General features: G+C 71.4%; 56 protein-coding genes (2 of these 56 cut by a window edge). 30 read left to right on the top strand and 26 right to left on the bottom strand.

Annotated elements, in window-relative coordinates:
* The 6 genes from ACQ0O7_RS19370 to ACQ0O7_RS19345 all read right to left on the bottom strand — a co-directional run.
* Window positions 1–815, bottom strand: partial view of a discoidin domain-containing protein gene (locus ACQ0O7_RS19370; protein ID WP_430783528.1) — the 5' portion only. It extends 1,423 nt beyond the left edge of the window; 815 of the gene's 2,238 nt are visible here — the first part of the coding sequence; the start codon lies at window positions 813–815; its stop codon lies beyond the left edge, outside the window.
* Between the two features lie 75 nt (window positions 816–890).
* Window positions 891–2,426, bottom strand: a complete 1,536-nt coding sequence (locus ACQ0O7_RS19365) for a glycoside hydrolase family 13 protein (RefSeq protein ID WP_430783527.1) — start codon at window positions 2,424–2,426, stop codon at window positions 891–893.
* 5 nt (window positions 2,427–2,431) lie between these two features.
* Window positions 2,432–3,298, bottom strand: a complete 867-nt coding sequence (locus ACQ0O7_RS19360; protein WP_430783526.1) for a carbohydrate ABC transporter permease — start codon at window positions 3,296–3,298, stop codon at window positions 2,432–2,434.
* Window positions 3,295–4,251 carry a carbohydrate ABC transporter permease gene (locus tag ACQ0O7_RS19355; RefSeq protein ID WP_430783525.1) on the bottom strand — a complete coding sequence of 319 codons (957 nt, stop codon included), beginning with the start codon at window positions 4,249–4,251 and terminating at the stop codon, window positions 3,295–3,297. Before ACQ0O7_RS19355 ends, ACQ0O7_RS19360 begins: the two co-directional genes overlap by 4 nt.
* A gap of 2 nt (window positions 4,252–4,253) precedes the next feature.
* A complete protein-coding gene (locus ACQ0O7_RS19350; protein WP_430783524.1) occupies window positions 4,254–5,621 on the bottom strand; it encodes an ABC transporter substrate-binding protein in 1,368 nt (455 codons plus the stop codon).
* Between the two features lie 214 nt (window positions 5,622–5,835).
* Complete coding sequence (locus ACQ0O7_RS19345) at window positions 5,836–6,828, bottom strand: LacI family DNA-binding transcriptional regulator (protein WP_430783523.1); 993 nt, start codon at window positions 6,826–6,828, stop codon at window positions 5,836–5,838.
* Between the two features lie 921 nt (window positions 6,829–7,749).
* Between ACQ0O7_RS19345 and ACQ0O7_RS19340 the strand changes: the two genes are divergently transcribed.
* The 7 genes from ACQ0O7_RS19340 to ACQ0O7_RS19310 all read left to right on the top strand — a co-directional run bounded on the left by ACQ0O7_RS19340 (window position 7,750) and on the right by ACQ0O7_RS19310 (window position 13,745).
* Entirely contained in the window at window positions 7,750–8,601 is an 852-nt protein-coding gene (locus tag ACQ0O7_RS19340; RefSeq protein WP_430783522.1) for a hypothetical protein, read from the top strand.
* Window positions 8,550–9,188, top strand: coding sequence for a hypothetical protein (locus tag ACQ0O7_RS19335; RefSeq protein ID WP_430783521.1), 639 nt, complete (start codon window positions 8,550–8,552; stop codon window positions 9,186–9,188). The genes ACQ0O7_RS19340 and ACQ0O7_RS19335 overlap by 52 nt, the downstream gene beginning before the upstream one ends.
* Window positions 9,189–9,284: 96 nt before the next feature.
* Window positions 9,285–9,788 carry a methyl-accepting chemotaxis protein gene (locus ACQ0O7_RS19330; protein WP_430783520.1) on the top strand — a complete coding sequence of 168 codons (504 nt, stop codon included), beginning with the start codon at window positions 9,285–9,287 and terminating at the stop codon, window positions 9,786–9,788.
* Window positions 9,789–9,926: 138 nt separating this feature from the next.
* A complete protein-coding gene (locus ACQ0O7_RS19325) occupies window positions 9,927–10,325 on the top strand; it encodes a YchJ family protein (protein ID WP_430783519.1) in 399 nt (132 codons plus the stop codon).
* A gap of 26 nt (window positions 10,326–10,351) precedes the next feature.
* On the top strand, window positions 10,352–11,203 hold the full coding sequence (kynA, locus tag ACQ0O7_RS19320) for a tryptophan 2,3-dioxygenase (RefSeq protein ID WP_430783518.1): 852 nt from the start codon (window positions 10,352–10,354) through the stop codon (window positions 11,201–11,203).
* Complete coding sequence (gene kynU / locus ACQ0O7_RS19315) at window positions 11,200–12,432, top strand: kynureninase (RefSeq protein ID WP_430783517.1); 1,233 nt, start codon at window positions 11,200–11,202, stop codon at window positions 12,430–12,432. The genes kynA and kynU overlap by 4 nt, the downstream gene beginning before the upstream one ends.
* Complete coding sequence (locus ACQ0O7_RS19310) at window positions 12,429–13,745, top strand: amidohydrolase family protein (protein WP_430783516.1); 1,317 nt, start codon at window positions 12,429–12,431, stop codon at window positions 13,743–13,745. The genes kynU and ACQ0O7_RS19310 overlap by 4 nt, the downstream gene beginning before the upstream one ends.
* Before the next feature lie 91 nt (window positions 13,746–13,836).
* Here the strand turns inward: ACQ0O7_RS19310 and ACQ0O7_RS19305 are convergent, their stop codons facing one another.
* Window positions 13,837–14,664 (bottom strand): methyltransferase domain-containing protein, encoded by an 828-nt coding sequence (locus tag ACQ0O7_RS19305; protein ID WP_430783515.1) that lies wholly within the window; start codon window positions 14,662–14,664, stop codon window positions 13,837–13,839.
* A gap of 220 nt (window positions 14,665–14,884) precedes the next feature.
* Between ACQ0O7_RS19305 and ACQ0O7_RS19300 the strand changes: the two genes are divergently transcribed.
* A complete protein-coding gene (locus ACQ0O7_RS19300) occupies window positions 14,885–15,910 on the top strand; it encodes a Gfo/Idh/MocA family protein (protein ID WP_430783514.1) in 1,026 nt (341 codons plus the stop codon).
* A 197-nt stretch (window positions 15,911–16,107) separates the two neighbouring features.
* Here ACQ0O7_RS19300 and ACQ0O7_RS19295 read toward each other — a convergent pair whose 3' ends face one another.
* The 4 genes from ACQ0O7_RS19295 to ACQ0O7_RS19280 all read right to left on the bottom strand — a co-directional run bounded on the left by ACQ0O7_RS19295 (window position 16,108) and on the right by ACQ0O7_RS19280 (window position 20,948).
* Window positions 16,108–17,547, bottom strand: a complete 1,440-nt coding sequence (locus tag ACQ0O7_RS19295; protein WP_430784002.1) for a glycoside hydrolase family 130 protein — start codon at window positions 17,545–17,547, stop codon at window positions 16,108–16,110.
* A gap of 44 nt (window positions 17,548–17,591) precedes the next feature.
* A complete protein-coding gene (locus tag ACQ0O7_RS19290) occupies window positions 17,592–18,674 on the bottom strand; it encodes a glycosyltransferase (protein WP_430783513.1) in 1,083 nt (360 codons plus the stop codon).
* A gap of 2 nt (window positions 18,675–18,676) precedes the next feature.
* Window positions 18,677–19,831 carry a glycosyltransferase gene (locus ACQ0O7_RS19285; RefSeq protein ID WP_430783512.1) on the bottom strand — a complete coding sequence of 385 codons (1,155 nt, stop codon included), beginning with the start codon at window positions 19,829–19,831 and terminating at the stop codon, window positions 18,677–18,679.
* A 115-nt stretch (window positions 19,832–19,946) separates the two neighbouring features.
* Window positions 19,947–20,948, bottom strand: a complete 1,002-nt coding sequence (locus ACQ0O7_RS19280; RefSeq protein WP_430783511.1) for a glycosyltransferase family 4 protein — start codon at window positions 20,946–20,948, stop codon at window positions 19,947–19,949.
* Between the two features lie 82 nt (window positions 20,949–21,030).
* Here ACQ0O7_RS19280 and ACQ0O7_RS19275 point away from each other — a divergent pair, with 82 nt between their 5' ends.
* A complete protein-coding gene (locus tag ACQ0O7_RS19275; RefSeq protein ID WP_430783510.1) occupies window positions 21,031–22,731 on the top strand; it encodes an alpha-glucosidase in 1,701 nt (566 codons plus the stop codon).
* Here the strand turns inward: ACQ0O7_RS19275 and ACQ0O7_RS19270 are convergent.
* Window positions 22,713–23,504, bottom strand: a complete 792-nt coding sequence (locus ACQ0O7_RS19270; RefSeq protein ID WP_430783509.1) for an SDR family NAD(P)-dependent oxidoreductase — start codon at window positions 23,502–23,504, stop codon at window positions 22,713–22,715. The two genes, ACQ0O7_RS19275 and ACQ0O7_RS19270, sit on opposite strands and share 19 nt — an antisense overlap.
* Window positions 23,505–23,539: 35 nt before the next feature.
* Between ACQ0O7_RS19270 and ACQ0O7_RS19265 the strand changes: the two genes are divergently transcribed.
* The 6 genes from ACQ0O7_RS19265 (at window position 23,540) to ACQ0O7_RS19240 (ending at window position 29,083) form a co-directional block, all read left to right on the top strand.
* On the top strand, window positions 23,540–24,031 hold the full coding sequence (locus ACQ0O7_RS19265) for a TspO/MBR family protein (RefSeq protein ID WP_430783508.1): 492 nt from the start codon (window positions 23,540–23,542) through the stop codon (window positions 24,029–24,031).
* 112 nt (window positions 24,032–24,143) lie between these two features.
* A complete protein-coding gene (locus ACQ0O7_RS19260; protein ID WP_430783507.1) occupies window positions 24,144–26,348 on the top strand; it encodes an N-acetylmuramoyl-L-alanine amidase in 2,205 nt (734 codons plus the stop codon).
* A gap of 98 nt (window positions 26,349–26,446) precedes the next feature.
* A complete protein-coding gene (locus ACQ0O7_RS19255) occupies window positions 26,447–26,995 on the top strand; it encodes a hypothetical protein (RefSeq protein WP_430783506.1) in 549 nt (182 codons plus the stop codon).
* 43 nt (window positions 26,996–27,038) lie between these two features.
* Window positions 27,039–27,677 carry a bifunctional 4-hydroxy-2-oxoglutarate aldolase/2-dehydro-3-deoxy-phosphogluconate aldolase gene (locus tag ACQ0O7_RS19250; protein ID WP_430783505.1) on the top strand — a complete coding sequence of 213 codons (639 nt, stop codon included), beginning with the start codon at window positions 27,039–27,041 and terminating at the stop codon, window positions 27,675–27,677.
* Window positions 27,674–28,597, top strand: coding sequence for a sugar kinase (locus tag ACQ0O7_RS19245; protein WP_430783504.1), 924 nt, complete (start codon window positions 27,674–27,676; stop codon window positions 28,595–28,597). Before ACQ0O7_RS19250 ends, ACQ0O7_RS19245 begins: the two co-directional genes overlap by 4 nt.
* Window positions 28,598–28,672: 75 nt before the next feature.
* Window positions 28,673–29,083: a PRC-barrel domain-containing protein gene (locus ACQ0O7_RS19240; RefSeq protein ID WP_430783503.1), complete on the top strand. Its 411-nt coding sequence runs from the start codon at window positions 28,673–28,675 to the stop codon at window positions 29,081–29,083.
* On the opposite strand, the gene ACQ0O7_RS19235 is transcribed toward ACQ0O7_RS19240, so the two are convergent.
* Entirely contained in the window at window positions 29,084–29,827 is a 744-nt protein-coding gene (locus ACQ0O7_RS19235; protein ID WP_430784001.1) for a TioE family transcriptional regulator, read from the bottom strand.
* Window positions 29,828–29,891: 64 nt separating this feature from the next.
* On the opposite strand from ACQ0O7_RS19235, the gene ACQ0O7_RS19230 reads away from it, so the two are divergent.
* The 3 genes from ACQ0O7_RS19230 to ACQ0O7_RS19220 all read left to right on the top strand — a co-directional run bounded on the left by ACQ0O7_RS19230 (window position 29,892) and on the right by ACQ0O7_RS19220 (window position 33,020).
* Window positions 29,892–31,466, top strand: a complete 1,575-nt coding sequence (locus ACQ0O7_RS19230) for a DUF6194 family protein (RefSeq protein ID WP_430783502.1) — start codon at window positions 29,892–29,894, stop codon at window positions 31,464–31,466.
* A 68-nt stretch (window positions 31,467–31,534) separates the two neighbouring features.
* Complete coding sequence (locus ACQ0O7_RS19225) at window positions 31,535–32,122, top strand: isochorismatase family protein (RefSeq protein WP_430783501.1); 588 nt, start codon at window positions 31,535–31,537, stop codon at window positions 32,120–32,122.
* A 7-nt stretch (window positions 32,123–32,129) separates the two neighbouring features.
* Window positions 32,130–33,020 (top strand): GlxA family transcriptional regulator, encoded by an 891-nt coding sequence (locus ACQ0O7_RS19220; RefSeq protein ID WP_430783500.1) that lies wholly within the window; start codon window positions 32,130–32,132, stop codon window positions 33,018–33,020.
* Window positions 33,021–33,485: 465 nt separating this feature from the next.
* On the opposite strand, the gene ACQ0O7_RS19215 is transcribed toward ACQ0O7_RS19220, so the two are convergent.
* Window positions 33,486–34,028: a nucleotidyltransferase family protein gene (locus ACQ0O7_RS19215; RefSeq protein ID WP_430783499.1), complete on the bottom strand. Its 543-nt coding sequence runs from the start codon at window positions 34,026–34,028 to the stop codon at window positions 33,486–33,488.
* 104 nt (window positions 34,029–34,132) lie between these two features.
* Window positions 34,133–35,548, bottom strand: coding sequence for a hypothetical protein (locus ACQ0O7_RS19210; RefSeq protein ID WP_430783498.1), 1,416 nt, complete (start codon window positions 35,546–35,548; stop codon window positions 34,133–34,135).
* Window positions 35,549–35,659: 111 nt separating this feature from the next.
* Here ACQ0O7_RS19210 and ACQ0O7_RS19205 point away from each other — a divergent pair, with 111 nt between their 5' ends.
* Genes ACQ0O7_RS19205 through ACQ0O7_RS19185 form a run of 5 tightly spaced genes read left to right on the top strand, consistent with a single transcriptional unit; the run spans window position 35,660 to window position 40,444 of the window.
* The gene (locus ACQ0O7_RS19205; RefSeq protein ID WP_430783497.1) at window positions 35,660–36,577 is read left to right on the top strand and encodes a hypothetical protein; all 918 of its coding nucleotides are present in this window, start codon (window positions 35,660–35,662) and stop codon (window positions 36,575–36,577) included.
* The gene (locus ACQ0O7_RS19200; protein ID WP_430783496.1) at window positions 36,574–36,999 is read left to right on the top strand and encodes an ABA4-like family protein; all 426 of its coding nucleotides are present in this window, start codon (window positions 36,574–36,576) and stop codon (window positions 36,997–36,999) included. The genes ACQ0O7_RS19205 and ACQ0O7_RS19200 overlap by 4 nt, the downstream gene beginning before the upstream one ends.
* 5 nt (window positions 37,000–37,004) lie before the next feature.
* Window positions 37,005–38,144, top strand: a complete 1,140-nt coding sequence (locus tag ACQ0O7_RS19195; protein ID WP_430783495.1) for a sensor histidine kinase — start codon at window positions 37,005–37,007, stop codon at window positions 38,142–38,144.
* Window positions 38,141–38,767: a response regulator transcription factor gene (locus ACQ0O7_RS19190; protein WP_430783494.1), complete on the top strand. Its 627-nt coding sequence runs from the start codon at window positions 38,141–38,143 to the stop codon at window positions 38,765–38,767. Before ACQ0O7_RS19195 ends, ACQ0O7_RS19190 begins: the two co-directional genes overlap by 4 nt.
* A 39-nt stretch (window positions 38,768–38,806) precedes the next feature.
* Complete coding sequence (locus tag ACQ0O7_RS19185) at window positions 38,807–40,444, top strand: S8 family peptidase (RefSeq protein ID WP_430783493.1); 1,638 nt, start codon at window positions 38,807–38,809, stop codon at window positions 40,442–40,444.
* A 1-nt stretch (window position 40,445) separates the two neighbouring features.
* Here ACQ0O7_RS19185 and ACQ0O7_RS19180 read toward each other — a convergent pair whose 3' ends face one another.
* Window positions 40,446–40,928, bottom strand: coding sequence for an NADPH-dependent FMN reductase (locus ACQ0O7_RS19180; protein ID WP_430783492.1), 483 nt, complete (start codon window positions 40,926–40,928; stop codon window positions 40,446–40,448).
* Window positions 40,929–41,096: 168 nt separating this feature from the next.
* On the opposite strand from ACQ0O7_RS19180, the gene ACQ0O7_RS19175 reads away from it, so the two are divergent.
* Together ACQ0O7_RS19175 and ACQ0O7_RS19170 are read left to right on the top strand one after the other, a co-directional pair.
* Window positions 41,097–41,648, top strand: coding sequence for a winged helix-turn-helix domain-containing protein (locus ACQ0O7_RS19175; protein WP_430783491.1), 552 nt, complete (start codon window positions 41,097–41,099; stop codon window positions 41,646–41,648).
* A gap of 275 nt (window positions 41,649–41,923) precedes the next feature.
* On the top strand, window positions 41,924–42,916 hold the full coding sequence (locus tag ACQ0O7_RS19170) for a S1 family peptidase (protein ID WP_430783490.1): 993 nt from the start codon (window positions 41,924–41,926) through the stop codon (window positions 42,914–42,916).
* Between the two features lie 65 nt (window positions 42,917–42,981).
* On the opposite strand, the gene ACQ0O7_RS19165 is transcribed toward ACQ0O7_RS19170, so the two are convergent.
* The 4 genes from ACQ0O7_RS19165 to ACQ0O7_RS19150 are packed head-to-tail and all read right to left on the bottom strand — an operon-like array spanning window position 42,982 to window position 45,587.
* On the bottom strand, window positions 42,982–43,695 hold the full coding sequence (locus tag ACQ0O7_RS19165; RefSeq protein ID WP_430783489.1) for a hypothetical protein: 714 nt from the start codon (window positions 43,693–43,695) through the stop codon (window positions 42,982–42,984).
* A gap of 52 nt (window positions 43,696–43,747) precedes the next feature.
* A complete protein-coding gene (locus ACQ0O7_RS19160; RefSeq protein WP_430783488.1) occupies window positions 43,748–44,326 on the bottom strand; it encodes a DedA family protein in 579 nt (192 codons plus the stop codon).
* Window positions 44,323–45,090 carry an MBL fold metallo-hydrolase gene (locus ACQ0O7_RS19155; RefSeq protein WP_430783487.1) on the bottom strand — a complete coding sequence of 256 codons (768 nt, stop codon included), beginning with the start codon at window positions 45,088–45,090 and terminating at the stop codon, window positions 44,323–44,325. Before ACQ0O7_RS19155 ends, ACQ0O7_RS19160 begins: the two co-directional genes overlap by 4 nt.
* Window positions 45,087–45,587: a DUF1990 family protein gene (locus tag ACQ0O7_RS19150; protein ID WP_430783486.1), complete on the bottom strand. Its 501-nt coding sequence runs from the start codon at window positions 45,585–45,587 to the stop codon at window positions 45,087–45,089. The genes ACQ0O7_RS19155 and ACQ0O7_RS19150 overlap by 4 nt, the downstream gene beginning before the upstream one ends.
* Before the next feature lie 79 nt (window positions 45,588–45,666).
* On the opposite strand from ACQ0O7_RS19150, the gene ACQ0O7_RS19145 reads away from it, so the two are divergent.
* Genes ACQ0O7_RS19145 through ACQ0O7_RS19130 form a run of 4 tightly spaced genes read left to right on the top strand, consistent with a single transcriptional unit; the run spans window position 45,667 to window position 49,927 of the window.
* On the top strand, window positions 45,667–46,638 hold the full coding sequence (locus ACQ0O7_RS19145) for a diacylglycerol/lipid kinase family protein (protein WP_430783485.1): 972 nt from the start codon (window positions 45,667–45,669) through the stop codon (window positions 46,636–46,638).
* Entirely contained in the window at window positions 46,635–47,648 is a 1,014-nt protein-coding gene (locus tag ACQ0O7_RS19140; RefSeq protein WP_430783484.1) for a YihY/virulence factor BrkB family protein, read from the top strand. Before ACQ0O7_RS19145 ends, ACQ0O7_RS19140 begins: the two co-directional genes overlap by 4 nt.
* 33 nt (window positions 47,649–47,681) lie before the next feature.
* Complete coding sequence (locus ACQ0O7_RS19135; protein ID WP_430783483.1) at window positions 47,682–49,157, top strand: phosphatase PAP2 family protein; 1,476 nt, start codon at window positions 47,682–47,684, stop codon at window positions 49,155–49,157.
* Window positions 49,154–49,927 (top strand): endonuclease/exonuclease/phosphatase family protein, encoded by a 774-nt coding sequence (locus ACQ0O7_RS19130; protein ID WP_430783482.1) that lies wholly within the window; start codon window positions 49,154–49,156, stop codon window positions 49,925–49,927. The genes ACQ0O7_RS19135 and ACQ0O7_RS19130 overlap by 4 nt, the downstream gene beginning before the upstream one ends.
* Window positions 49,928–49,986: 59 nt before the next feature.
* Here ACQ0O7_RS19130 and ACQ0O7_RS19125 read toward each other — a convergent pair whose 3' ends face one another.
* From ACQ0O7_RS19125 to ACQ0O7_RS19115, 3 genes are all read right to left on the bottom strand, one after another.
* The gene (locus tag ACQ0O7_RS19125; RefSeq protein WP_430783481.1) at window positions 49,987–50,499 is read right to left on the bottom strand and encodes a DUF664 domain-containing protein; all 513 of its coding nucleotides are present in this window, start codon (window positions 50,497–50,499) and stop codon (window positions 49,987–49,989) included.
* Between the two features lie 14 nt (window positions 50,500–50,513).
* Entirely contained in the window at window positions 50,514–52,085 is a 1,572-nt protein-coding gene (locus ACQ0O7_RS19120) for a diguanylate cyclase (protein ID WP_430783480.1), read from the bottom strand.
* A 117-nt stretch (window positions 52,086–52,202) separates the two neighbouring features.
* Window positions 52,203–53,771: a fibronectin type III domain-containing protein gene (locus ACQ0O7_RS19115; RefSeq protein WP_430783479.1), complete on the bottom strand. Its 1,569-nt coding sequence runs from the start codon at window positions 53,769–53,771 to the stop codon at window positions 52,203–52,205.
* Window positions 53,772–53,845: 74 nt separating this feature from the next.
* Here ACQ0O7_RS19115 and ACQ0O7_RS19110 point away from each other — a divergent pair, with 74 nt between their 5' ends.
* The gene (locus ACQ0O7_RS19110; RefSeq protein ID WP_430783478.1) at window positions 53,846–54,649 is read left to right on the top strand and encodes a hypothetical protein; all 804 of its coding nucleotides are present in this window, start codon (window positions 53,846–53,848) and stop codon (window positions 54,647–54,649) included.
* On the opposite strand, the gene ACQ0O7_RS19105 is transcribed toward ACQ0O7_RS19110, so the two are convergent.
* From ACQ0O7_RS19105 to ACQ0O7_RS19095, 3 genes are all read right to left on the bottom strand, one after another.
* Window positions 54,644–54,826 (bottom strand): DUF4236 domain-containing protein, encoded by a 183-nt coding sequence (locus ACQ0O7_RS19105; RefSeq protein ID WP_430783477.1) that lies wholly within the window; start codon window positions 54,824–54,826, stop codon window positions 54,644–54,646. The two genes, ACQ0O7_RS19110 and ACQ0O7_RS19105, sit on opposite strands and share 6 nt — an antisense overlap.
* Before the next feature lie 85 nt (window positions 54,827–54,911).
* Window positions 54,912–55,367 (bottom strand): RrF2 family transcriptional regulator, encoded by a 456-nt coding sequence (locus tag ACQ0O7_RS19100; RefSeq protein ID WP_282762073.1) that lies wholly within the window; start codon window positions 55,365–55,367, stop codon window positions 54,912–54,914.
* A 160-nt stretch (window positions 55,368–55,527) separates the two neighbouring features.
* Window positions 55,528–55,655, bottom strand: partial view of a helix-turn-helix domain-containing protein gene (locus ACQ0O7_RS19095; RefSeq protein WP_430783476.1) — the 3' end only. 751 nt of this gene lie beyond the right edge of the window; the window shows 128 of its 879 coding nt (coding positions 752–879); its start codon lies beyond the right edge, outside the window; it ends in the stop codon at window positions 55,528–55,530.

Here is a 55,655-nt window from a genome sequence, read left to right as displayed (position 1 = left end):
GGGTGGCGACCGCCGAGGACGGAGTACCACGGCCCGGCACCGGCGATGGTGACCCGGTCGGCGATCACGTGCCGGTACAGGGTGTAGTTGCCCGGCGGGATGTAGACCACCCCACCCCGGTCCACGGCGGCCTGGAACTGCGCCGTCGAGTCGGTGGCGCCGGTCGGGTCGGCCCCGAAGTCGGCGACCACGTCGGAGGCTCCGGCCGGTTTGGCGATCGGGGCCGGGACGTTCTCGAAGTCGGCCAGGTCGAGGGTGAAGCTGGGCGACTGCGCGGTCGAGTTGACCTGGATCCGGATCTTGGTGCCGGCCGGGTAGGTGGTCCCGAACATCGCCCGGGTCTCGTCGTAGAAGTGGTGCGGCCGCCCGTCGGCGGGATTGTTGGTGAACGGGTAGTAGCCGTAGAACCAGGAGTACTTCGAGGTCACCGGCACCGTCTTGATCAGCGTCGAGCCGGTGCGCAGATCCACTGTGGCGTTGCGGCCGTCCGGGATGCTGTAGCGGAACGTCACCGCGTTGGCCGGCTTGGTGAGGGTGAACTCGACGTGTTCACCGACCGCGTCGAGGGTGACCGCCTCCCGGCCGGACGCCTCCGAGGACAGCGTGCCGTAGGTGCGGTCGGTGCCGGTGGAGGTGCCGGTGTGGGCCGCTTTCTCGGCCTCGATCTCGACGAACGGCACCGTCGCGCCGCGCCCGGGGAAGTCGAAGGGGGATGGTCCGGCCGCGAGCGCCGGGGATGGTTGCCAGATCACCGTGGTGACGGCTGCCGCGAGGACGGCGGCGAGTGTGGCGAATGGGACGGTTCGGTTGGCCATGTTCCCTTCCTTGGTGTGGCCAGCCCCCGAGGTGGGCGCCCCCGGCGGTGGAAGCCGGAGACGCCCGTTTTCGCACTACAGACGCAGCCAGACCGCGGTGTCCCGGGGGAGGAGGGCACCGTCGAGCGGGCTGCTGGCGAGCAGGACGGCCCGGTGTTCCGGCAGGGGGACCGGAGCCTCGGACAGATTGAGGAGACAGGCGAAATCAGACCCGCGGGTGTACGCGAGGACCTGCGCGCCGTGGTCGAGCCAGGTCAGGTCCCGATCCCGGAAGTCGCGCAGCCGGATCGCCGACCGGTACAGCTCCAGCATCGAGTTCGGGTCGCCGGTCTGCGCCTGGACGGTCCGGTCCTTCCACTCGGCGGGCTGGGGGAGCCACGGTTCACCGGTGGAGAAGGCGTAGGGCGGTTCGTCGCCGGACCACGGCATCGGCACCCGGCAGCCGTCCCGGGTGTGCCCGCGCCGGGCGTACATCGGATCCTGAATCTGCTCTTCCGGGATCGTCTCGTTCTCCCAGAGGCCCAGCTCCTCGCCTTGGTAGACGTAGGTGGAGCCGGGCAGCGACAGGGTCAGCAGGGCGGCCGCGCGGGCCCGCCGGGTGCCCAGTTCCAGGTCGGCGGGGGTGCCGTCCAGGTTGTTGTCGAAACTGAACGTGGTGTCGGCCCGGCCGTACCGGGTGACGTGCCTGGTCACGTCGTGGTTGGAGAGGACCCAGGTGGGCGGTGCGCCGACGTGGGCGTGCGACTCCAGGGTGCGTTCGATCGAAGAGCGCATGGCGTACGGGTCCCAAGCGCACCCGAGCAGGTCGAAGTTGAACGCCGCGTGCAACTCGTCCGGCCGCAGATAGTTGGTGAACCGTTCCATGTCCGGCATCCACACCTCGCCGATCAGCGCCCGGTCCTGGTACTCGTCGGCGATCCGCCGCCACGAGCGGTAGACGTCGTGCACCGCGTCGAGATCGTGGAACGGGTGCGGCGCGCCGTCGACCACCTCGGGCAGCGTGCCGTCCTTGAACAGCAGGGCGGCCGAGTCGATCCGGATGCCGTCGGCGCCGCGGTCGAACCAGAACCGCAGAATGCTCTCGAACTCCGCCTGTACGTCCGGGTGTTCCCAGTTCAGGTCGGGTTGTTCCGGTGTGAACAGGTGCAGGTACCAGGTGTCGTCGTCGACCCTGGTCCAGGTCGTACCGCCGAACTCGCCGGTCCAGTTTGTAGGCATATTTTGGCTCTTACGGAACCAGAAATAGTCGCGCTCGGGGCCGCCCTTCAGCGCCGCCCGGAACCACGGGTGCTCGCTGGAGACGTGGTTCGGGACGATGTCGATGATGATCCGGATGCCGGCCTGGTGTGCCTCGGCGATCAGCGCCTCCGCCTCGGCCAGGGTGCCGAACACCGGGTCGATGTCGCGGAAGTCGGCGACGTCGTACCCGGCGTCGGCCATCGGCGACGGGTACCACGGGCTCATCCAGATCGCGTCGACCCCGAGATCCCGCAGGTGGCCGAGCCGCGCGCGGATGCCGGCCACGTCGCCGACCCCGTCGCCGTTCCCGTCGGCGAAACTGCGCGGGTAGACCTGGTAGATCACCGCGTCACGCCACCACATTTTGCTCATCCCGCTCATCCCTTGAGGCTGCCTGAGGTCAGGCCGGACATGATGTTGCGCTGGAAGATCAGGAAGATGATCACGGTCGGCAGCGCGGCGATCACCGACGCGGCGATCACCACGTTCTGCGGGGTGCCACCGGCGAAGGCGTAGATGCCGACACTGACCGTGCGGGTCTCCGGGTGCGGCATCACCAGCAGCGGCCAGAGGAAGTCCTTCCACACCGCGGTCACCGCGAAGATCGACACCACGCCCAGGATCGGCCGCGACATCGGCAGGATGATCGACCAGAGGGTGCGCAGCGGCGACGCCCCGTCCACGAAGGCGGCCTGCATCAGCTCCTCCGGGATCGAGTCGAAGAACCGCTTGAGCAGGAAGATGTTGAACGCGTTGGCGACCATCGGCAGCCAGATCGCGAACGGCGAGTCCAGCAGGCTCACGTCGATCAGCGGCAGACTGATCACCGTCTGGTACTGCGGCACGATCAGCACCATCGCCGGGATCATCAGCGTCGCCAGCATCGCGCCCAGCACCACGTTGCCGAAGACCGGGCGGAGCTTGGACAGCGCGTACGCCGCCGCGGTGTCGAAGACCAGCTGGAACAGCACCGCGCCGGCCGCGTAGTAGAAGGTGTTGAACAGCAGCTTGCCCAGGTTCAGCTGCTCCCACGCGGCGGTGTAGTTGGACAGGTCCGGGTCCTGCGGGAACAGCGTCGGCGGGGTCTGCGCGACCTCCTGCGCCGACTTGAGCGCGCCGGTCACCATCCAGTACAGCGGGCCGATGAAGACCAGGGTGAACACCGTGACGACGACGGCCAGCAGCGTCCAGTAGACGGTCCGGCCCCGCTTCAGCTGGGTCGAGGAGATCAGGGTCCGGGTCATTGTTCGTTCCTCGTCGTCAGCCGCAGATAGAACGCGGAGAAGACAGCGAGCACGCCGAGCATGATCACACCGAGCGCGGCGGCGCCGTTCAGGTCGTTCTGGAAGAAACCGTGCTGGTAGATGAGGTACGCGACCGAGGTGGCCGAGTCCTGGGTGCCCGCGCCGTTCGCCAGGATCAGCGGCTCGATGAACAGCTGCATGGTCGCGACGATCTGCATCATCGCCAGCAGGGCCAGGATCAGCCGGGTCTGCGGGATGGTGACGTGCCAGATCCGCTTCCACAGGCCGGCCCCGTCCAGCTCGGCGGCCTCGTACAACTCGCCCGGGATGTTCTGCAACGAGGCCAGATAGATCAGCACCGCGCCGCCCATGTTCATCCACGTCGAGGCGAGCACCATCGCCGGGATCGTCATGGTCGGCGACTGCATCCACTCCGAGGTCGGGGCGTTGAAGAACGCCAGGATCGCGTTGAACAGGCCCGCTTCGCTCGGGTCGTACGCGTAGTACTTGAACAGGTAGAGCGCCGACGCCGGCGGCAGCATCACCGGCAGGTAGACCAGCACCCGCAGATAACCCTTGGCGTGCCGGAACTCGTTGAGCAGCAGCGCCACGAAGAACGGCACCACGAACCCGACGACCAGGGCCAGGCAGGTGAAGGTGAAGGTGTTCTTCCACGCCACCCAGAAACTCGGGTCGTCGAGGATGCGGACGTAGTTGTCCCAGCCCACCCAGGTGGTCTCGCCGCGCCGTGTGCGCTGGAAGCTCATCACGAAGCCGCGGATCATCGGGTACCACATGAACAGCGCGAAGCAGGCGATCGCACCGATCAGGAAGCCGTACCCGCTGAGGTTGTCCTTGACCTTGCGGGTTCTCGCCTTCGCGGACGGGGCCGGGGCCACCGCCCCGGCATTCGCCGTTCCTCCTGCCGGGGCGGTGGGTGCGGTGGTGACCATGCTCAGCTACCGGCCGCCAGCAGCTGGTTGACCTTCTCCTCGGCCGTCTTGAGCAGCTCGTCGACGTTCGCCTTCGGGTCGGTCAGGACCCCCGACATCGCCGAGTCGAGCACCGCGTAGATGGCCTGCGCGTCCCGCGGCTCGCCCTTGATCGGCACCGGGGTCGCCTCGAACAGCTGGAAGTTCGAGGTGTCGATGTTCGCGTTCGCCTTGCGCAGCTCCAGCTCCTGCTTCTGCGCCTCACTGCCGTTGGCGAACAGCAGCGGCTGCGGCAGGCCCACCGGGTAGTTCTGCGGCTTCGCCCGCACGTAGTCGAACTGGCCCTTGCCCGGAGTCAGCTTCTGGTACGCGATCCACTTCAGGCCGGCCTTGACCTGCTCCGGAGTGAGATCCTTCTTGAAGAAGTAGCCCTCGCCGCCACCGAGCGTGCCCTTCGCCGGGCCGTCCTGACCGGGCAGCGGCGCCATCGCCCAGTCCTCGTACTTACCCTGGAACTGGCTGACGATCGCCTGGGTGGTGTCCGGCGCGCCGACGAACATGCCGACCTTGCCGGCCGCCGCGTTGGTCAGCAGGTCACCCCACTGCAGCAGCTGGCGGGCGCCCATGCTGTCGTCGCCGTACCGCATGTCCTTCAGGTTCTGCAGGACCTGCTTGCCCTCCGGGCTGTTGAAGGCGGCCTTCTTGCCGTCCTCGCTCAGGATCGTGCCGCCGTGTGAGTAGATCAGCGAGGTGAAGTGCCAGCCGCCGGTGTTGCCGGCGCTGTACTCGGAGTAACCGGCGATGCCGTCACCCAGCGCGGCGATCTTCTTGGCCGCCTCGCGGACCTCGGGCCAGGTCTTCGGCGGGTTGTCCACGTCCAGGCCGGCCTTCGCGAACAAGGGCTTGTTGTAGACCAGGCCCATCGAGTAGTTCTTGGCCGGCACCGCGTAGATCTTGCCGCCGTCGGTGAACACCGCGGTCAGCGCCGGGTCGATGCTGTCCCAGGTGGGGATGTTCTCCTTGTTCGCATACGGGGTGATGTCCAGCGCCTGACCCGAGTCCAGCACCTGCTGCAGGTCGGTCATGTAGCCGTAGAAGACGTCGGTGGTGGTGCCGCCGGCCAGCCGGGCGGTGAAGTCCGGCGGGTTGTTGCACTGCTGGCCGACGCTGACGCTCTTGATCACGATGTCGGGGTTCTGCTTCTGGAACTCGGCGACGTCCGCGTTCCAGTTGTCGAGGATCTCCTTCTGGGCGGCGACCGGCTGGCAGTCGACCGTGATGGTGACCTTGCCGCCGGCCTCGGAACCACCGTCGTCGCTCTTCGTGGAGCACGCCGTCAGGCTGAACCCCAGTCCGGCCACGAGCGCGGCGGCCGCAACCTTCCGGAACATATTTCCACCCCTCTTATTACTTAGGGTTGTTTTCAGAGTGAGTGGAGTCACTGTAACTACGCACGCATGTTGCCGCAAGGTTTCGATCGTGCTTTGAAAAAACACGACTTCATTGCGTACGTTCGTGATGGCGTCTGTTTTGTCCCTCTTTTGGGCGCAAAAGAGCCGGCCCCGTTCTCGGGGCCGGCTCTACCCGGTCTTCTCTGCGGGCGGGCTATCTGTGGACCGGCCCGGTGGACCCGCGGACCACCAGCTCCGGCTCGAACAGCAGCTCGTCGGAGAACTCGTGCGCCTCGTCGATCTGGCTCACCAGCAGATCCACGGCCGCCTGACCCATCGTCTCGATCGGCTGCCGCACCGTCGTCAACGGCGGATCCGTGCAGGTCATGAACGCCGAATCGTCGAACCCGACCACCGACACGTCACTCGGCACCGCCCGGCCCAGGCGGCGGGCCGCCCGGATCGCGCCCAGAGCCAGCACGTCGCTGGCGCAGATGATGCCGGTGACGCCGCGCTCGATCAGTTTGGTGGCCGCCACCCGGGCGCCCTCCATCGAGAAACTCGACCGCTCCACCTCGGCCTCGGCATCCTGCGACACCTGGATCATCGCGATCAGCTTGCGGCGCGACGGGATGTGCCCCTCCGGGCCGAGCACCATGCCGATCCGCTCGTGGCCGAGTGAACGCAGATGTCCGTAGGCCTGCTCGACCGCGACCGCGTCGTCGGTCGACACCCGGGGGAAGCCCAGTTCGTCGACGCCCGCGTTGACCAGCACCACCGGCAGCCCACGCTCGGTCAGCCGGCGGTAGTGCTCGTGCGAGGCGTCGGCCAGCGCATACGACCCACCGGCGAAGATCACGCCGCTGACCTGGTGATCCAGCAGCATCTCCACGTAGTCGGACTCGGGCACTCCGCCGATGGTCCGCGCGCACAGCGCCGGGGTGAACCCGCGCTGCGCCAGCGAACTCGTCACCACCTCGGCGAGCGCCGGGAAGATCGGGTTCTGCAGCTCGGGCAGCACCAGGCCGACCAGGCGGGCGCGCTCCCCCCGCAGCTTGGTCGGCCGCTCATAGCCGAGCACGTCGAGCGCGGTGAGCACCGACGTCCGGGTGGCCTCCGAGACGCCGCTGCGCCCGTTGAGCACTCGGCTGACGGTCGCCTCACTGACGCCCGCTTTCTTGGCCACCTCAGCCAGTCGTTTCGTCACGTCGCAATCCTACGTCCTCTTATTGCAAAAACAGAACCGTCGACAGTCGCGCCTTGCAGAACTTTGCGCTCCCGTCGTCAGTCTGTCATGCCGCACCGTCCGCCCTCGTCCTCCGTCCGCCCTCTCCGGCTCCCGGTCACCTGCCCGTCCTGCGACTTCGTTCGCCCGCTTGCACTGTCCCCGTCGGGCCTCGTCCGCCCTCGATACGTCCGGATCCGGCACTCTGGTTCGTCCCGCGTCCGTCGTCCTGCGTTCGTCCCGTGTCCGTCCGTCCCGCGTCTGTCCGTCTCACCCCGCGTTGCCCTTCCTTTCCTGCATCCTTCTGCGCCTCTCTCCGGCCAGAACCCGGATGCGAGACGGCCGGGTGGCCGAAAGGATGGCGGGATGCGCCAAGCCTCCCCCGAGCCTTCTCTGGAAACGCTGCTCATGGAGGCCGGCCGTCCAGGCGCGGGCTCCGCCATCGAACGTCTGCTGAACCGGCTCACCGATATCGCGGTACCGCCCACGTCGCCACCCACCGGCGCCGAACCGGATCCCGCGGCCGCCGCAACCGCGCACCTCCTGGAGATGCGAACACTGACCGCTCTGGCCTCCCGACCTCGGCTGCTGGCCAGATTGGATGAACGCGCCCGTTCCTCCTGGTGGCGCGACGATGAGCAGTGGGAGGGGATCCACCGGGTGGCAGTGGCATCGTCGGCCGGCTCCCGACGGGGAAACTGGTCCCGCGCACTGGCAAAACTCTCGTTCCCAAGCGTCTCCTCTCCGAAGGGCTCGGCCCGAGGCGTGTCGGATTCGGGTCTCTCGGCCCAAGGCGTCCCGTCCTCAGACATTGCCCCGGATTCGGGGGCTGCGGGGCCGATCGCTGTGGCGCTGGCCGGGTTCGACCCGGACGGGCATGGCCGGGAACAGGCTGTCGCGATCATGGCGGCTCGTGTTCTGCCCGAACACCTGCCCTTCCTGGTGCTGCGCTGCGACGACTGGGTGTGGCAGGTGCGGTCCCGCGCCCAGGACGCGCTGACCACGATCCTGCGGGAGCGGCCCGGCGAGGTGTTGTGGGCGGTGTTGCCGATGGCCTCCTATCTGTCCGGCCGCCGGCGGGGCGGCGCGGCTCTGCGAATCGTCGAGAAACTCGTCGAGGATGAGTTCGACCGGGTCGCCCCGATACTGCTGCGGGTTGGTGACCAGCGCGGGCGGCGACTGGCGTACACCATTGGGGATCGTCTGGGTCGATGGACGTACTCCGATCTGCTGGGTTTCGCTCTGACCGACCCGGACCCGCTGGTGAGGTCGCGGGCGGCTGAGTCGGTCCGGGTGGAGGCCGTTCGGCGGGGTGACGTGGCGGCGCTGCGGAAGCTGGCCGGGGTGCGCTGGGCCGCGGTCCGGTCGCTCGCACTGGTCGGTCTCGCCGACCTCGGTCACGAAGATGAGCTATCCGCATATCTGGATGACCCAAGCCCGTTGATCCGCGCCTATGCCCGGAGTCGCACCGCCGACGCCGCGGGTCGATATCGGGCCGCGATCGCCGTCGCACCCACCCCTGAACTGCTCATCGGCCTCGCCGAGATGGGCGATCGGCGTGACGTCCCGCTTCTGACTCCGCTGGTCACCCATGTCGACGGCCGGGTGCGGGCCGCCGCTGCGCGGTCCTTGGCGCTCCTCGACTCGGTGCCGCTCGATGAAGCGATTCCGCTGCTCACCGATCCGGTGCCGGCCGTCGTACGGTGCGGGGTCACCACCGTCGGCTCCCGCTCGAACTGCCCTGGCGTCTCCTGACCGACCCGCGGCCGGAACTGCGCCTTGCCGGTCACCGCCTGCTGTCGGCCCGCGGCGTGATCCCCCGGATGGCCGGGGCACTCGTCCTGGCCGCCGATCCCGAGCCCCTGCTCGCCCGTCGCGGCCGCGCCGAGGCCCTGGACCTGATCCCGGCTCTGCGTGATCCCCGCCTGTATCTCGACGGGCTCTCCGCGCCGGACGGTGCTCTGACCTCTGACGAACTCGCCCGGCTCAGCAACCTCCGTCCGCCCGATGAACGAGCCCTGCCTGACGCTCTCCGCCCGCCCGGCGACCTCACCCGGCCCGGTGGCTCTGTCCGCCTCGACGGCCTCGCGCGGTCTGATGTCCCCGCGCCGCACGGTGGCCTCGCTCAGGTCGACCACCTCGGGCAGACGGGGGACGAGGGAGAGCCCGGGCCGGCCTCCCCAGCGGTGGCGGTGGAGCCGCCGGTCCGCGCGGATGCGGGGAAGCGGACGTGGACGGTCCTGTCGGCGCTGGCCGAGCGAGCCCGTCCGGCCCTCGGCGGCCACTGCGACCGACTGCGAACCGCCTTGATGGGCCTGGACCGACCCCGACGTCCGGAATGAGGGATAGAGGGTTCGCTGGATCCGGGCAAAACGCTTCGCGGCCACTGGGCGGGATGGGATGTTTTGAGCGATCAGGAGAAAGGGGTCGCCTCCGCCATGTCCGACTGGGATCAGAACGATGGCTGGTCCTCCAACGGCCAGCAGGACTGGTCCGCGCAGGATCGACAACGGGACTCGGTGCACCGGCTGGCCAACGTCAGCAACGACATGGCCGCGGCCACCGACGCCGCCGTGCGCGCGGCCGAGACGGCGGTGCGGGTGATCCAGCGGCTGGAGGCCAGCAGCACCGAGATCGGCAAGGTCGTGCAGCTGATCGCGACGATCGCCAAGCAGACCAACCTGCTCGCGCTGAATGCGACGATCGAGGCGGCGCGGGCGGGTGAGGCGGGCCGGGGCTTCGCCGTGGTGGCCAGCGAGGTCAAGGATCTCGCGAACGAGACCGCGACGGCGACCAGCGAGATCGGAACCCAGGTCGGGGGGATCCGGGCGGACACCCAGAACGCGGTCTCGGCGATCGAGGAGATGCAGGGACTCATCGAGGAGCTTGACCGCTGCCAGAAGGTGATCAGCGGAATCGTGGTGGAGCAGCAGGCCGGCTGACGGCTCGGGCGCCGTTGTCGTGACGAACATGCGCACATCAGTACCGGGAATCGGCCGGGGCCGTGTTCCGGCCTGTGGATAAACAGGGACTGTGGATAACTTCTGGCGCGCCCCGAGGCGTGGGGGAGACTTGGCGCCATGGCTCGCAGATCCCCCAGGACCAGGACGCTCCCCTCGCTCTGCCCGTGCGGCGGCGGGGCGTATTCAAGCTGTTGTGGCCCCCTGCACGACGGCAAGGCCGCGGCCGATCCGGAGACCCTGATGCGCTCGCGTTTCAGCGCCTACGCGCTGGACAACAGTGATTATGTGCTGGCGACCTGGCATCCGGAGACGCGGCCGCAGAGCATCGGGACGGAGTCCGGGCTTCGCTGGACCCGCCTGGAGGTGGTGGATCACAGCGGTGGAGGCGTCTTCGACGCGGAGGGGACCGTCGAGTTCCGCGCGCACTACGTCGACGGCGGCCGGCCGGGGGTGCTGGCCGAGAAGAGCCGGTTCGTCCGGCACGACGGCCGATGGGTCTACCAGGGCGAGCTGTGATCTGCTGAAGTCGAGGAGGATTCGTCATGTCCGCACAGCGCCCGTTGGAAAACGGCATAGTCACAAGCTTCAAGGTCAATCTCTCGTACGGTGAGTATCTCCGCCTGGACGACATCCTCGGAGCGCAACGCCCGGTCAGCGTTCCGGAGCATCACGACGAGCTGCTGTTCATCGTGCAGCACCAGACGTCGGAGCTCTGGCTGAAACTGATCGTCCACGAGTTGTTCGCGGTGCGGCAGTACCTGGCGAAGGACGAGCTCCGGCCGGCGCTCAAAGGGCTGGCCCGGGTCAAGCACATCCAGCGCACCCTCACCGAGCAGTGGTCCGTGCTGGCCACGCTGACCCCGACGGAGTACGCGGAGTTCCGCAGCTTCCTCGGCACCTCATCGGGTTTCCAGTCCTATCAGTACCGCGCGATCGAGTTCCTGCTCGGCAACAAGAACCGGGACATGCTGCGGATCTTCGACGAGCAGCCGGACGCCCGCGCCCTCCTCGAGGAGACGCTGACCAGCCCGAGCGTCTACGACGAGTTCCTGCACTTCCTGGCCCGGCGGGGGCACCCGGTGCCGGAGGCGATCCTGGAGCGCGACGTCACCGAGGCGTATGAGTACCAGCCCGACCTGGTCCCGGTCTTCCAGGAGATCTACGAGAAGGCCGAACAGAACTGGGACGTGTACGAGGCCTGTGAGGAGCTCGTGGATCTGGAGGAGAATTTCCAGCTCTGGCGGTTCCGGCACCTCAAGACGGTGGAGCGGACGATCGGCGTCAAGCGCGGGACCGGCGGCTCCAGTGGGGTGTCCTTCCTGAAGGCGGCTCTCGATCTGACATTCTTCCCCGAGCTCTACGCCGTCCGTACCGAGATCGGAGTGCCCCGTTGACCGACGACCTGCGGGCCCGTGCCACAGCACTCGACGCGGCGGATCCGCTCTCCGCGCTGCGGGGGCAGTTCATCACCCCACCGCCCGCCGAGCTGCTCTCCTACCTCGACGGCAACTCCCTGGGCCGGCCGCTGGAGGCGACCGCCCGGCTGATGGACGAGTTCATCCGTGAGCAGTGGGGCGGCCGGCTGATCCGTGGCTGGGACGAGGGTTGGCTGGAGTGGCCGATCACCCTCGGCGACCGGCTCGGCGCGGCGGCGCTCGGGGCCGCCGCCGGGCAGACCGTGATCGCGGACTCGACGACGGTGCTCCTCTACAAGCTGGCCCGGGCCGCCGTGGACGCGCGTCCCGGACGGCGCACCGTCATCCTGGACACCGACAACTTCCCGACCGACCGGTACGTTCTGGAGGGCATCGCCGCCGAGCGTGGCCTGCGCCTGGAGTGGATCGAGACCGATCCGGCCACCGGAATCGACCCGTCCCAGGTCGCTGAGGTGGTCGGCGAGGACACGGCGCTCGTGCTGTTCAGTCACGTCGCCTACCGGTCGGGATGGCTGGCCGACGTCGCGGAGATCAACCGGATCGCGCACGCGGCCGGTGCCCTGACCATGTGGGACCTGTGCCACTCGGCCGGTTCGGTCCCGATCCGGCTCGACGAGTGGGGTGTGGATCTCGCCGTCGGATGCTCGTACAAGTATCTGAACGGCGGTCCCGGCGCACCCGCCTTCGCCTATGTGCGGCAGGAGCTGCTCGGGGAGCTGAGGCAGCCGATCCAGGGCTGGATGGGGCATCGGGCCGCATTCGAGATGGGGCCTGGTTACGAGCCGGCCGCGGGTGCCCGGGCGCTGCTCAGCGGGACGCCACCGATCCTGGCGATGGTGCCGCTGCATGCCAACCTGGACATGCTCGCCGACGCCGGGATCGAGGCGGTGCGGGCCAAGTCGTTGCTGCTCACCGGGTTCGTGCTGGACCTGGCCGACGAGTGGCTGGCGCCGTACGGCGTGGAGGTGGCCAGTCCTCGGGATCCGGACCGGCGCGGCGGTCACGTGACGCTGCGGCGCGACGGGTTCCAGTCCCTGCTGGCACCGTTGTGGGACAGCGGTGTGATCCCCGACTACCGGCGGCCGGACGGGCTGCGGATCGGGCCGGCACCGTTGAGCACCAGCTTCAGCGAGGTCTATCAGGGGCTGGCCGTCCTGCGGGAGCTGCTGGAGAAGAGCCCACGATGAGCGTCGAATCGTCGTCCGGAGTGCCGGCCATCTGCGCGAGCGACAGCGAGGAGACGGCGGGCTGCTGCGGCGGAGCGAGCGGCGGGTGCGGGCTGTCCGCGCTGCGCCGCGCCTCCTCCGGCCCTCGCCCGACGGTGACGAGAGCCGAGGAGACCCCACTGCCGGAGAGATCCGACCCGGCACACGGCAAAAGACCCGGGGAACCGCCGGCGCCGGCCAGCACCGAAAACGGTGGCAGCGGGGCGGGTATCGGCGTGGCCGGAAGCGGCCCGGTGAGTGCTGGGCCGGGTGGGACCGGGCGGGTCGAGTGGCTGCTGGCGGATTCGGTGTGGTGGGGTGGGCGGCTCCGGACGGGCGTCGCGCTGCGGGTCGCGCCGGACGGTGTGGTCAAGCCGGTTCCGGCCGAGTTGGCTCCCGGTGGGGAGGGCACCCGCCGGTTCCCGGGGACGTTGTTGCCGGGGCTGGTCGACGCCCATGTGCATTCGGCGCTGGTCGATCTGGGCACGGTCCGGGCCGGTGGGATCGCCGAGGTGTGGGATCTGGGCGGGGTTCCGGCGGCCGTCTCCGACTTGGCCCAGCGGGCCCGGCTAGCGGGTGGGTTGCCGAAGATCCGGTATGCGGGACCGTTCCTGATCGCTCCGGGTGGTTATCCGAGCGACCGTTCGTGGGCGGCCGCGGGCAGTTGGCGGGAGATCGGGTCGGCGGCCGAGGCCGGTGCCGCGGTCGCCGAGGTGTGGGCGGCCGGGGCGACCCTGATCAAGGTGACCGCGCACACCGGCGGGCCGCAGCTCGCCCAGCCGGTGCTGAAAGCGCTGGTCACCTCGGCACACGCCGCCGGGCTTCCGGTGGTCGTGCACGCGGAGGGGGCGGGGACGGTGGCGACGGCGTTCACCGCGGGGGCCGACGTCCTCGCGCATACGCCGTGGACCGAACGGATCGACGACAGTCTGCTCCGGGCGTGCGCGCAGCGGATGACGTGGATCAGCACGCTGGACATCCACGGCTGGGGCGATCCGGATCCGGCCGCCGAGGTGGCCGTCGACAACCTGCGGCGGTTCGCCGGGTTCGGTGGGACCGTCCGGTATGGGACCGACCTCGGCAACGGGCCGCTGCCACCCGGGATCAACGCGCGGGAGATCCGGTTGCTGCAGGCGGCCGGGCTGACACCCGGGGCGGTGCTGACGGCGATGACCGAGAAGACCGGCACCACGCTGTCATGGATCTCCGGCGGGCTCGACCTGACTCCGGAGCGGTTCGCGGACGTGCTGGTGACTGCCCGGGTTCTGGACGCCGGAGTCCACCCAAGCACGTGACCGATCAAGCCCGCGGGTCCGATGGGGGTGGCGAGTGGTGAGCTGAGGGCCGGGCGGGGGGCGTACGGCGGCGGGGTCTGTGGGTTTTTGATCAGTTTTGTGTGGCGGCGGTTGCTACCCAGATCGTCAGGACTGCCAGGAACGTGCCGCTCGCGCCGGCTGCCTCGACGCATGCCAGCCACTCGTCGCGCAGGCCGGGTGGGGTGGCCCAGGCGTCCTCCGGGACGTCCGGGTTGACCATCGGCAGGACCACCGCCGCCGAAGCCGGTGTGGCGAACACGCAGGTCACCGGAGTCGCCGTCAGGTCGCGCAGGCCCGCCGCCACCAGCCGGCGGCGCAGCGTGCGGCCCATGTCGTGCTGTTGTGGGGTGAAGTGGCCGTGCACGTGGCCCAGCACCACGTCGGCCAGGCCGGCCGGCATGCCGTCGAAGGCCAGCGACCCCCAGTCGGTGTCCACCAGGCAGATCCGGCCACCGGGACGGGTCACCCGGATCAGCTCGGCGATCACCTCGTCCGCGTCGTCGACGTGCTGCAGAACCCGCTCGCACCACACCCCGTCGACGTGCGCGTCCGGCAGGCTCAGGTCGCCCGCGTCGCCGGTCAGGTAGTGCACGTTGCTGCCGTCGTGCCTGCTGACCGCGGCCGCGGTCACCGCCGACGAATGGTCGACCGCCAGCACCTCGCCACGCGGGCCGACCCGGGCGGCCAGCAGCCGGGCCACCTCGCCACTGCCGGAACCGGCGTCCAGCAACCGCTGGCCGGGCTCCGGGCGCAGCATGTCGAGGGCGGTCCGGCGGACCCGCTGGATCTCCGGATGCCGGCCCATCGCGGTGAGCGCGTCGAGCACGATCTCCGACATCTGGGCGGGGAGACCGTCGATGTCGGAAAAGGGCGTCCGGTCCTTCTGCGCGGGTTCCATCCCGCAATTGTTCATCCCGATGTCGCCGATCGGCCGTCGCCGTCATCCATCCGACAGGCGCGGCACCTGCTCTTTCGCTAGATCAAGCGGCTGATGTGCGGAGTCGGCGCACGGTTCGGGCAAGAGATCGACCCATACGCTCAGTAATGTTTCGCGCATCACACGTGAGCGGTGAAATCGCTGGCAACAGGCAGGCAACCGATGTGTAAAAATTCCGGACATGATCGAACGGGTGAAGTTCGGGCTGGTCGGTTTCGGCACCGGCGGCCGGGTGTTCCACGCGCCGCTGATCGCGTCCGCGGCGAACATCGAATTCGTCGGTGTGGTGACCACCTCCGAGGAGCGTCAGGCCCAGGTGGCCGCGCAGTTGCCGGGTGTCGCGACGTATGACTCGATCGCGGCGCTGGCTGCCGACGGGGTCCAGGCCGTGGCCATCTCCACACCGGCCGCCACCCATGCGGCTCTCGCCCTGGAGGCGATCGAGGCCGGGCTGGCGGTCGTCGTCGACAAGCCGTTCGCTCTGGACGCGGACTCCGCCCGCAAACTGGTCACCACGGCCGAGGAGGCGGGGGTGCCGCTCACCGTCTACCAGAACCGGCGGTGGGACTCCGACCTGCTGACCATCCGCAAGCTGATGGAGAACGGCTCGCTCGGCACGGTCCGCCGGTTCGAGTCCCGGGTGGAGCGCTGGGCCCCGGACCGGCTGCCCGGTGCCGCCGGTGGGGGCACCCTGCTGGACTTCGGTTCCCACCTGGTCGACCAGGCGCTGCAGCTGCACGGCCCGGCCGACCGGGTGTTCGCCGAGCTGCACGGTCCGGACGGCGGGCTGGACGACGACTTCTTCCTGGCCCTGCACCACACCAGTGGTGTCGAGTCGCACCTGTGGGGCTCGTGGCGGCAGGCCGGCCCGGGCCCCCGGTTCCGGGTGACCGGCACCGCCGGCACGTTCATCTCGCCGGAGCTGGACTACCAGGAGACGCTGCTGAAGGCGGGCAAGACGCCGGCCCAGATGGGCGAGCGCTGGGGTGTGGAGCCGGAGCACCGCTGGGGCCACCTGTTCCGGGGTGCCACCGGCGCACCGGTGGAGAGTTGCCGGGGCCGGTGGGACACGTTCTACCCGGCGGTGGCCGAGGCGGTCGCCGGCAACGCGCCGCTGCCGGTGGACCCGTGGGACTCGGTCCGCGCCATGGAGATCCTGGACGCGGCCCGCGAGAGCGCCCAGACCGGCACCGCGGTAGCCGTCTGACCCACCGACCCGAGCGTGGAGATCTGCGGCGCGAATCGGACCGCAGATCACCACGCGGGTTGTGGTGATTTGTGGCGCGAAGCGGACCGTAGATCTCCACGTGGGCTGTGGTGATTTGTGGGGCGCAGCGGACCGTAGATCTCCACGTGGGCTGTGGTGATCTGCGGCGCGCAGCGCACCGCAGATCACCACGTGGGCTATGGGGTTACCGGCTGCATGCGGTGCAGGAGGCGGTCCAGGGGCATGCTGGCGAAGCTGATCCGGACGTCACTGGAGGCGTACGGCAGCCAGAACCGCCCGTCGTGGACCAGGCCGCCGCACGAGTAGAGGACGTTGGGCACGTACCCCTCACGCTCGATCTCGTCCGGATCGATCAGCCCCTGCGGCAGGTCGGCGATCACCTTGGCCGGATCGTCCAGGTCGAGGAGCATGGCGCCGATGGCGTACCGGCGCATCGGCCCGACCCCGTGGGTGAGCACCAGCCATCCGGCCTCGGTCTCGATCGGGGAGCCGCAGTTGCCGACCTGGATGAGATCCCAGCCGCGGTGGGGCAGGAGCACCGGGCCGACGTGCTGCCACCGGTGCTGTTCGTCGCGCACGCTGAGGCCGAGGGTCTCGCCGTCCGAGCGGCAGAGCGCGTACTTCCGCCCGTTGATGTAGCGCGGGAACAGGGCCATGCCCTTGTTGCGGGCGGCCGGCCCGTGCAGGGTGGTGACCTCGAAGTGCCGCAGATCCCGGGTGAAGATCACCCGGCCGGCGATGTTGAAGCCGTCGTACGCGGTGTAGGTCGCCTGGTAAGCCATCCGCCCGTCCGGGTCGAGGACCTGAACGAACCGGGCGTCCTCCATGCCCCGCGACTCGGTCGGTGTGGACGGCCACAGCACCCGCTGGTGCAGGGGGACGGTGGCCGGGAAGGTGACCGCGTAGTCGGAGCCGACGATCCGCCGGATGGATTCCAGCGCGGTCGGGGTGCTGGGCCGGGCCAGGAGTTCCGCCGGCAGGTGGCCGAGGATCTCCTCGAACTCGTGGTCGTCGTAGCGTTCCGGCAGGGCGTTGAGCACGTACGCGGAAGCCTCGTTGTCGATCTCCTCTTCGGCGAGGGCGGCGCAGAGCTGGTGCCGCATGTGTTTGGCGCCGACCCGCTGCCCGATCAGCAGTGGCCCGTCCCGGTCCTCCAGCCGTAGTGCCGCGCCGGGCCCGAGGATGGCCGAGCAGAAGCCGACGGACGAGATGTGCCCTTCGCCGATCTGGCGCAGGCTGAGGGCGACCCGGAGTTCGCCGGGGAGCAGTTCGCTCTGGTCCGGGTGCGGGACCATGGACGGGTTGCACAGGGCGGCGGCCTCGACCGAGAACTCGTGGCTGAAGTAGGCGCCGATCAGGGTGCGCGCGGCGGGCGAGAGTTCGATCTCGGGCGGCACCCGGTGCTGGACCACCTCGTAGTGGTGCTGGAAGACCCCGAGGATGTCGTGGTGCCGCCCGGAGAACCGGGTGAGCACGTCGTCGAGCAGTGAGTTGATGTCGCTCTCGTCGAGTTGCAGGATCCGTTCGATCAGCATGGACGCCCGGTTGTGGACGGCGTGCGCGTCCTCGCCCGGTACGAACAGTTTGATCACGACGCGCCGGCCGTCCGGCGCCATGGTGAGGTTGTGGCGGGTGATGTCCGTGGTGTTCACCGTTGCAGTCACGTCGGGCCGCCTGACGGTCGGGTCGCGCTACGGCTCGCCAGCGTGCGGGCATGCTGGAAGGTGGAGACGAGCGCGAGAGTGGATTCGGCTCCTTGGTTCAGATTAGGACCATTGGCCGTCAACCCGTCATAACATCCGCCAGTATCCGCGTCGTACATGACGGATCCGGTGTCGTTGTCCCCGAGGAACCAGGTGATCGCCTGGAACAGCGGGGCGTCCCAGCGTTCGTCGCCGGTGACCGCGGCGGCGACGGCACAGGCGTCGGCGGTGGCCGCGGCTTCGATGGGTTGCTGGTCGAAGCGGTGCCGTGGGCCGTCGCGCAGCAGACCGCCGACCGGGACCGTGGACAGGTGGCCGTCGCACTCCTGCACGCCGCACAGCCAGGTCAGCATCCGCAGGCCGTCGCCGAGCAGGGCTTCGTCGCCGAGCAGGTCGCCGGCGTCGATGAGGACTTCGGCGAGGGCCGGGTTGGCGTACGTCAGGTCGGGTTCGGGCCACATCCAGGTGGGATCGGAGCCGGGCAGCCCGATCACGGTGGCCGCGTCGCCGAGCAGTTCGGCGGTCGCCGGGTCGTGCGGCCCGGCCCGCAGCATCTCGGCCGCGCCCAGTGCCGCGAACGCCATCGCCCGGGGCCAGGTGGAGCGTCCTTGCAGGCCCTGGCGGAAGGCGGTGGCCGCCTCCCGCCGGATCCAGCCGTTCGGGCCGTGTGCGGCGGCGGTGCCGAGCCCCCACATGGCCCGTCCCCACCAGTCGCCGAAGCCGGGCTCGTCGAGCCAGTGGCGTTCCCAGGTCATCCGGTTGCGGAAGCCGCCGTCGGCGCCCTGGGCGTGGGTGAGGAAGGCCAGGTAGCGCTCGGCCAGCCGGACGAGTTCCGGGCCGGGCCGGGGTTCCCGGGCGATGACGAGCAGCCCACGGGACACGTCGTCGACGCAGTAGCCGTGTTCGCGACGGGCGATCGCGTCGCGGGCGTGTTCGAGCAGCCCGGTGTCGTCGGAGAGCCGGAACACGTGGTCCCAGCGGGGTTCGGGCACGTCACGCAACTGGAGGGGCGGCGGGAGCAGCCGCAGCGTCTGCACCACGCCTACGCGGGGATCGTCTCGGCCGCGAACGGCCGGCGGTCGGTGACCAGGCGCGCGGCGAGCGCCTGGTAGCGGGCGGCCACCGCGGGCCAGCGCAGGGTGGGCCCGCCGGCGAGGCCGGCCAGCCGCCCGGGGAGACCGGGTTCGGCGATCACGTGCCGGACGGCCATCGCCATGGCCTCCGGATCCTGATGGGGTACGAGCAGGCCCGGCCCGTCGGCGAGCAGTTCGACCGCGTGCGGGAACTCGGTGGCGACCACCGGCACCCCGGCGCCCACCGCTTCGATCAGCACCCCGGAGGTGACCTGTTCGGTGGAGTCGTAGGGCAGCACCACCGCGTCGGCGGACCGGATCAGCCGGGACAGTTCGGCGGGTTCCAGGTAGGCGTCCACCCACCGGACGCAGTCCTCGATGTCCAACTCGGCGGCGAGCGCCCGCAGGGACTCCCGGTAGACGTCGCCCTGATGGTCCAGGACCTTCGGGTGGGTACGCCCGGCGACGGTGTAGAGCGGCCGGGGCTGGAGATCGTCGAGGAAGGCCAGGGCTCGCAGCGCCCACTCGATGCCCTTGCCCGGCCCGAGCAGCCCCCAGGTCAGCAGGTGCGGCCGGGTGTGGTCCTCGCGCGGGGTGCCGCTGTGGCTGGCGGCCCCGTGCGGAATCACCGTGATCTTGCGCGGGTCGACGGCGTAGTGGCCGGTGAGGCGTTGCCGGGCGGTGTCGGTCATGGTCACCACGGCGTCGGCGGACGCGGCGATCTCCTCCAGGACGGACCGCTGCCGATCGTCCGGGTGGCTGAGCACGGTGTGCAGCACCACGATGGACGGCACCCGCAGGCCGCGCAGCACCGGCAGCACCTCGTCGCCGGCGTCGCCGGGATAGATGCCGTACTCGTGCTGGACGATCGCGATGTCGTAGCGGTTGAGGGCGGTGGTGGCGGCGACCCATCCGCCGGGCCGGTCGGTGTTCCAGGTGTGCACGACCCTCGGGGCGGCCCGGTCGAGCGCTATCCCGCCACTGGTGTCGTCGTCGCTGAGGAGACGGACCACCCCGGATGTCCCGGCGCTCGGGGACAGATGCGTCGCCAGCGCCGCATTGAATGTCGCCAAACCGCATTGGGTGGGGGGATAAGTGCTCAAAAACCCGTATGTCGCGGGCATGACTGGGCCTTTCTCCTCGGTGCGCGTGTGTGTGACGCAAAAGCAGCACAAAGGAGCCGGAAATCGGCCCGTTTTACGCGCAATTCACATTGCGACGTTAACAAGATCTAGGTATTCAACAGATGATTTTTCGGTAAATCGTCATGTAGTCGTCAACCATGCGTTCGGCGGAGAAGCGCTGCCGGGCCCGCGCCGAGCAGGCCGCCCGGTCGATCCCGGCGATCCCGCGCACCGCCGCGACGGCCTCGTCCACCGAGCCGACCAGACGCCCGGTCACCCCTTCGTCCACCACTTCGGGCATGGACCCTTTCCGGTACGCCACCACCGGCGTCCCGCAGGCCATCGACTCCACCACGGAAAGGCCGAAGGGTTCGGCGAACCGGATCGGATGCAACAGCGCGGCGCCCGAACCCAGGACGGTCCCCCGTTCCTCCGGCCCGACCGAGCCGAGATAGACGACCCGGTCGCCGTCGATCAGGGGTTCCACGCGTTCGGCGAAATAGTCGCGATCCTGCACGATTCCGCACATCACCAGTCGCCGGCCGGCCCGGCGCGCGATCTCGATGGCGATGTCCGTTCCCTTGTCCGGGTGGATCCGGCCGAACAGGATCAGGTCGTCACCGCCGTCGGCGTGGAACGGCAGCCCGGCCAGATCGACCCCGTGGTACACGGTGGCCAGGTAGTCCAGGTCGGGGGAGCGGTCGGCGTCCGAGATCGAGACGAAGTGCGACCGGGCCCGGCGGTACGCGGGCAGGATGTCGCGCCCGGAGAAGCCGTGCACGGTGGTCAGCATCGGTGCCCGGCAGTGTGCCGAGAAGGCCAGCGGCAGCCAGTCCAGATGATTGTGGACCAGATCGAACTCGCCGGACCGGGCCAGCGCGTGCGCGACGTGGATCGCCTCCCACACCCGGCCGTCGATCCCGTCGTCCTCCTCGTAGCCGGCCGGCACCACGCCGTCGAGTGTCGCCTTCGTCACCGAGTCGAGCGTCGCGAAGAGGGTGACGTCGACGCCGCGTTCGGCCAGTCCGCCGGCGATCAGGCCGGCGATCAGCTCCCATGGCCCGTAGTGCCGGGGAGGTGTGCGCCAGGCGATCGGCCCCAGAAGCGCGATCCTCATGACAAACCCGAATTATCGCCCATAACCACGTGGTCAGTATGCATCCCCGGTGGCCGCCCGGTTCTCGTGTTAGAGAAGACCAATGACGGATTCGTGGTGGAAACAGTCGGTCGTCTACCAGATCTACCCGCGCAGCTTCGCGGACGCCGACGGCGACGGCATGGGTGATCTGCGCGGTGTCATCAACCACCTCGACCATCTGGCCGAGCTGGGTGTCGACGTGCTCTGGCTGTCCCCGATCTACCCCTCGCCGCAGGACGACAACGGCTACGACATCAGCGACTACCAGGACATCGAGCCGCTCTTCGGCGACCTGGCGACCTTCGACGAGCTGCTCGCCGGAGCGCACCGGCGGGGCATGAAGATCGTCATGGACCTGGTGGTCAACCACAGCTCCGACGAGCACCAGTGGTTCCTGGAGAGCCGGAGCTCGAAGGACAACCCGAAACGGGACTGGTACTGGTGGCGGCCGGCCCGCGCCGGGATGGAACCCGGGGCCCCGGGCGCCGAGCCGACCAACTGGGGATCGGTCTTCGGCGGCTCGGCCTGGGAGTTCGACGAGAAGACCGGCGAGTACTACCTGCACCTGTTCTCCCGCAAGCAGCCCGACCTGAACTGGGAGAACCCGGAGGTCCGGCAGGCCGTCTACACGATGATGCGGTGGTGGCTGGACCGCGGCGTGGACGGCTTCCGGATGGACGTGATCAACATGATCTCCAAGGTGGTCGGCGCCGACGGCTCGCTGCCGGACGGCCGGCTGTCGGTCGGGTCCGCGTTCGCCGACGGGTCGGCCGGCTTCATCGGCGGCCCCCGCCTGCACGAATTCCTCCAGGAGATGCACCGCGAGGTCTTCGCCGGGCGGGACGGCCTGCTCACCGTCGGTGAGACCCCGGGCGTCACGGTCGAGGAGGCGATCCTGCACACCGACCCGGACCGGCACGAGATCGACATGGTGTTCCAATTCGACCACGTCTGGGTGGACCGCGGACCGGACCCGTGGCTGCTCGTCCCGCTCCAGCTCACCGCGCTCAAGGCGATCCTCGGCCGGTGGCAGGCCGGGCTCGCCGAGAAGGGCTGGAACAGCCTCTACTGGAACAACCACGACCAGCCCCGGGTGGTCTCCCGGTACGGCGACGACAGCCCGGAACACCGGGTGGCCTCGGCCAAGATGCTCGGCACCGTCCTGCACCTGCACCGCGGCACGCCCTACGTCTACCAGGGCGAGGAACTCGGCATGACCAACTACCCGTTCGGTGGGATCGAGGAGTTCCAGGACATCGAGGCCCTCGGCATGTACCGGCAGGCGGTCGAGCTGGAAGGACGTACCCCCGAAGAGGTCTTGACGGTGTTGCGGGCCCGGGGCCGGGACAACGCGCGCACCCCGATGCAGTGGGACGGCACGCCGCACGCCGGGTTCACCACCGGCACGCCCTGGCTGCCGGTCAACCCGAACTATCCGGAGATCAACGCCGAGGCGCAGCGCGGTGACCCGGACTCGGTCTTCCACTACTACCGGCAGCTGATCGCGCTGCGCAAGAGCGAGCCGGTGGTGGCCGACGGCGACTTCACCATGCTGCTGCCGCACGACGAGCGGCTGTACGCCTTCACCCGCCGCCTGGACCACACCGAACTGCTGGTGATCGGCAACTTCTCCGGCGAGACGGTGCGCGCCGACATCGACGGCTGGCAGGACGCCGAGCTGGTGCTGACCAACCTGGACCGCGCACCGGACGGCCTGACCCTCGGCCCCTGGCAGGCCGTCGTCTACCGCCGGACGGTCTGACCCATCATCCGGCCCAGCAGGGCCAGTGTGACCCGCCGCCCGGCCAGCCGCCCGGTCCCGATCGCGATCCGCAGGGACCGGCCGGTGATCAGGCTGGGCGGCGGGTTGCGCCGGTCCAGGGCCCGGATCGCCTCGTCGACCACCCGCTCCGGGCTGCTGCGCGGCATCCCGCCGTCCGCGTGCTCCCCGGCCACCTGGAAGAACTCGGTCTCGGTCGGTCCCGGCGACAGCGCCATCACCCGCAGCCCGGTGCCCCGCGACTCGGCGTACAGCGCTTCGGTGAGACTGAGCACGTAGGCCTTGGTGGCCGCGTACACCGCGAGCGTCGGACCCGGCTGGTAGGCGATGATGCTGGCGACATTGATCAAGACCCCCTTGCCGTACGCCCGGAGCGGCTCGATGAACGCCCGGCTGATCTCGGTCAGGCTGGTCACGTTGAGGGTGATCTCCTCGGTGATCCGCCGCGGGTCGGCCTCGTGGAACATCCCGTGCGTACCGAATCCGGCGTTGTTGATCAGGCTGGTCACGGTCAGGCCGCGCTCGGCCACCGCGGCGGCCAGTTTCGCCCCCGCGCCCGGCTCGGACAGGTCCATGCCGATCGTGGTGACCCGCACCGACGGCAGCTCGGCGGCCAGCGCCTCCAGCCGGTCGGTCCGCCGGGCCACCAGGATCAGATCGGAACCACGGGCGGCCAGCCGCCGGGCGAAGAGGGCGCCGAGGCCGGAGCTGGCGCCGGTGATCAGAGTCGTCTGACTGCGGTAGTCCACGGGCATGAGTGGCACCCTATGCGGCCGGGTAAGAAGCGACCATGACCAGTCATGTGGCGCACGGGAACGGATCGGTTCCGACCTGGCTCGGGCTCGCCGGGTTTTCAGCGGCGGCCGCGGGGGCCGCGTTGCTCGGCGGGCTCGGAGTGGCCGGGACACCCGCCGAGTACCAGAGCCTCGACCAGCCGTCCTGGGCGCCGCCGTCGTGGCTGTTCGGGCCGGTCTGGACGGTGCTCTACGTGATGATCGCGGTCAGCGGCTGGCTGGTCTGGCGGCGGACCGGCTGGTCACCCGCCCTCAACTGGTATGCCGCCCAGCTCGTCCTCAACGCGATCTGGACGCCGATCTTCTTCGGGTTCGGGCAATACGGGCTCGCTCTGCTCGACATCGTGGTTCTCTGGGTGCTGATCGGGGTGACGGCCTGGAAGTTCCGGCCGACCTCCCGGGCGGCCGCCGGGCTGCTGCTGCCGTACTGGGCGTGGGTCACCTTCGCGACCGCCCTGAACGCCGCGATCTGGCTGATGAACCAATGATCTGAACTTTTTTCACCGAACTCCCCACCCGCCCTGCCGGTATTCGGCAGGGTGTCTCTTGGCCGTCGGGCACCCGAAATGACCCGTTATGCCGGTGGCCGGGGGAGTACACATGCGCCGCAACCGGCTCACCGCACACCTGGCCGCCACCACCGGAGCCCTGGCCGTCGTCCTGAGCGGCAGTATGGCGGCGCCGCACCCGCCGGCCGCCGGGCCGGGAGCCGCGGCCGGGGGAGCCGCGGCGGCGGTCCGGCGGCCGGCTTCGGTCCTGCAGACTCTTCCGCTGATCGAGGCCCGCGCCTTCGTCCCGGTCGCGGCCCGGCCCGGCGGCCGGTCCGCGACCCGGGTCGCCGTGCTGCCACAACGGGCCACCGGGCCGTTCAGCCTGGTCGGCGTGACCTGGGCCGATCCGCGCACGACGCCGGCCGGCACGATGGAGATCAGAACCCGGAGCGCGGAGACGGGGGACTGGACCGCCTGGCAACCCCTGGAGACCGACAATCCGGACGCCTCGGCCGGGGCTGAGGGCCCGGCGGTCCGGGGTGCCAGTGATCCGCTGTGGGTCGGGCCGTCCGACGGTGTGCAGGCCCGGGTGGTCGCGGCGGGTGCTGCCGATCCCTTCCCGAAGGGCCTCCGCGTCGATCTGATCAACCCGGAGGGCGTGGACCACCGGGTAGACCATCAGGTGGGGAGCGGCAGCCTGGTCCTCGCCGGGAACTCGGCTCGTGAGGAGGAGAAGGCGGGCCGGGAGAAAAGGAAGCGCGAGGGCAGGAAGCGGGCGGGAAAGGGGCGGCGAGGCGAGCGGGCCGCGCCGGTCGTGCCGGCGCGGCCGGTGCCGCGGATGGTCACCCGGGCCGGCTGGCGGGCCGACGAGTCGATGGTGATCGAACCGCCGGAGTACACCGGGGCCGTCCACGTCGTCTTCGTGCACCACACCGCCAGCGGCAACGCCTACGACTGCGCCCAGTCGGCCGCCATCGTCCGCGGGATCGAGGCCTTCCACGTCCGCAGCAAGGGCTGGAACGACATCGGCTACAACTTCCTGGTCGACAAGTGCGGGCGGATCTTCGAGGGCCGGGCCGGCGGGGTGCACCGGTCCGTCCTGGGCGCGCACACCCTGGGATTCAACGAGAACGCCAGCGCCGTCGCGGTGATCGGCGACCACCGGTCGACAGCCGTCTCGACCGCGGCCCGGGCCGCCGTCGCGCAGCTCGCCGCGTACAAGCTGGGTGCCTGGGGCAATCCGCCGCTGGGCCGGGCCGGCCTGGTCTCCGGTGGCAGCGACCGCTATCCGAAGGGCCGCACCGCGGTGCTGAACCGGATCTCCGCGCACCGCGACACCGGCCGGACCGAATGCCCCGGCGACTCGCTGTACGCCCAGCTCCCGGCCATCCGGGCGATCGCCGGGGCGGCCCCGGCCCGGCTGCGCTACCGCGGGGTGAACGGGGCCCGGGAGTACGCCGGGAGGTACTACACCAGGAGCGCGGCCGGCCCGGCCTGGAACCTGGACACCCCGAGCCGGATGATGGACCGCTTCGAGGTGTACGTGGGTGGGCGCCTGGCCGCGGCCGCCCCGTCCGGGCACCGGCAGGCGGGTGTCCGGCTGACCCCGGGCACCCACCGGGTGACGGTGCGGGCGATCCACCTGTCCGGCCGGATCACCTCCACCTCGGCCACGGTGGTGGCCGACCCGGTGGCGCCGCGGTTCACCGGCACGCCGCTGGCGTCGCTGCGGGAGGGCGCGGTCGGCCGGTCCGCGCCGGTCCGGGTGAGCTGGTCGGTCTCCGACACGTCCGGGCTGAGCGCGGTCGAGGTGTCCGGATCCACCACCGGGACCCTGCCCGGTACGGCCGTCTCGCTGCCCGGCTCGGCGCGCCTCGGTGATCCGGCGACGTGGACGGTCACCGCCACCGACCGGGCCGGGAACCCGGCGGCGGACACCGTCACCCGTACCCCGGTGCTGTTGACCGAGGCCGAGGCGATCCGGGCCGGAACCTGGCGGACCGTCCGCGACCAGGGGCATCTCGGTGGTGAGGCGGTCGTCGCGGCGACCGCCGGGGCTTCGCTGAGCTGGACCTTCACCGGCACGTCGGCGGCCCTGGTGGCGGGCCGGACGGCCACCTCGGGCCGGGTGCGGATCTACGTCGACGAGGAGTTCCAGGGAGTGGTCGATCTGCGGTCGGCGTCGCCGCAGCACGCCCGCGCGGTGTGGACCCGGACCTGGCGCAGCGCCGGCGCCCACACCGTGCGGGTCCAGGCCGAGGGCACGTCCGGCCGGCCCTCGGTGGTCCTCGACGGCCTGGTCCACCTGCGCTGACCCGGCCTCCCGTCGCGCGCCGGCTCAGCCGCCGATGGTCAGCACCGCCTTCGGGTCAAGCCCCGACGGCTGCCCCGGGGCGGGCGGCTCGATACGGTATGCGGGTGTCTCAGATCCCGTGGTGGGGACTGCCCCTGGTGGCGGTCGTGTTCGCCCTCGCCGGTGCCGGGGTGGCGCACCTCGTCGCAGCCCGCAACAACGACCTGCTCCACCGGTCCCGCCGTGATCGGCAGTGGTACGAGGAGCGGAAAGAGGCCTACTGCCGGCTGCTCGCCGCTTTCGAGCACGCCACCCATCGGCTGCGGGTGACGTTCGACGCCGGGGAGAAGCCGCCGACCGCCCTCAACTACGTCGACCAGATCGGCCCGGCGCTGATGCCGGTGCGCCTGCTCGCGTCCGGCCCGGTCCGCAGCGCCGCCCTGGCCGTGCATCTGCAGCTGGAGCGCCTGCACGGCGAGATGAACCCGGCCGGGGTGGTCGGGGTGCAGCCGCAGACCCATTTCCGGGAGCTGCTGGCCCAGGTGCCGCTGGTGATGCAGCAGTTCGAGGCGGCGGTCCGGGACGAGCTGGGCATCGTCGACACCCCGCCGAAGTCGCTGCCGTCGCTGAACGGCCGGGTGAAGGCCCGCGACCCGGAACGGCAGTGATCGACCCTTTCTGCAAACGTTTGCATCGGGCAGGATCGAGGGCGTGACTGATCAACGTACGCCCCTCGATCCGGTTTCCGCAGCCATCACCGACAGCGGGATCGTCGCCATCCTGCGCGCGCCCACCGCCGACGGGTTCGCCGCCGTCGCCGACGTCCTGGTCGCCGCCGGGGTCACCGCGATGGAGGTCACCCTCACCTCGCACGGCGCCCTGGAAGCGATCTCCGGTCTGCGCCGCCAGCTGCCCGGCACGGTGCTGATCGGCGCCGGCACCGTGCTCACCGAGGACGACGCCAAAGCCGCCGTGGACGCCGGCGCGTCCTTCCTGGTCGCCCCGGTCAGCGGGCTCGGCCCGCAGCCGGTGCCGTTCTACCCGGGCACGTTCAGCCCGACCGAGGTCTACACCGCGCACCGGGCCGGCGCTCCGCTGATCAAACTGTTCCCGGCCGGTGGGCTGGGTCCGGCGTACCTCAAGGATCTCCGGGGTCCGCTGCCTGACGTCCGGATCATGCCGACCGGCGGGATCGGCCTGGAGGACATCTCCAAATGGCTGGTCGCCGGGGCGGTGGCGGTCGGTGTCGGCGGGCCGCTGATCGGGGACGCGGCCACCGGCGGCAGCCTCACCGCTCTGGCCGCGCGGGCCCGGCACGCCGTCGACGCCGTGACGTTCGCCCGCTCATGAGCCTGTTCACCCTCGGCGAGTCGATGGGGATCTTCGTCGCCGACGGCATCGGCCCGGTCGAGCACGCCCGCGGATTCACCCTCGGTGTGGCCGGTGCGGAGAGCAACGTCGCGATCGGGGTGGCCCGGCTGGGCGGGGCCGCGACGTGGGCGGGGCGTCTCGGCCGCGACGCGGCCGGCGGTCTGATCGCGGCCCGGTTGCGAGCTTCGGGGGTACGCGTCCACGTGGTCCCGGACACCGGTCACACCGGACTGATGATCCGTTACCGGCGATCGGCCCAGTTCATTCAGGCCGACTACCACCGGGCGGGCAGTGCCGGGTCCCGGCTGAGCCCCGCCGACCTGCCCCGGGACGCCATCCGCGCGGCCGGCATCGTGCACGTCACCGGCATCACCCCGGCGTTGAGCGACACCTGCCGGGCGGCCGTGTTCCACACCGTCGAGGAGGCCCGGTCGGCCGGTGTGCCGGTGTCGGTGGACGTCAACTACCGGAGCAAGCTGTGGTCCCGGGCGGAGGCGGCCCCGGTCCTGCGTGACCTGGTGAGCCGGGCCGACGTGGTGTTCGCCGGCCCGGACGAGGCGGCGATCTTCGTGGACTCGACGGATCCGGTGGACGGGCTGGCCCGGCTCGGCCCGGCCGAGGTGATCGTCAAGGACGGGGCCCGCGGCTGCGCGGCACTGATCGACGGGGTCCGGCACGAGGCGCCCGCGCTCACCGTCACCGCCGTCGACCCGGTCGGTGCCGGGGACGCGTTCGTGGCCGGCTATCTCGCCGATCGTCTGGCCGGTGTGGACGCGGCCGGGCGGCTGCGGACGGCGATCGCGGCCGGAGCGTTCGCGGTCACCGTCCCGGGTGACTGCGAGGGTCTGCCGAACCGCGCTGAGCTGGCCGCACTCTCCGGTGAGGACATCAACCGGTAGAAGTTTGGTTAGGCCGCGGAAAGACCGGGTACCTCAATGCCAACGGCACAAGTCAACAGAATTGAGGAGTCCGTTATGCAACCGACGCCGTTCACCCCGTGGGCATGGCGCGAACCGTCCGGTCTGAGCAACGATCCGGTGACCGCGGAGAGCGCCGAGGAATACGGTACGACCGGCGTGGATCTGGTCGGCTACAAGGTCGAGGCCACCGATGGTCACATCGGCTCGATCGACAAGGCCAGCCATGACGTCGGAGACTCGTTCCTGATCGTCGACACCGGACCGTGGATCTTCGGGCGGAAGGTGATCCTCCCGGCCGGCACGGTCCAGACGTTCGATCACGACGAGAAGAAGGTCTACGTGGACCGTACGAAGGAGCAGATCAAGGACTCTCCGGAGTACGACAAGGACACCTTCGAGACGTCCGAGTACCGTCAGCAGGTCGGCGACTACTACACCGGTAGTTACCGCGACTTCCCTCGCTGATCACAGACCCGTCGCCCCGCCCGTATCCCCCACGGGCGGGGCGACGCGTGTCTCCAGGTGTTCCGCCAGCCGGGCGGCGCCGGTGAGCATGGCCCGGCCGCGGGCGGTGATCCGGGCCCGCCACTGATCGATCGACGCGGCGAGCGGTCCGGGTCCGCCGGCCGCGCGGACCTGCTCGATCACCGTCGCGATGTGGTCCAGCCGGTAGCCGCCCCGGCGCAGCAGGTGGGCCAGTTCGGCGTCGCGGATGTCGTCGGGGGAGTAGACGCGGGCGGTGCGGTCGCGTGACGGTGCGAGGATTCCGGCGCGTTCCCATTTGCGCAGGGTGGCCGGGGTGACGTCGAGGCGGTGCGCGAGCGTGCCGACCGAAACCGATTTCTCCGAGATGCCGGATGTTTCCGCACGGGCCAGAGTGTCCACGGTCGACGCCACGCGTTCCACGGTCTCCCGGTCACGCTGGAGCCGCACGTGGGCGGTGCTGATCGTGTCGAGGGCGGCATCGAGGTCGTTCCGGAGGACAGCTCTCATGATCACTCCGGCGTCCGCGTACCCAAATCCAGCCAGAAGTCCGATATATGCGGACAAGGCGCTCTGGTGCTCGTCGGTGTAGACCCGATAGCCACTCCCGGTGCGGGCCGCCGGCGGGATCACCCCGGCCCGCTCGTAGTTGCGGACCGCCTGCGCGGACAGCCCGTGCGCCCGCGCCAGATCCACCGGCCGGTGAACCCCGTTTTGAGACTTCAGAGCACTCTCCCAGGCTTTTCCCGTAGAAAGCTTCACACGCTGGTTCAACGATACGGTTGAGGTCATGGCTTTCGACACCGAGCTGACGACACTGATCTCCGCGCGCCGGCCGCACCTGCTCGCGCTGGGCGAGCCCTACCACGGCGAGCCGGCGTTCGCCCGCCTCCGCAACCGGATCCTGGAGACCCTGACCGGCCACGGCTTCCGCTCGATCGTCATCGAGTCGGACCGGGCCGCCGCCCTCGACGTCGACGACTACGTGCGCGGCCGCCGCGACGACATCGACCTGACCAGCGCGATCAGCCACGAGTGGGGCACCCGCCCGCCGACCCGCGAGCTGATCGACTGGCTGCGTGCCCACAACACCGGCCGGCCCGCCGATGAACAGGTCGGCTTCCACGGCTTCGACGCGCCCACCGAGATCCAGGCCGCCCCCAGCCCGGCCCGCTACCTGCGCGCACTCCGCGACTACCTGGGTGCCGAGGTGCCCGAGCTGGACCGGCTGGCCGGCCCCGACGAGGCCTGGACCGCGCCCGAGATCATGTACGACGCGTCGCGATCTCCCGGCCGGTCGCCGGAGGCCACCGCGCTGCGCGGTTTGGCCGAAGACCTCCGGACCCGGCTGTACGCCGAGGCGCCCCGCCTGATCGCCGCCACCTCCACCCGCGACTGGGAGCGCGCCGAAGTGCTCGCCGCCACCGCGATCGGGCTGCTCACCTACCACGCGGCGATGGCCGAGCCGGGCACCCAGTCGGAACGGGTCGGCCGCCTGCTCAGCACCCGCGACACGATCATGGCCCGCAACCTGCTCGACATCCTCGCCACCGAACGCGACCGCGGCCCGGTCCTGGTCTGGGCGCACAACGCCCACCTCCAGCGCCCGCCCAGCAGCTGGGAGACACACTGGGAGGGGATGGACATGGCGGCCGAGTGGTCCGGTGCCGGTTCGATCGTGTCCGCGCTGCTCGGCGAACGCTACGTGTTCATCGCCGGCAGTCTGGGCGCGAGCGGCCCGGCCGGTCTCGGCGCACCCGAGCCCGGCACGTACGAGGAACGGCTCGGCCCGTCCACCGGCCTCTTCCCGCCACCGCCCGCCGACGGCCTGCACGACCGGGAGACCGACCTGCTCGGGCACTTCCCGCTCACCGGCGCCATGGCCGGCACCTCCGACGCCATCCTGCACATCGGGCACCGGCCGGGCGCCGCCGACGCGGCACGGATCGCCGGGCTGCCCGGCGTCACCGAGACCTGGATCGAGGAGGGGGCCGACATGCCCCCGTACACCTGGGGTGATCGGTTCTTCTTCGCCGGAGAGGACCGGATGCGGCCGTTCGCCACCATCGTGCTGCACGACGTGCCCGATTTCGACGAGCGGTCCCGGCTCTCCGGCCCCGGACGCTACCGGGTCAACGTCGAGGTGGGCAGGGACAGGTTCAAGACCCTCTTCGGGTACGGGCCGGAAGAGTTCAGCATTCACCAGGAGAAGATCGACTTCGCCGCGACGGACACGCTCATGCCGCACCCGGCCTACGCGGTCCAGGGCTGGGCCGGCGTGGTGAACCCCGGCCCGGCCACCGCTGACCTCCTCGACCAGCTTCTGGAGTACGCCCGGGCCCGGTCCCGTGCCCGGCAGCGCTGACCGGATCGTTCCGGTGCCCGGCCCGAAGATGCCTTCCGGCCGGGCACCGGACCGCGTTGGATTCAGATATGACCGACAACGCGCTAGTAGTGATCGACGTCCAGGAGTCGTTCCGGGCCCGGCCGCTCTGGGCCACCACCAGCAACCCCGACGTGATCAAGAACGTGGGCCGGCTCGTCGACGCCGCCCGCGCCGCCGGCGACCGGGTGATCTGGGTGGTGCACGCCGAACCCGGCACCGGCAACACCTTCGACCCGGTCCACGGGCACGTCCGGGTGGTCGGCGAACTGACCCCCGCCGAGGACGAGCCGCTGCTGGTGAAGACCGTGCACAACGCGTTCACCACCACCAACCTGCAACACCTGCTCACCGTCGCCGGGATCCGGTCGATCACGGTGGCCGGGCTGCGCACCGAACAGTGCGTGGAGACCACCGCCCGGTTCGCCTCCGACCTCGGCTACCGGGTGACGTTCGCGATCGACGCCACCGCCACCAACCCGATCCCGCACCCGGACGCCCCCGCCGACCAGACCGTGGACGAACTGCTGGCCGATCCCCGTACGCTGTCCGCCGAGGACGTGGTGGCCCGCACCGTGTACGCGCTGTCCGGCCGCTTCGCCACCGTCCGAACCGTCTCGGAGATTCTCGGGGAGTGACCGGATCGTGAGCCGGGTGCTGTTCGTGCTGACCCCGCAGGTGCACCTGCTCGACCTGGCCGGCCCGGCCCAGGTGTTCTCCACCGCACCCGGATACGAGCTGCTCTACTACGCCGAGGCGTCCCCGGTGCCGACCTGGCAGGGAGTGCCGCTGGTCGCCGCGGTGGCGTGGCCCGACCTGGACCCCGGCGACCTGGTGCTGGTGCCCGGGTGGCGGACCGGCTACGGCTACTTCACGCCGGCCACCCTGGACCGGCTGGCCGCCCACCACGCCGCCGGCGGCACCGTCGCCAGCGTCTGCGCCGGAGCCGACGCGCTCGGCCGGGCCGGGCTGCTCGACGGCCGCCGCTGCACCACCCACCACGGGCTCCAGGACCGGCTGGCGCGCAGCCATCCCGCGGCGACGGTGGTCCGCGACGTGCTCTACGTCAGCGACGACCGGGTGGTCACCTCGGCCGGCATCGCCAGCGGCATCGACCTGGCCCTGCACCTGGTGGCCCAGCGGCACGGCCCGGCCGCCGCGGCCCGGGTGGCCCGCGAGATGGTGGTGTACGCCCGCCGCAACGGCGACGACCAGCAGCACAGCGCCATGCTGCGCCACCGGGCCCACCTGAACGACGTGGTGCACCGCGTCCAGGACCGGATCGACGCCGCCTTCACCACACCGCTGCCGCTGCCCGGCCTGGCGGCCGCCGCCGGCGTCAGCGAGCGCACCCTGACCCGCCTCTTCACCGTCGCCACCGGCCGGACCCCACTGCGCTACCAGCAGCTACTGCGCCTGGAACGGGCCGAACACCTGATCAGCCACGGCGCCACCACCGAGTCCGCGGCCCGGGCGGTCGGCTTCACCGACGCCCGCATGCTCCGCCGCCTCCGCTCCCGCACCCCCACAGTCTGACCGGTTCCGGTCACACCATCGATCGTGAGGCCCGCAACGACGGACTCCGGGACCCGGCCACGTCGAGCGTTGCGGACCCGATGGTGCCCGACCGCACCGCTGTGCGGCACGCGGCCCGGCTCGGGTTGTTGTGTGCCGCGGTGTGGTGCGGTGCGCACCGTTGTGCGGCACGCGGGGTGGCGTCTTGGGCCGCGTTCGCCCGGCGGCGGGGTGACGGTCTGGAGGGGCGCCTGCCCGGCAGGTTAGGCACGGGACTCTTCGTAGGCGTACCGGAAAAAGGGTTTGAAGTGGGACGGCCGGACCCGTCTGGCACCGGGTCCGGCCGTCTCTCGAAGGGCTTGCGCCTCGGCCGGGGGAAAGCGTCTTGGGGGGAACGCTTCGGCCGGGCGGCAAACCGGGGTCCTCTGACTGGAGAGTGGACCCCGGGTCCCGAAAGGTTGCTCTTGATTTTGGGTTGAGTGCCGGCTACGGAGTGTCGATGTCGGTGTCGTCGGCCACGTCGTCCACCGGGACCACCTCGACCCGGTTGGCGCGCAGGTAGTCGCGCGCCCCGCGATCCCCGGTGGCGGTCGCCGCGACGCCTGCCCAATGGGTGCGGCCGAGCAGTACCGGATGCCCGCGCCGGTCGCCGTAACCGCCCATCACCAGGGCGTCCGGCGTGGACCGGGCCATGATCCGGCGGACCGCCTCGGCGGTGACCCCGGGCATGTCGACGAGCAGGACCACGGCCGCCGTCGCGTCCGTCCCGGACAGATGACGCAGGCCGGCGCGCAGTGACGACCCCATCCCGGACTCCCAGTCGGGGTTGAGCACCGATTCCACCGTGGCGGGAAGCGCGGCGCGCACCTCGGCGGCCGACGCGCCGACCACCACCACGATCCGGTCGCAGCCGGCCAGGGTGTCGCAGGCGCGCTGGACCCACCGCCGCCCCCGGTCGGCCACCAGCGCTTTCGGCATGCCGTAGCGGCGGCCCGCCCCGGCCGCCAGCACCAGGCCCGCGGTCTTCATCGGGGCAGGGCCGCCCGCGGTCTTCATCGGGGCAGGGCCGCCCGCGGTGTTCATCGGGGCAGCGCCGCCGGCGGTGTTCATCGGGGCAGGGCCGCCGGCGGTGTTCATCGGGGCAGCACCAGACCGCGGACCGCGGCCAGCGGCAGAGCCGTCCGCGGGTGGTAGGCGGTCCGCCACAGGCCACCGTGCGCGGCGGCGTACGCCTCGTCCCGCCACGCCGCCGGAGCAGCCGACCGGGGTTTGCGGATCTGGTGCACCAGCAGCAGCGCCATCAGCCGGCTCGCGGTCTCCGGTTCGAAGATCTCCACGTCGAACAGGTGCGCGCCGGCGTACGCGGCGGCCAGCATCCGGTTGCTCACCACCGACCGGGTGTTCGTCGGCGGCGCCACCGCGAACCCGACGGTCCCGTCCCGGCGGGCGACCGTGGCCCGCCACCGGTGGATGCGCTTGGCCAGCGCGTAGTTCGGGCCCTGCTGCGGCACCAGGCTGTCGTTGACACCCGGCTCCACCTGGTCCGGGTAGTTGGGCCGCAGCATCCGCCGGCCGGTCAGCACACTCCCGGCTCTGGCCCGCACCGAGCGCGCGGCGTAGCGGGAACGGGAGTGGGTGACGGCGGCCGCCGGGACCGCGTACACGTCGGTGGGGGTGGCGAGGAACGCCAGCGCGGTGTCCGGCCGGTGTTGCCGCAGGTGGGTGCCGAGTTCGTCGACGGCGGCGGCCAGCAGCGGGTAGGCGCCGCCGGGGGCGTACACGTAGTTGCCGAGGATCAGCCGCCCGTCGAAACCGAGCAGCCACCGGGCGACCGCGCCGAGATCGGAGAGCAGGTCGATGCCGGGCACGTCGCCGCCGACCGGGGCGCGCAGCCGCCCGGCGCCGGCTTCGGCGAGCTTCGCCACCCGCTCCCACACCGGCCGGCGCGGCAGGTCCAGGGCCAGCACCGTGCCGCCCCAGCCGAGCACCGAGGCGACCGGGCCCATCTCGGTGCCCGCCCCGGCCGCCACCAGCACCTGGTCGCTGAGGTCCAGCCAGTCCGGGGAGCCGGCCACCTCGCGGACCGCCTCGGCGCAGGACTCCTCGATCACCCCGGCGGTCACCCAGGCGTCGAGCCGCCGGTGCAGGGCGTCGCCGCGGAGCAGTTCGCCCCGGTACGGCAGCACCACCTCGGTCTCCGGCCGTCCGGTGCCGGTCACCTCGACCGTCTCTAGCTCCCGCTCCGGGGGCGTGGTCAGCGCCTCGGCCAGGGAGACGTCGCCGTACCGGACCCGGGCCCGGACCGCTGCGAGCCCGGCTTCGGCGATCTCGTAGGCGGCCGCCCCGTCGGCGGTCAGGCCCACCTCGACCAGGGCTTTGAAGTGCCGGAGGTAGCCGCGGCGCCAGTCGGTCTCGCGCTCGGCGGCGGCCGCGGCGGCCGGGTCGGCGGGCCGGAGCGCCTCGGCGACCACGGCACGCCCGAAAGCGGTGCTGGAACGCCGTCCGGACTCGTCGGCGGGGAAATCGATGCGGGGGGCGGTGTGATCCACATCGCTAGTATCACCGTCTCCTACCCAGGGAGGAGAAGCCCTCCTCCGCCCGGCCGCCGGTGCGGCCCCCGGTCGGGCGATCCGGTGCCGCGAAGACGCGACGGTGATGGCATGACCGCCACCGTCACCACCACCCCGCCGCTACCCGCCGTACGCGCCGGCGCCCGCTGGAGCGGACCGCTGCTCTGGCTGACCGGCGCCGCCGCCGTCCTGACCGTGATCTCCCTGGCCGGGATCCTGCTGGACGACCGGATCCTGACCGGGGTCCCGATCTGGCTCAAGCCGTTCAAGTTCGCCGTCTCGTTCGTCTTCTACGGCTGGACCCTCGCCTGGATCCTGGCCGTCCTGCCCCGCCGCAGCCGCCTCGCCGAACGGGCCGGCATCGTCATCGTCGGCGTCTCGGTGATCGAACTGGCCGTCATCGTCGGCCAGGTGCTGCGCGGCCAGGCCAGCCACTACAACATGTCCACCCCGCTGAACGCGATGCTCTGGTCGGTGATGGGCACCTCGATCATGGTGCTGTTCTTCGCCCAGGTGGTGATCGGGGTGACGGCGCTGCGGCAGCGGATCCCGGACCGGCCGGCCGCCTTCGCGATCCGGCTCGGGCTCGGCGTCTCGCTGCTCGGCATGATGCTGGCCTTCCTGATGACCTCGCAGCAGACCGCGGACGGGCTGATCGGGGCGCACTCGGTGGGGGTGCCGGACGGTGGGCCGGGCATGCCGGTCACCGGCTGGAGCACCACCGGCGGCGATCTGCGGATCAGCCACTTCGTCGGGCTGCACGCACTGCAGGCGCTGCCGCTGCTGGCGTACGCGCTGGGCCGGTGGACCCGATGGGCGGAACCGGTGCGGGCCCGGCTTGTGCTGGTCGGCGGGATCGCGTACGCCGGTCTGGTGCTGTTGCTGACCTGGCAGGCGCTCCGCGCGCAGCCACTGACCTCGCCGGACGGGATCACCCTGGGCGCGTTCGCCGCCCTGGCCGCCCTGACCGCCGGCGCCGCCGTGGCCGTGACGCGGGGGCGGTCGTGACCGGAATCCTCTTCGAGTCGACGTTCCTGCCGGCCGCCCCGTTCTGGGCGCTGATGATCCTGCTGCCGAGGTGGTCGTGGACGCACCGGATCGTGTCCAGCCCGCTGATCGCGCTGCCGGTGGTGGCGATCTACGGGATCCTGGTGGCCGGTTCGTTCGGGGACGTGTGGCCGGTGGTGACCAGCCCGACCCTGGACGGGGTGCAGGCGCTGCTCGGTACCCCGGAGGGTGCGGCGGCCGGCTGGGCCCACATGATCGCCTTCGACCTGTTCGCCGGCCGCTGGTCCTACCTGGACAGCCGGGAGCGCGGGGTGCCGGCTCTGCTGATGGCCCCGGTGCTGCTGCTGACGATCCTGCTCGGGCCGCTCGGGCTCGCCGCCTACCTGGTGGTACGCCCGTGGTGGCGCAAGCCCTTAGGGTGATCGGCATGGCCCGGCTCTTCAACGCGCGGGAGACGCTGCCGCGGATGCTGCTGCTGATCACCAGCGGTCTGGGATACCTGCTGGTGATCAGTGGCACCCCGACGCCGCCGACCGGGCCGCAGTGGGCGTTCGCGGTGCTCGCGTTCGGTTCCGGACTGTTGTTGCACAGCCGTCAGCCGGTCAATCTGGTGGTGCAGACGGCGCTGTTCGCGGTCTCGCTGACAGTGCTCGACGACCCGACGATCAGCCAGGTGGGCACCGGGTGGGCGCTCGGCGAGCTGGCCTTCTGGGCGCCCCGGTGGGCCTGGGTCGGCGCGGGCACCGCCCTGGTGTCGGTGGTCTATCTGACCCTGGGCCTGCCGCTGGCGGACAGCGTCCCCGAGGGGCTGGCCGGGCTGCTGATCAATCTGTCCGTGCCGATCCTGCTCGGCACGGTCGGCCGGACCACCGCCGAGCTGGGGGTGCAGGCGGCCCGCCGGATCGAGTCCGAGCAGCGCGCCGCCCGCGCAGACGAGCGCAGCGCGATCGCCCGTGAGCTGCACGACGTGGTCGCCCATCACATCGCCTCGATGGTGCTGCGGGTCGGTGTCGGCCGGCACGTGCTGCCCGATCTCGACCCGCGGGTGGCGGAGATCTTCGACGACGTGCACCGGACCGGGTCGGACGCGCTGGCCGACCTGCGGCGGCTGGTCGCGGTCCTGCGCGACCCCGATGAGGTACGCCGGGACGCCTCGCTGACCGCGATCGAGCCGTCCGCGCTGCCCGCCGCCCTGGCCGGCGCGGTGGAGAAGGCGCGGCTGGCCGGGGTGAACGTGGAGGCCGAGATCGATCCGGCGGTCGGCGGCCTGGACGCGGTCCGCGGCCTGGCCGTGCTCCGGCTCACCCAGGAGGCGCTCACCAACGTGGCGAAACACGCCGGCCCGGCGGCGACCGCCCGGCTGCGGGTCGCGCTGTCCGGGTCCGACGTGGACTGGGTGGTGGCCGACGACGGTGGGCTGCCGGGGGAGCGGGAGGTACCGTCCGGCGGTGGGCACGGCCTGACCGGGATGCGGGAGCGGGTCGAGGTGCTGGGCGGGACCCTGGACGCGGGGCCGTCCGGGAAGGGGTGGCGGGTGGCGACGACGCTTCCGGGGGAGGCCGCGTGATCCGGGTGCTGCTGGTCGACGACCAGCAACTGATCCGGGCCGGGCTGCGGATGCTGTGCGATGCCCAGCCGGACATCGAGGTGGTCGGCGAGGCGGGTGACGGGCGGACCGGGGTGGAGATGGCGGCCCGGCTCGTACCGGACGTGGTGGTGATGGATCTGCGCATGCCCGGCGTCGACGGGATCACCGCGACCAGCCGCATCGTCGGGTCCCGGCCGGCCGCCCGGGTGCTGGTGCTGACCACCTTCGGCGACGACGACCACCTCTATCCGGCGTTGCAGGCCGGGGCGTGCGGCTTCCTGCTCAAGGACGCGCCGCCGGAGGAGCTGGTGCAGGGGGTGCGGCAGGCGGCCGCCGGGGAGAGCCCGTTCAGCCAGGACGTGCTGCGCCGGCTGGTACGGCGCGCGGTGGACGCCCGCCCGGAGCCCCGCCCGCCGGCGGCCGGCCTGACCGCCCGCGAGCACCAGGTGCTCGGCCTGGTCGGGGAGGGCCTGAGCAACGCGGAGATCGCCGAGCGGATGCACATCGGGGTGACCACGGTGAAGACGCACATCACCGCCCTGATGACCAAGACCGGCAGCCCGAACCGGGTCCGCCTGGCCCTGCTCGCCCATCAGGTGTGAATCCTCAACCGGGGCGGCCGGCGGCCGATCACGGCGGTCATGCGAAAGACGACCCTGGGCGCCGCCCTCACCGCGGCGCTGGCCGCCACCGCTCTCGTCGCGCCGTCACCGGCGCAGGCCGCCGCACCGCAGGGCCGCTACATCGTGACGATGAAGCACCGGGTGTCCGGTTTCGCGGCGCGCGGGGTCGAGGCCGGTGACCTGGTCCGGTCGTTCAGTGGTCTGCCCGGGTTCGTCTCCGAGATGACCGCCGCCGAGGCCCGCCGGGTCGCCGCCGACCCGAACGTGCGCTTCGTCGAGCCGGACCGGGTCGTCAAGCTGGCCGGCACCCAGCGCAACCCGGTGTGGGGGCTGGACCGGATCGACCAGCGGGCGGTGAAGCCGTCGAAGAGCTTCCGGCCGTCCGCCGACGGCGACACCGTGCACGCCTACGTGATCGACACCGGTATCCGGATCGGTCACAGCCAGTTCGGTGGGCGGGCGTCGTACGGCTACGACTTCGTCGGTGACGACCCGGTCGCCGACGACTGCAACGGGCACGGCACCCACGTGGCCGGCACCATCGGCGGCTCCACCTACGGGGTGGCGAAGAAGGTGAAGCTGGTCGCTGTCCGGGTGCTGAACTGTGCGGGCGAGGGCTATCTCTCCGACATCATCGACGGCGTCGACTGGGTGACCGCGAACGCGGCCCGCCCGGCGGTGGCCAACATGAGCCTGGGCGGCGGCAACAGCCCGTCACTGGACTACGCGGTGCAGGACTCGATCGCCTCCGGTGTCACCTACGTGGTGGCGGCCGGCAACGAGAACATGAGCGCGTCCCTGAGCAGCCCGGCCGACGTGCCGCAGGCGGTCACCGTGGCGGCCGTTGACAGCCGGGACCGGCGGGCGCCGTTCTCCAACCACGGCCCGGGTGTCGACCTGTTCGCGCCGGGTGTCGACATCCGCTCGGCCACCGCGTCGAGCAACACCTCGACCGCGAAGTACAGCGGCACCTCGATGGCTGCCCCGCACGTGGCCGGCGCCGCCGCGCTGGTCCTGGACGCCAACCCGGGCTGGAGCCCGGCCCGGGTGCAGGCCCGGCTGATCGGGGACGCCACCAAGGGCAAGGTCACCGACCGTAAGGGCAGCCCGAACCGGCTGCTGTTCGTCCCGGCGCCGCCCAAGGCCCCGGTGATCGCTACCGGACAGACCGGCACCGGGAGTGTCGGTGTCGGCTACTCCGCCCGGCTGGCCCTGAAGACCGCCCGCCGCGGTTCGTGGAAGCTCGCCGCCGGCTCGCTCCCACCGGGTCTGTCGCTGTCGTCGTCCGGGGTCCTCTCCGGTACGCCCACCAAGGCCGGCCGCTACACCGTGTCGGTCCGGTTCACCGACTACGTGCCGCAGGCCGTGACCAGGAGGATCGTGATCCCGGTGGTGGCCTCCACCCCGGTGATCACCACGGTGTCGCTGCCCGGTGTCACGGCCGGTGACGACTACGAGCAGTGGCTGACGGTGGCCGGTGGCCGCGAGGGCGTCTGGACGCTGGAGTCCGGGGCGCTGCCGGACGGGCTGAACCTGGCCGGCTCGGGGGTGCTCACCGGCACCGCGACGGCCGCCGGCGAGTTCACCTTCACGGTCCGCTTCACCGACGCCGGCAAGCAGACGGCCACCCGTTCCTACACGGTCACCGTCAGCTGAGTCACCAGTCCATGGCCGCGGCGTACTTCTGTGCGACCGCTGTCGACTCGGCCAGGTCCGCCTCCAGCACGGGCAGGCCTGGCCGGGCCACTATCGCGCCCAGCTCGACCAGTAGCTGGCGCAGCAGCGCCTCGGCGGCGGTGGCCTGCGGCGCGATCCCGGCGGTCACCACCGGCACGGCCAGTTTGCCGGCCAGTGCCTGGGCCGGCAGCTGGTCGAGCAGCACCTTGAGCACTCCGGTGTAGCTGCCCTTGTACGTGGGGGTGGCCACCACCAGCAGGTTCGCCTCGCGGATGATGCTCACCGCGGCCCCGGTCGCCTCGTCGCCGGGGATCAGCAGTCCCGGGCCGAGGGATCCGGCCTCGATCACGTGCGGTTGCGGCGAGCCGAGCTGTTCGGCGATCGCCTCGCCGACCGCCACGGCCAGCGCGGACGTCCGGGATCCGGCACGCGGGTTGCCGGACACCACCACGAGTCCCGTCATTACGGCGCTCCAAATATCCTATTTAGCCGATAGGTAATTGTGGTCGGCGGGGATATGATGCCCGCCACTGCGATGTGATATGCCTATCTAACAGATAGGAAATGTATCCTTGCGATGCCCCGGCCGCAACCGGCCGGAGCGCCCCCTCAGGGATCCGAAGGAGTAGCCATGACCGCTCTCGCCGTCGCGCATCCGCATGCCACGTACCCCCGCCCGGTCCTGCTGAGGCCGGTGCCCGAGTCGCCGCCGGAGCAGCAGTTGGACGACGATCAGGCCCCCGTCACCGTGACGATCAGCATCGCCGGGGGTGTCAGTGGCCGGGAGCGGGTGCTGGCCGCCCTCCGTGAGCTGGTCGACGCCGCCGGTTCGGCCACCGCGGTGGAGCTCGGCGGGGCGGAGGTGGTGGCCCGGCCGGAGGCCGCCACCGAGATCCGGCTCGACCCGCGGGCGCGCACCGCGTTCCGGGGCGGCCGGCTGCTGGAGCTCAGCCGTCTGGAGTACGACCTGCTCCTGTTCCTGGCCCGGCACCCGCGCCAGGTGTTCAGCCGGGCGCAGCTGCTCACCCACGTCTGGGGGCACCGGCACACCACCAACCGGACGGTCGACGTGCACGTCAGCCGGCTGCGCACCAAGCTGGACGATCCCGAGCTGATCACCACGGTCTACGGGCTGGGCTACCGGCTCGCGGACGAGGCCCCGATCGCCGTCGTCGAGCGTTAGGTGAGGCCCTCAGGTGTGTCGATGTAGTGGCGCGAAACCGGTCGGCGACCCGGATGTTGCCGACCGGTTACGCTTCTCGGGTCTTTCATCCCGAACTGGTCATAGGCCCACGATATGCCCCAGCCGTTTCTGCTGGTCATAATTATGTTGATCTATGTTTGGTGATCGTTCACGCACCTTGCGTGGACATTGAACAATTTAAATACTGCGAGCACGAGGTACGCCGGATCGGTGTACCCCACCCGTTCCCCCTGGGAGGAAACGTGCTCAACCCGATGCTTCGCCGACCGATCGTCGGCCTCGCGGTGGGCGTTCTCGTCGCCAGCGGCCTGGCCTCGTCCCCCGCGTCGGCCGCCCCCATCGCCGCCGACCCGTCCCTCGCGATCAGCCTCGACAGCAAGCTCGGCAGCCGTGACGCCGGCTCGTATGTGGACGCCTCCGGCAAGGTGGTCGTGAACGTGACCGACGCGGCGACCGCCGCCGAGGTCAAGGCCGCCGGCGCCACCCCCCGGTACGTGACCCGCAGCGGCGCCACCCTGGCCGCCGCCGACAGCAGCCTCAAGACCAACCTGAAGACCCCCGGCACCGCGTTCGCCGTCGACCCGGTCACCAACCAGGTCGTGGTCAGCGTGGACGAGAGCGTCACCGGCGCCAAACTGGACGCCGTCAAGGCCACCGTCGCCAAGCTCGGCGACAACGCCCGCCTGGAGAGCATCCCCGGCAAACTGAGCACCACCATCGCCGCCGGTGCGGCGATCTACACCGGCGGCAGCCGCTGCTCGCTCGGCTTCAACGTGCGCAGCGGCAGCACGTACTACTTCCTGACCGCCGGGCACTGCACCAACGCCGGTTCCACCTGGACCAACGGTTCGGTGACCCTCGGCACCCGTTCGGGCACCAGCTTCCCGGGCAACGACTACGGCATCGTCCGTTACACCAACACCAGCATCGCCAAGACCGGTGGCTTCACCTCGGCCTCCACCCCGCCGGTCGGCACCGCCGTCACCCGGACCGGCTCGACCACCGGCACCCGGACCGGCACGGTCACCGCGCTGAACAGCACGGTGAACTACGCCCAGGGCTCGGTCTCCGGCCTGATCCGCACCACCGTCTGCGCCCAGCCGGGCGACAGCGGCGGCCCGCTCTACCGCGGCTCCGCCGCCTACGGCCTGACCTCGGGCGGTAGCGGCAACTGCTCCACCGGCGGCGTGACCTACTTCCAGCCGGTCACCGAGGCCCTGAACGCGTACGGCGTCTCGATCTACTGATCAACCTGAGGAACCGGAACCCCGAGCCTGGTGTGGTGGATCCCGCGGGATCCACCACACCGGGCTCAGTTCTCGTGCACCCGCTCCTCGCCCCGGCGGCGCAGCATCTTCAGACCGGGCAGGCCCGCGATGGCCAGGTGCAGGTCCTCGGTCACCTCGAGCAGCTTGTGCAGGTCGGGGCCGACCTGGTCGAGCTTGCCGAGCAGCGGCATCACATCCTGGACCAGGTGGTGCTGCAGGGCCGGCAGCTCGTCGATCATCCGGATCGCGGCGGTCACCTCGTCCGGGGTCAGCTCGGCGACGAACCGGGCGGCCAGCGGGGCGGCGTCCCGCAGCGTCGGCGCGTAGTCGCCGACCATGGTCTCGACCTGGGCGGCCACCGTGCCCGCCCGGGTCGCGATGGTGGTCACCTCACCGACCGCGGTGGCGGCGTCGCCGAGCACCACACCGGCCGCCTCGGCGGTGATCGACACCCGCCGGATCAGCTCCTCGGCGGTCGCCGCGGTGACCGCCGCCTCCCGCACGGTGAGGGCCGCGACGTCGGCCACCGCCCGGGTCTCGGCCACCGTCGCCTCGGCCGCGGTCACCACCGCGGACACCCTGTCGATCAGCTCCTCCACCCGCGAGACCGCCACGGTCGCCCGGCTGAGCAGCGTCTCGGTCTGCCCGATCAGACCCACCGCCCGCACCGGGATGGTCGCCGCGGTGGCGGCCGTCTCGATCACCCTGCCGACCGCGGTGGAGGTGAGCTGGACGGCGCCGGACAGAAGATTGAACATGCCCCCATTGTGCGCCGCACGCGCATCCCGCACCCGGTGACGCGGCGCCCGCTCACCCGGCCGCCCCCGGCATGCTGATCGCGCGCCGCCTGTTCCACCACGTCAGGGCCTGGTTGACGAGCACTATCACCACCACCGCGGCGATCACACCCTGCCACGGCTCCGGGAAGATCGAACCGCCGGCCAGGCCGATCGCCGCGTAGACCAGCGACCACAGCGCACAGGCCGGCAGGTTGGCCACCACGAACGTCCGCCACGGGATCCCCGCGAAAGCGGCCGCGAGCAGCACCGGAACCCGGCCGCCCGGAATCAGCCGGGACACCAGCAGCACCGGCACCTGCCGCTCCCGGAGCCGCTCCTTCACCCCGGCCAGGTGCTCCTCGTCGCGCAGCCAGCGCAACCGGCGGGCCAGCTGCTCCCCGCCGAGACGGCACATCGCGTACATCACCAGATCGCCGGCGTACGCCCCGGCCGCACCCGCCGCCACCACGAACCCGATCGAGAACGGATGCTCGTGGAACATCAGCGCCGCCGAGCCGCTGACCGCCGCGCCGGTCGGCACGATCGGCACCACCGCACCGAACGACACCACCAGGAACAACCAGCCGAGAGCACTCAGCGTGTCGATCACGCGGCCGGCTCCAGGTCCAGGGTCTCGCCGTGCGCCAGCACCCGCACCCGGCTGTCCGGCGCCGTCTCGGCCGCGAACTCGGCGAACCGTTCACCCGGCAGATCGAACATGTGCCGCCGCACCCGGCCCATCCCCACCGGCCAGAACGTGCCGTAGTGCACCGGCACCGCCCACGACGCCCGCACCCGGCGCAGCGCCTCGGCGCCGTCCCGGGCGTCCAGGTGGCCGTGCGCTCCGAGGGTCGGTCCCCAGCCGCCCACCGGGATCAGCGCCAGATCCAGCGGGCCCAGATCGTGCATCTCGTCGAACAGGCCGGTGTCACCCGCGTACCACACCCGCGACGACCCCTCCACGACGAATCCGACGGCCATCGCCCGGTCCCGCGACCAGGGCCCCCGGTTGCCGTCGTGCCGGGCCGGCACCGCCCGCACCCGGACCGTGCCCACCTTCGTCTCCTCACCGGGCGCCAGCTCCACACAACGGTCGGCCGCCGCCCGGCCGAGAGCGCGGGCGGTGAAGTCCCGGGCACCCCGGGGCACGATCAAGAGCGGATTGCCCGGTACGGCACGCAGTGACGCGCAGTGGAAGTGATCGGCGTGCAGGTGCGACAGCAGGATCGCGTCCGGGGGACCTGGCAGACGGGGCGCCGGGCCGGCCATCCGCCGCAGGTGCGCCAGCCGGCCGGTGAGCACCGGATCGGTCAGCAGGTTCGCGCCGGAGTCGGCGAGCCACACCGTGCTGTGTCCCCACCAGGTCGCTCTCACCGTCTCACGGTACCCAGGCGGCGCAGGGCCAACCCGCACAGCCGCGCGAACGAGTGCTGGAACCCGACCGCGAACGGGCCGGCCGCGCGCATCAGCCGGCCGGCCGGGCGGCTGAACGCGGTCACCACCAGCCACACCCGGTCGTGCTCGTCCCGTTCCACCACGAACGCCTCCTCGCCGGCAGCCGGATGACCGGGCCGGGTGCCGTACGCGAACCCGATCCGATCGCCGTCCTCCAGCGTCCACACCACCTCGCACGGCGCGCGCAGCGGCCCGAGCCCGACGGTCAGCAGCACTCCGGGCGCGGCCCGGCCGGCGTCCGCGGTGATCCGGGCACCGATCGCCCGGTGCATGCGGAAGCTGAGGACCGCCTCCCCGGCGCGGTGCAGCACCTCCTCCCCGTCGCCGATCCGGGTGCGGTAGCGCAGGTGCCGGAATCCGGCGGGCAGCCGCCCGGTCCGGGTCGCCCCCACGTGGCGGTACGTCAGTTCGGTCACCCGCTCAGTGTGCCCCTCCCGTGTCGGGGACCCGCCGGTCGAGTCGCCGCCGTGACATGTCTCCGGCACACTGAGCCACGTGACTGGACCTCGCACAGCCGTCGTGTTCAACCCCAGTAAAGTGGCCGATCCCGATCACCTGCGGCGTACCGTCCACGAGGCCCTGGACCGGGCCGGCTGGCCGGAGCCCACCTGGTACGAGACGACACCCGACGACCCCGGCCGCGGTCAGGCGAAGAAGGCGATGGCCGAGGGCGCCGAGCTGGTCTTCGCGTGTGGCGGTGACGGCACCGTCACCGCCGTGGTCACCGCGCTGGCCGGCAGCGACGTGGCGCTCGCCGTCCTCCCGGCCGGCACCGGCAACCTCCTCGCCGCCAACCTGGGCCTGGGCACCGACCCGGCCACCGGGCTGGAGGTGGCCCTGGAGGGCGGCCGCCGCCGGATCGACGTGGGAGCGCTCGGCGACCGCTGCTTCGTGGTGATGGCCGGGATGGGCTTCGACGCCCAGATGCTGGAGGACACCTCGGAGCGGGCCAAGAAACACATCGGCTGGCCGGCCTACCTCGGCGGGGCGGTGAAACACCTGCTGGACCGGCCGATGCGGGTCCGGATCCGGCTGGACGGCGGCCCGCCCATGCCCCGCCGCCCGGCCGCCGTGATCGTCGGCAACGTGGGCCGGCTCCAGGGCGGGGTGCGGCTGCTCAGCAAGGCCGAACCGGACGACGGCCGGCTCAACGTGGCCATCCTCAGCCCCACCAACCTGGCCCACTGGGCGGCCCTGGTGACGGCGGTGATCAGCCGGCGGGAGCGGGTGCCGCTGATGGAGACGTACACCGCATCCAGGGTTGAGATCTACAGCAACCGGGCACAGGCGCGCCAGCTCGACGGTGACACCATCGATCCGGGCAAGGTCATGAAGATCCAGGTCCGGCCCAAGGCGCTGCTGCTCTGCGTGCCCCAGCCGGACGCCGACCCGGATCTCGCGAATGACGCCTCCGCCGTCGCGAAACGTGCCGGGCGGATCAGGGAAGCGGCCGAGGAGAAGGCTTGAGCAGCACCGAACCGGTTCCGGAGACCCGGATGATGCCGGGGGACAAACTCTCGGCCGACGACGCGTTCCTCGCCCTGCTGCACTACGGCCGCTGGCCGCTGCTGCACGACGCGTTCATCCGGTTCCGGTACGGCGACGGCTTCAGCCACGCGCGGGCCTTCGCCCTGCAGCTCTGCCTGGCCATCGTGCCGTTCCTGATCGCGCTGTCCGGGCTGGCCACCGACCTCGGTGTCGAGGACGGCGGCCAGGTGGTCGCGGACACCGTCATCGCGCTCACCCCGGGCGCCAGCGAACCGCTGGTCACCGAACTGCTGGTGGAGGACGACCCGACCGAGGAGGCCGGTGAGCTGGCCCTCGCCCTCGGCATGATCACCGGCCTGTTCGCGCTGACCAGCGCGATGGCCCAGATCGAGCGCGGCGCCAACCGGATCTACGGCGTGGAGCGGGACCGCCCGGCACTGCCGAAATACCTGCGGGCCGCGATCCTGGCCCTGGTCGCCGGGCTGCCCGCGCTCTTCGGCTTCCTGATCCTGGTGGCCGGGCGGGCGGCCGGCGACTCGGCGGTGAAGCATTTCGGCATCTCCGACGGCCTGCGGGTGGCCTGGGACGTGGTCCGCTGGCCGCTGAGCCTGGTCCTGATCGTGTTCGCGGTGGCCCTGCTCTTCCGCCATTCGGTACGCCGCAACCAGCCGGCCCTGTCCTGGCTGCTGTTCGGCGCCGTGGTGGCGACGGTGCTGTGGTGGCTGGCCAGCCTGCTGCTCGCCGGGTACATCAGGTTCAGCGGCGGCTTCGGCGCCACCTACGGCCCGCTCACCGCGATCATGGCGCTGCTGCTCTGGGCCAACCTGACCGGGATCGCCCTCTTCCTCGGGCTCGCCTTCGCCGCCCAGCTGGAGGCCCGCCGGGTCGGGGTGCCCCGTCCGGCGCTGGAGGACCGCTGGGAGCCCGAGGAGGAACCGGACGTTCCCACGCAGCGGGGCCCCGGTGTGACAGCCGACCCGACCGGGTAAGAAACCGCGCACCCCCGACCGTTGGAGTGCGCAGTGACCGATGACAACCGAGTGGTGGAACGCACCGGCTGGGCGCCGGTGCGTCACTTCGCCGAGCGCAGTGTGCTCGGCCTGCTGGTGGTGGCCGCCGTCGGCCTCACCTTCGGCGTGCTGCTGTTGCTGGTCCGGTTCCACTGGCAGCCGCTGCTCGACCTCGACGAGTCGATCGCGCACAGCCTGAATCGCTGGGCCGCCGGGTCCGAGACCACCGTGGCGGTGCTCCAGCAGATCTCCTCGTTCGGTGGGCGGGGCGTGCTGATCCCGCTGGTGGCGCTGGCCGCCGCGCTGCTGTTCATCCGGCGGCGCCCCCGCCCCGGCATCTACCTGCTGCTCACCGGGGCCGGGGCGCTGATCCTCGACCCGTCGCTGAAGGCGGTGATCGGGCGGCTGCGGCCGGTCGTCGAGGTGCCTGTCGCGTCGGCGCCGGGCAACAGCTTCCCCAGCGGTCACGCACTCGGCTCGATGGTCGTCTACGGCATGCTGGTGCTGGTCTTCCTGCCCGCGCTGCGGCGCCGGTGGCGGCCCTGGTTCATCGGGCTGGCCGCGCTGATCGTCGCCGCCGTCGGGTTCACCCGGCTGGCCCTCGGCGTGCACTACCTGTCCGACGTGCTCGGCGGCTGGCTGCTCGGGGTGGCCTGGATCAGTGTCACCGCGTACGCCTTCCGGATCTGGCGCCGCGAGGCCGGTCACGAGACCCCGCCGATCACCGACGGCCTGGAGCCGGAGGCCGGCCCGGACCTGCGCCTGGCCCCGGCCGAGAAGGCGGTGCTGCCGCACCCGTGGGCCAAGGGCGCCGAGATCCTGGTCGGCTGGGTCTTCGTGTTCGGGATGCTCTACCTGGTGGGTTACTCGGTGAACCGGTGGGAGCCGTCCTTCGACGACGCCGTGCCGCGCTGGCTGCAGACCTTCCGCACCCCCGACCTGGACCACCTCAGCTGGCTGGCCAGCAAGGCCGGTGACACGCACGCCATCCTGATCATCTCGCTGGTGTTCTGCCCGCTGGCCCTGGCCCTGTGGCGGCAGTGGCGGCCGATCGTCTTCCTGGCCCTGACCATGGTCGGCGAGCTGACCCTCTTCCTCTGCACCGCCGCCGCGATCGGCCGGGAACGCCCGTCCGTCGAACAGCTCGACGGCCAGATGCCGACGTCGTCGTTCCCGTCCGGGCACATCGCGGCCACCATGTGCCTCTGGGTGGCCATCGCGATCATCGTGATGGCCCGGGTCCGGCAGCCGTGGCGCTGGATCTTCCCGGCCCTCGCCGTGCTGATGCCGGCCATGGTGGCGCTCTCCCGGATGTACCGCGGCATGCACCACCCCACCGACCTGCTCGGCGCCACCCTGCTCACCGCCGGGTGGATCGGCGTGCTCTGGTGGGTGATCCGCCCCAACGCGCACGCCGAGACGGTCTCCGAGGCCGCCGGCGAGGCCGAGCGGGCCACCCGGGACCAGCGCCTGGAGCCGGTCGGATGACCCTGCGCCTGATGACCTGGAACATCAAGAACGGCGGCGGCTCCCGGCTGCCCGCGATCATCGAGGTGATCCGGGCCGAGAACCCCGACGTCCTCTGCCTCCAGGAGCTACAGCACTTCCGGCGGGACGGGCACCGCCGGCTCCGGGAGCTGACCGCCGCGACCGGCATGACCGCGCACCTGGCGCCGTCCGGTTTCGCCCAGCCGGTGGCGGTCCTGATCCGTCCACCGCTGCGCTTCACCCGCCGGGCCTCGGTGACCTGGCGCCTGCACCACGCCGCCGCGGTGGCGACGGTGCCGACCGGGTCCGGCCCGCTGCGGGTGATCAGCACCCACCTGAACCCGTTCTCGCCCTACCGCCGCTACCGGGAGGTCCGCTGGCTGACCGCCCGGTACGCCCCGGACGGCCTGGCCCTGATCGCCGGGGACATGAACGGGCTCGACCCGCGCGGCGACCACGAGGGCGAACTCGCCGCACTGCCCTCGCTCTACCGGCAGCGGCACCTGGCCCCGGACGGCACCGCCGACACTCGGGCGATCGACGCCTTCCACCAGGCCGGATACGTGGACCTGTGGCACACCGCGGGTGAGGGCGACGGCCGGACCGTCCCCACCGACTTCGCCGGGCGCGAGTTCGGGGCGGTCCGCCTGGACTACCTGATGGCGAGCCCGGCACTGGCCGCCCGGGTCAAGACCCTGCGGTCACTGCGGGACGACCGGACCGCCACCGCCTCCGACCACTACCCGGTGCTCGCCGAGGCCGACCTCTAGGTTCGTGTGCCGATCTACGGCTCGAATCGAGCCGTAGATCGGCACACGAACCAACCGGTTCACTCCCCGACCGGGCCGCCGGCCAGCTCGGTGACGATGTCCAGGTGACCGGCGTGCCGGGCGTACTCCTGCAGCAGGTGGAAGCAGATCCGCTCCAGATCGGCCGGGTCGGCGCCGTCCCAGCGCGGCCCCGGCCGCCCGGCCGCGCCCAGGTCGTTGCCGGTGATCACGGCGGTGGTGTGGGCGCCCTGCGCACGCAGCGCGGCGGCGAGATCGGCGGCCTGCTCGGACGGGTCGACGAACCAGCGGTCATCCCGGCGATCACCCCACGGATCGTCCACGGGACGCCCCTGGAAACCCCACTCCAGCCAGCGCAACTCCACAAAGCGCAGATGTTTGAGCAGCTCCAGTGGCGTCCACCCGGACGGCAGGCGACTGGACCGCAGCTCGGCCTCGGGCAGCCCGGCGGTCTTGGCGATCACCGTCTCCCGGTAGTAGTCCAGATAGCGCACGAAGACCTCGGCCCGGCCGGACGCCGGGACCATCGGTGAGGGGAACGGGATCTCTGCCATCCCCCGATGATTCCCTAACCGGCGACCACCCGGTCCCGGCCGGAGCGCTTGGCGGCGTACAGATTGCGGTCGGCGACGGACAGCAGGGCGGAGAAGTTGGTCATGCCGTCCGGGGCGGTGGTCACGCCGATGCTGGTGGTGACCTGGAGCGTCCCGGTGACCGGCTCCCAGCCGTGCGCCCGGATCCGCAGGCGCAACCGCTCACAGCGCATCGCCGCCTCCGTCCCGTCGACGCCGGGGAAGACCAGCAGGAACTCCTCGCCGCCCATCCGGGCCGCGATCGCCGAGCCGGGCGCCGCCTCCTCGAGGAGTTCGGCGACCCGCTGCAGGACGGTGTCGCCGGTGGCGTGCGACAGGGTGTCGTTGATCCGTTTGAAGTGGTCCAGGTCGACGATGGCCAGCGAGAGCGGGCGCCCCTTGGCCGCGTGTTCGAGCAGCAGGGCGGGGACGCGCTCGTTGACGTACCGCCGGTTGTGCAGTCCGGTGAGCGCGTCCCGGTGGGCCATCTCCCGGAAGTGCTCGCTGGCCCGCCGGGCCTCGTTGGCGTCGAAGACGGCCTGCAGCGCGCGGGCCCGGGCGTCCCGCTGCACCGACTGGAGCGCGGTGGTGTCGGCGTGGAAGGCCCGGTGCTCCTCGTACGCCTCGGCGAAGCGCCCGGTAGCCGCGAAAAGGGCGGCCTGCTCCTGCCGGACCCGGGCTCCGATCGCCCCGAGCTGCCGTTCCGCGCAGGTGTCCCGGGCCGCGTCCAGGGCCTGCTGCGCGTCGGCGTACCGCCCGTCGAGCCGGCGGGCCAGGGCCAGGGTGAGCCGGCACTCGGCGAAGGCGTCGCCCTCGGTGGCCAGGACCCCACCGGCGAGCGCCGGGGCGAGCAGATCCTCGACCGCCTGATAGCGGCCGCTCATCAGCTCGACGCGGGCCATCGTGTCGAGTTCGTTGGCGGTGAACCGGTATCCGTCGCGGGCCTGCACCTCGCGCATCTGGGCGACCAGGGCTCGCGCCTCGGTCTCGTCACCGGCCTCGGCCGCGGCGTACGCCATGTTGTTCAGCAGCGACAGCACCATCTCGTGGTCGCCGGCCTGGGCGGACAGGGCGAGCGCCTCCCGGCCGCGGCGTTTGGCGTCGGCGTGCGAGCCGTTGTCGTCGAGGGAGGCGGCAAGGGTCATCAGGTGCCGGGCCCGCATGTGGGCGGGCACCTCGTCGGTCAGGAAGGCGACGCTCTGCACCGCGTGGGTGAGCGCGTCGGAGTAGTCGCCGACCTGCCGGTAGAAGATGGACAGCTCGCGATGCGCGCGGGCCAGCAGATAGCGGGCGTCGTTCGCCTCGGCCCAGGCCCGGACCTGCTGGGCGAGCTGGCCGCCCTCGCCGGTCTGCCCCTCCCGGAGCAGGACCCCGGCCTGGAGCAGGACGGCCCGCTGCGCGATCTCGGCGGCGCCGACCTCCTCGGCCCGCTGGCGCAGCGCGGCGGCCGGCGCCCACACCGTGCGGAACTGGCTCGGCGGCCGGCCCTCCAGCTCCACCACGGCGCTCTCCAGCTCGGTGCCGGGCGACGGCTCGACGGGAAGGAGGCTCGCGGCTTCGGTGGTCACTGGACCTGGCCGGATGGAGAACGGTTCACGGTGCCTCTTCCTGTCGTAGCCGTGACGACAAACGGTCCGGGGCCGGGGGAGCGGTGCCGGGTCAGGCCCGGTTGCCAGACGGTTGCATCACCGCCGGGTACAGACCGGGGCGGCGGCCGCCGTGGTACGCCCCTCGACCGCGACCGTGAAGCAGTAGTTCCAGTCCGGGTTGAGGCTGTAGACCACGTAGTCGGCGGCGCCGCCGGGCAGGTCGGCGATCTCCACCGGCTCCCGGCCGGTCCGTCCGCCGGTGACCAGCACCGACCCGGTCGCACCCGGGGGATAGGCCCACTGCAGGGTCACGCTGTCACCGCTGTCCCGCAGCCGGACGTTCTGCGGCGCGCCCGGAACCGTGGACGGGGCGGTGAGCGGATCGGCGGCGGGGAGGGACGGCCCGGTGGCCGGCACGGTGGCCCCGTCGGCGCCGGGCAGGGTGCGGATGACCAGGGCGGCGACCACCGCCACCCCACCGGCCAGCACCGCGGCGAGCAGCAGCGGGCGGGTGCCCCGGGCGCTGGCCGGCCGGTCGGTGCGGACCGGCAGGCGCCGCGAGTTCGGCGGATCGGTCCGGGTGCCGGTCCGGGCGGTGCCGACCGGTAGCGGCCGGCCGTCCTCGCCGTAGTCGGGGGCGCGGTCGCCAGGCAGCGGGGGAGGGGTGTCGGCCCGCGCGTGCCGGCCGGCCGGATCGCCCGGCAGCGCCAGGTCGGCCAGGTAGAGCGGCTGCTGGTAGACGGTGCCGTTGGGGTCGGTGGACCGGTTGTCGGCCGGCGGCAGATCGTCGTAGAAGTCGTCCGGCGGCACCGGGTAGACCGTGCCGGCCGGATCGGTGGGCCGGTCGTCGGGCGGCGGCTGGCCGGGCGCGTCCGCCGGGAACGGGGCCGGGCGGGCGCCGGCCGGGTCGGGCACCGTCGGGCGGCGCGGGAACGGCCGGACCTGCTTGCCGCCGGAGGTGTCGCGGCTGCCGCAGGTGTGCCGCCCGGACGCGGCGCCGGCGACCAGGGCGGCGGTCTGCCGGGCCAGCGGGTGGTCGGTGGGCAGATAGCGGGCGCTCAGCTCCTGGGCCAGCGCCAGATGCTCGTGGGACTCGGTGTCGTGGCCGCACTCGCGCTCCATCGCGCCGAGCCGGGCCAGCATCTTGATGCCGGCCGGGGCGGCGTCGCCGTGCACCCGGCGGTGCCGGCGCCAGGCTCGGGCCAGCCGGGCGCGGGCGGTCGCGCAGTGCCCGGCGGCGTGCTCGGCGGTGGCCAGGTCGGCCTCGGCGGCCAGGACCCGCGGTGAGTCCGGGCCGTCGACCAGGGCCAGCTCGCTGATCAGATCGTGGTAGACCGAGGCGGCCCGGCCGTGCTGGCCGATCCGCTGCAGCACCGCCGCGTGCATCGCGGCGGCGGCGATGGTGCGCTCGTCCCGCCGGCCGTGCAGACGCTCCTCGGCGGAGTGCGCGAAGGCGGCCCAGAGCCGGGCCGACTCCGGGTCGCGCAGGGCGATCAGGACCCGGGCGTGCAGGGCGGCGGCGACCGCGAGATCGGCGGTGGCCCGGCGTGGATCGGCGTCCGCGGTCCGGAGCAGATCGTCCAGAACCGCCCGGGCGCCCGCGAGATCGCCCGCCGACGACAGGCTCCGCGCCTGGGCGGTCACTTCGGCGAGCGGAGGGGCCATGTTTCCCATAGTGCTCAACTGAACACCCTCGGTACAAGTTTCCGGTAGCGAAGTGGACACGGTAGAACTGCGGTATGTCCGTGATCTCGACCGTCAAACGTGAACTGCTCACCCGCCACCTGCGCACCTGGGCCGAGGGCGCCCTGCGGCGGGCGCGGCGGGTGACCTATGTGCACGGATACGCCGACGACGACGGCGGCGCGGCGGCCGAGGCGGCGGTGCGGGTGCTGGCCGAGCTGCCCGACCTGGCCCGCGGACGAGAACTGTCCATGGTGGCGGTCGGCCGGGACATGGCCGAGGCGGGAAAGAGACTGGCCGCGGTACGGGCCGGGTTCCCGGTGCTACCGATCGGTGGGGGAACCGGCGAGCGGCTGGCGGTGGCGCTGACGGCCGCGGGGGCCTCACGCGTACCGCTGCTGGGTTATCTGGACGCCTCCGCCGCGAGTGAACCGCCCACCCCGGCCACCGCCGGTGCTCTCACCATCGGGAGACCGGCCGAGGCGCTGCTGGTGCTGCCGCCCGGAACCACGTTCCTGCCGCCGGGATTCCCGCTGGTCACGTCGGCCGAGCTGGCGAACGGCGAGGTGGTGGTCTTCGCCACGTCCTCGGGGAAGAGCCTGGAGGCGTTCAAGGAGACACTGTGGGCCGCCGACCCGGATCGCCGGGTGGACGACGAGGCGCTGCGGCGGGACTTGCTGGCCCGTCTGGAGGAGGAGGGCGCGGCGACGGTGACCGCGCTGCGCACCTTCGTCCTGACCGAGACCGTCTACCGGGCCGCCGACGCCACCCGGGTGCTGTACGCGCTCATCGATGAGGGCACGGTCACCCGGGCGCCGGCACACGGCCGGCTCGGCGGCGACGTCACGATCGGACTATGACGACCGGCTCTTGTCCTGCTTCCAGGAGATCGGGCCGGGCAGGTCGTAACGGTGCGCGCGGGTCCTGGAGTTCCACGACCACTTGCCGATCTTGAGGCTCCACGAGGAGTAGCCGTTCTCGGTGAAGTTCAGGACCAGCGGGCCGATCTTCTTGCGCTTGCGGAACACGATGCCCATCGGAGCCTCTCCCATCTGCGTTGCGGTCACGACTCTGTGTTGCGGTGACGACCGAACGATTCCCGATGGGAGCGATTCACAAACGTCAGCGTGGCTGCCAGGCGTCCGGGCGGGTGGTCAGCTTGCGCACGTGCGCCGGCATCCGCCCGCTGATCAGCTCGGCGAGGCTCACCTCGTCGACGACCTCACGCACCGCCGCCCGGACCGCGACCCAGAGGTTCGGCAGGTTCTCGGCCGCGCCGGTGTACTGCGTCTCCTCCGGACGGAGGCCGCGCACACCGGCGAGCGGACCGTCGACCGCCCGCAGGATCTGGCCGATCGTCACATCCCGTGGTGGGTGGGACAGCGTGTAGCCGCCCTCGGCGCCACGCTGGGCCCGCACCACCCCGGCCCGGCGCAGGTCGGCGAGCACTGCCTCGAGGAATTTCCGGGGCATCTCTTGGTCTTGGGCGATGGCCTGGGCGGACATCAGCGCCGGGTAAGCCTGCGCCAAACTGAGGCTGGCCCGGACCGCGTAGTCGCCGCGCGCGGAGATCTGCACCCGACTATTCTGCCCCGGCCACGCAATCCGGATGCACATACCCCAGGGTTTTATGGGAATTCACGGTCGGTGAACCTTCTTCAACCTGGCATCGAGCCCTTCGATCCGAGGTCAACGGCCTGCCGCCAGGCGGGTCCGGCCTCGCCACGTCGAAGAAGGTTCAGTCAGTAGGTCGTCGCGGTTCCGGTATCCCGCCCGGATGGTCGTCCGGGAAGCGCCCGCGGAACTGCCCGGGACTCAGGCCGGTCTCCCGGTGGAAGAAGCGCCCGAAGTTCGTCGGTTCACCGA

This window comes from Actinoplanes sp. G11-F43 (assembly GCF_050589265.1).
Taxonomy (GTDB): Bacteria; Actinomycetota; Actinomycetes; order Mycobacteriales; family Micromonosporaceae; genus Actinoplanes.
This window is presented reverse-complemented; position numbering and strand designations above follow the sequence as displayed.

Coding starts and splice junctions, on each gene's coding strand:
- ACQ0O7_RS19365 (WP_430783527.1), bottom strand. CDS start 2,426: ATGAGCAAAATGTGGTGGCGTGACGCGGTGATCTACCAGGTCTACCCG.
- ACQ0O7_RS19360 (WP_430783526.1), bottom strand. CDS start 3,298: ATGACCCGGACCCTGATCTCCTCGACCCAGCTGAAGCGGGGCCGGACC.
- ACQ0O7_RS19355 (WP_430783525.1), bottom strand. CDS start 4,251: ATGGTCACCACCGCACCCACCGCCCCGGCAGGAGGAACGGCGAATGCC.
- ACQ0O7_RS19350 (WP_430783524.1), bottom strand. CDS start 5,621: ATGTTCCGGAAGGTTGCGGCCGCCGCGCTCGTGGCCGGACTGGGGTTC.
- ACQ0O7_RS19340 (WP_430783522.1), top strand. CDS start 7,750: ATGGCGGCTCGTGTTCTGCCCGAACACCTGCCCTTCCTGGTGCTGCGC.
- ACQ0O7_RS19330 (WP_430783520.1), top strand. CDS start 9,285: ATGTCCGACTGGGATCAGAACGATGGCTGGTCCTCCAACGGCCAGCAG.
- ACQ0O7_RS19325 (WP_430783519.1), top strand. CDS start 9,927: ATGGCTCGCAGATCCCCCAGGACCAGGACGCTCCCCTCGCTCTGCCCG.
- kynA (WP_430783518.1), top strand. CDS start 10,352: ATGTCCGCACAGCGCCCGTTGGAAAACGGCATAGTCACAAGCTTCAAG.
- ACQ0O7_RS19310 (WP_430783516.1), top strand. CDS start 12,429: ATGAGCGTCGAATCGTCGTCCGGAGTGCCGGCCATCTGCGCGAGCGAC.
- ACQ0O7_RS19305 (WP_430783515.1), bottom strand. CDS start 14,664: ATGGAACCCGCGCAGAAGGACCGGACGCCCTTTTCCGACATCGACGGT.
- ACQ0O7_RS19300 (WP_430783514.1), top strand. CDS start 14,885: ATGATCGAACGGGTGAAGTTCGGGCTGGTCGGTTTCGGCACCGGCGGC.
- ACQ0O7_RS19295 (WP_430784002.1), bottom strand. CDS start 17,547: ATGGCGCCGGACGGCCGGCGCGTCGTGATCAAACTGTTCGTACCGGGC.
- ACQ0O7_RS19285 (WP_430783512.1), bottom strand. CDS start 19,831: ATGCCCGCGACATACGGGTTTTTGAGCACTTATCCCCCCACCCAATGC.
- ACQ0O7_RS19280 (WP_430783511.1), bottom strand. CDS start 20,948: ATGAGGATCGCGCTTCTGGGGCCGATCGCCTGGCGCACACCTCCCCGG.
- ACQ0O7_RS19275 (WP_430783510.1), top strand. CDS start 21,031: ATGACGGATTCGTGGTGGAAACAGTCGGTCGTCTACCAGATCTACCCG.
- ACQ0O7_RS19270 (WP_430783509.1), bottom strand. CDS start 23,504: ATGCCCGTGGACTACCGCAGTCAGACGACTCTGATCACCGGCGCCAGC.
- ACQ0O7_RS19265 (WP_430783508.1), top strand. CDS start 23,540: ATGACCAGTCATGTGGCGCACGGGAACGGATCGGTTCCGACCTGGCTC.
- ACQ0O7_RS19260 (WP_430783507.1), top strand. CDS start 24,144: ATGCGCCGCAACCGGCTCACCGCACACCTGGCCGCCACCACCGGAGCC.
- ACQ0O7_RS19255 (WP_430783506.1), top strand. CDS start 26,447: ATGCGGGTGTCTCAGATCCCGTGGTGGGGACTGCCCCTGGTGGCGGTC.
- ACQ0O7_RS19245 (WP_430783504.1), top strand. CDS start 27,674: ATGAGCCTGTTCACCCTCGGCGAGTCGATGGGGATCTTCGTCGCCGAC.
- ACQ0O7_RS19240 (WP_430783503.1), top strand. CDS start 28,673: ATGCAACCGACGCCGTTCACCCCGTGGGCATGGCGCGAACCGTCCGGT.
- ACQ0O7_RS19230 (WP_430783502.1), top strand. CDS start 29,892: ATGGCTTTCGACACCGAGCTGACGACACTGATCTCCGCGCGCCGGCCG.
- ACQ0O7_RS19225 (WP_430783501.1), top strand. CDS start 31,535: ATGACCGACAACGCGCTAGTAGTGATCGACGTCCAGGAGTCGTTCCGG.
- ACQ0O7_RS19215 (WP_430783499.1), bottom strand. CDS start 34,028: ATGAAGACCGCGGGCCTGGTGCTGGCGGCCGGGGCGGGCCGCCGCTAC.
- ACQ0O7_RS19205 (WP_430783497.1), top strand. CDS start 35,660: ATGACCGCCACCGTCACCACCACCCCGCCGCTACCCGCCGTACGCGCC.
- ACQ0O7_RS19195 (WP_430783495.1), top strand. CDS start 37,005: ATGGCCCGGCTCTTCAACGCGCGGGAGACGCTGCCGCGGATGCTGCTG.
- ACQ0O7_RS19185 (WP_430783493.1), top strand. CDS start 38,807: ATGCGAAAGACGACCCTGGGCGCCGCCCTCACCGCGGCGCTGGCCGCC.
- ACQ0O7_RS19180 (WP_430783492.1), bottom strand. CDS start 40,928: ATGACGGGACTCGTGGTGGTGTCCGGCAACCCGCGTGCCGGATCCCGG.
- ACQ0O7_RS19175 (WP_430783491.1), top strand. CDS start 41,097: ATGACCGCTCTCGCCGTCGCGCATCCGCATGCCACGTACCCCCGCCCG.
- ACQ0O7_RS19170 (WP_430783490.1), top strand. CDS start 41,924: ATGCTTCGCCGACCGATCGTCGGCCTCGCGGTGGGCGTTCTCGTCGCC.
- ACQ0O7_RS19165 (WP_430783489.1), bottom strand. CDS start 43,695: ATGTTCAATCTTCTGTCCGGCGCCGTCCAGCTCACCTCCACCGCGGTC.
- ACQ0O7_RS19130 (WP_430783482.1), top strand. CDS start 49,154: ATGACCCTGCGCCTGATGACCTGGAACATCAAGAACGGCGGCGGCTCC.
- ACQ0O7_RS19125 (WP_430783481.1), bottom strand. CDS start 50,499: ATGGCAGAGATCCCGTTCCCCTCACCGATGGTCCCGGCGTCCGGCCGG.
- ACQ0O7_RS19115 (WP_430783479.1), bottom strand. CDS start 53,771: ATGGCCCCTCCGCTCGCCGAAGTGACCGCCCAGGCGCGGAGCCTGTCG.
- ACQ0O7_RS19110 (WP_430783478.1), top strand. CDS start 53,846: ATGTCCGTGATCTCGACCGTCAAACGTGAACTGCTCACCCGCCACCTG.
- ACQ0O7_RS19105 (WP_430783477.1), bottom strand. CDS start 54,826: ATGGGCATCGTGTTCCGCAAGCGCAAGAAGATCGGCCCGCTGGTCCTG.